Genomic DNA, 55,338 nt, shown 5'->3' with positions numbered 1-55,338 from the left:
ATTGCTTTAAAACGATTGAAAGCTGCCCTTTCTACTAAATATTTGAGAAAAGTGATAGGTTTTTAAACTTTGATGAAATCGCCCTGTTTGTATACCTTTATTTCATGAGTACTTAAGAATTTCTTAATTTTAATTTTTCAACATAGTGATTTAATGTTATTCTCACAATAGATTTTATTGGAGGAAAATATGAAAAAAGCTAATGAAATGGATATACCCACAAGTACAGAAACCAAAAAGGAAAAAGGTCGTTATGAGGATTTGATTAAAGAAATGAAAACCTTCGAAAACCGCCTCGCGTTTTTTAATCAAAAGTTGGATAAAGCGCTTAAAAATCCTAATGATCAAAGTTTAAAAGAACTGCAAGAGTGGACAGAGAATCTACCGTTCTCACATCAATGTCCAAGACCATAGTCTGACTAAAGTCCCATTCTGAGGATTAAATGATTGTCCTCAGAATCCAGAAAAAACCAGCTCTGCCTGACTTGTATATTGGCTACCCACAAATATTCCATAATGGAATACCTCATTCCTAATATTTATACCTAGCTAACGACTCGTTAATTATCAATTGTTTAAAATGACGTCCGTGTGATTGATATTTTTGCAAAATGTAGGAGATATATTATGAGAGCTAGAATAATGCACCAGGCACTAGCAGCTACTAGAAGAATGACATCAATGAGTAGAATAGCAACTACGGCAAACACCTATGGTGGTACATATTTCCCACTCTTTACGGATTCAAATGTTATGCCTTATACATCTACTCGCGCTTATTCCACCGCAGATCATTCTTCCCACATAAAGAATATAATAAATGAATGTATAGATCATGATAAGGAATTATCAGAAGAAGAAAAATCGCAACTTGTGAATTCAGTATTATTTGAAGTTACGGAGAGCATTACAAATATTCCTCGAAATTTTAAAATAAATAAAAGCTTACAAGAATACTACGATAATATTGAGGGGGGCGTCTCAAATGCCCCAAACCCGAAAGTTCAGGAAGTTAAAGGCGGAAAAGAAGCTCAAGAAAATGTTAAAGATGAAACTACTCCAAAAATGAACGATTCATCTGTTAAAAATATTATGTCATCAAAAGAATTACAAGAGAAAGTATTCAAGGAGGCCAAAGAACATGTAAAAGATAATCGAGGGCTGTTATTTTTTTTTAATCTTGTCGAAAATCCTCTAAAAAAAGTCTCGTCACCTTTATTTGATGGTTTGTATACTGTATTTGCAGATAAAGATGGAATACCTGATCATAAATCGCAAGCTGTCATAAGTTTAGCCAAGTGGATTGTACTGGCCATTCTAATATATTCCCTTCATCAGTATTACATCAAGAAATATGAAGAAATTGAAAAAATGGATAAAAGTGTTATTGCAAGATATGCAGAGGTAGAAGAGCTCTATGACAAAGCGGTTTTAATTATTCAGGAATGTACTCGCCAACTGAACTTAATAAATGAATTAGAGCGAGATATAGAGCTAAATCTCGAATTATTAAATCTGTTGGATAATTGTGCTACCTCAGAAAATGATCCTGATGGTTATATCGCTAAGTTTAAAGTGTTTTTTAAAACCCATACTCAAGCCCGTATTGATAGCGTTTTACATGATAAATCCTTCAAAACATCCAAACTGGATCATAAAATTGAACGAGAACTCAAATCTCGAGAAGAACACAATCCATTAGCGTCCAAACTCCTGGAGGCCAAAGGATCAAAAGGATTTCAAGGTACAAAAAATGCCTTGGAAGATAAAATCCTAGAGTTAGATAGGGAAATAGAACATAAAAAAGAAGGTATAGTTATAAAAAATAAACAAATACGCTTGAAAACAGATAAAATTAGTGAAATACGTGAAAAAACGGAAAAAGATGAAGCGATAATAAATAAATATCTGTTAGTCAGATTTGGAATTTTTACACCTCAATTTCCAGTGATCAAAAAGAAATGCGACGAATTAAGAAACACGGAAATAGAAAATGAAGAGGACAATGTCGATGCGCTCAGGATGTCGGTTGATTAAAATGTAACAGGTTGCTCCCCTTCAAATCTCCTCCTGGTCAAGTTAAAACTTTTGGAGGGGAAGCTGGGGAGCTTATATACCGGTGGGGAAATGACTCTCAAAAAGCAACATACGAGTTATGTACGCAGGAGAGTCATTTCATTCACGAGAAGGATTTTTATAAGCTATTGGCTCAATAAAAAGAATTAACCGAATCAAAAAAAACTTTATTTTATATTCATGAATTATAATCAAATGGCACTCCATTAATTTTTTTCATATTTTTCCTCCAATAAATTCCATTATCAGAATGGCACTAAAATAGAGTAAAAAATTAATATTAAGATACTTTTAAATCACTATGAAGCCATGGAATACCTTCGATTATAATTCAACTTATTAGGTGTTATAAACGTAACACAGTGATTAAAGTTTTGTTTTCACGTCAAGATCTTCTTTTTTTAGTCTATTTTCTTCAGAAAAACACGCATAACCAAGCCAGCTCGCAATCCACTGCCAAAATCCAATTCGCTCTTGTTTTTTGGGTTGGAAAAATGAGTGTTTTCCAGAGGTTTGTTTAGAAGTATTTATTTTTTTTAAATAGGTTAATTCATCATGAAATAAGTGAGCAGTAGCTGATCGATCATTGGCATTAATTTTTTGATTGATGGAGTCAATCACTTTATCCAATTGTTTTAATTCATATTTTGAATAAGATTTACGAATAATCGCTTTGAGTGAATCTTTTGCTGTCTTTGAGTCCTGATAGTCAAGCGTTGCAAGCACGTCCTTTTTTAATTGCGTTCCATTATTATTGACTAAAATGGCATATTCGATAAGGTATAAGTCTCGTTTGCTTTGTGCCGATTTAATTAAATTTTTGTAATGTTGAGCACGAGTTTTGCCGCGATAATAATCAAAGAAATAAGAGAAGTAACTTAAAGTTTGATCACGATGTTTTAGATAGTGATTTAAGGATTGAATGCATTTGGCTTTTTGAGTATTTAAGTAGGAGTCCTGTTTTAAAGTAGGAGGTCTTTCTTTTTCTTGGGTTGGCCTTGGTGATTGAATTTTGAGCTGATATGTTTTTAAATGAGTTTGAATTTCAGGGATCACAAAACTAATAGGTAGTTTCTTTTGTACTAAACAATCATAAAGTGACTTAATTGCTGTATTGAATTCTTTCTGATTTGTTTGGCTTTCTGAAAACGGTTTTTGAATGTTTTTGAGTAAGAAGTAGAGTTTTAATTCTAATTGGCAAATTTCTTTAAATCTAGAGTTTTCAATTAATCGTTCTAAGAGATCAGTATGTTCATCACTTAAGTAATCAGGTGTTACATCATGGTCTGACATGATGGTTTTGAGTTGTGCTAAAGCATTTACTATTTCTGGATTTTCAATCGATTGCTTCAAATCGATTTGCTTCTCAATGATGATTTTTTGACATTCCGCAAAAATTTTATCTATCTCTTCAAGTGCCTTTTTAAAGGGTAAATGACTAAATGTATAACGGTAAATTTGATTGTTCAAATCCAGTTGCTGATGAAGCATATTTAGTTCAATTCGTTCTAAAGTTTTTTGAATGGTTTCCTGATAAGGAATGGCCAATTGTGCAAGAGCGTTACTATTATTGAAGAGTTTAAACAGTTGGGGACGCACATCCATTTTATCATAATGGGATTCGAGATTGTCCAGATAGGCATTTACAATTTCTTGCCTATGTTCTTGGATAAGTTGCTGTAGATCGACATTCAAATCATCTGGTTGTTGCTTTGCAATAAGATGAGCTACTACTGCCCATTTTTTGTGCCTTAAAGCTTCAGTTAATAGTTTTTCCAAGCCGTATTTCTTGACAAATAAGGGTAAGGCACGTGGAAAAAGAAGAGGATCTTTTAAAAATATTAATACTCCATGATCTGGGGTAGCAGATAATTCACTTTGGGTAAATAAGCTATTAAAAATCGGTTCATTTTTTTCTTTAATTGCTCGTTTTAAATGGTTTAAATACAGCTCGGTTTGTTGGAATGTGGGATCTTGGTCTGGATTTTTAATGGAACTAAGCAAAGAAACTCTTGGGTTTTGAATATTTGCTTTTAATAAGAATTGGTACAGTCTGCCATAACCATTAACATAAACTCTTTCAAACAACTCAGAAGAAGCTTGTTCTCCAAATAGTTGCTGAATTGCAAGTTGCCTTTCCTGATCAGTCAAGATGAATTCTCGAGCAAGTATTTGGTTTGCAATTTTTTCCTTTTTTTGAGCACAGCAAAAAAGAAATAATTCTTTATAATTAAGTGCAAAATCAGATTTAGAGTGGATAACAGGCTCTATAGCGTCACTGTCTTTTTCTATGGTTTTTTGAAGTAGTTTTGTTAGAGGTTGCTTTAATTTTGTTGCCGGAGTTATCAGTCCTTGGGTCAAAAATCGTGCAACTAGGTTTTTGTGATTTTGCAGTAAAGCCGCTGTGAAAATTTGTTCAATTAAATCAGATTCAATAATACCGCCATGGGCAAGTAAAAAGTCCAAAGGTTTTAATAAATTATTTCGTGCGAGCAAAGCATTAAGTTTGGGATTTTCTTTTAACTGAGGGTAGATTTTTAAGAGTAAGATAATTCCATTTTCATTTTTATCATGAATGAGCTCATTCATGAATTCATTCAGTTCCTCTTTTTTCCATGTTATTTTTATACATAATGTTTCAGCTAAGTGAAATAGCTTTTTTTTGCACCATTCTTTGATTTGATTTTTTTGTGTTTGTTCGTCAACTTTTAATGAAAGTGCATCAGGAGGTAGCAAGGTTATTGTTCGATTCAGCTTTAGGAGTTTGGATGGATTTTGAATCGATTCATTGAGGTATTCATTAAAAAGAGTAGCTTCCTTTTGTATGCATATATTGATGACTGGTGTGAGGTTCCACGTTAAACTGTATTCTAAAATGAGTTTTTTAATCTTAGGGCTTGCTTGTGCAAAACAATGCTCAATCATTGAATAATCATCATAATCGTAGCAAAGCATCAATAAAGCACGAACATCCTGGGTCATACGTAATACATTGAAATTTAATTGTGTGAGAATGGATAAAATGGCTAAATTGTTTTCTTCTAGTCCTTTTTTATAAAGAAATTCTAAGGTATCTATATCAAGCGGATCTTTAAGCTTTTCTTGGAGAAATAAGCACATTTCCTGGTTGTCATTTAAAATGGCTATAGTTAAGCCACTTTTTATTATTTCTGCTGGAATATCCTCACGCCAAGCATTTTTTATATGTTCATTTTTACGTAGAAAAATCAGTGCATTAAGTAATGAAACTGATCCTATTGATGTTCTTAAATCAATTAACGAGTATTCATGTTTATCAATCTGTTTCCAACTCTCTGGGTGGTTTGTTTGTTCTGACCAAGCACGTGCATAAGTTTCAAAAATAGATTTATCCTTGCGCTGTATGCATAAGATGAGTAAATCAGGCTCTTTAGTATTGACCATAAAACCCATGTCAAGAAGTTTTGATAAAGTTGTGGCATTGATATTATCAATCACTTCTTTATTAAAAATAGAATGAAATGTTTTAGGATCAATTTGGGTATTTATCAAATGAGTAAATAATAAACTTAAAACATGGTGTTGATTTGCAATTGCAGCATGTTGAATTTGCTTAATGAGTTGCTCGGGAGAAAGTTTGCTTAAAAACAGATGGCTTGTTTGGAAATTACTCTCTTCATGAATAAAGGTTAAAAGCTGTAAGTGATTGTAATTTGTTTGATATTCGAGATTATGAGGTAGATTAAATTGATCAAGAAGCTTCAATAGATTGCTGTAGTTTGCTTTCTTTTTCATTAAGTCTGGTAGTAGTTTACTAAGTTGTTTTTGTATTGTCTCTTTTAATGCATTCTGTTCCTCAAGGGAGGTATAGGTTTTGAGATAGTGATGAATCAGTTTTTCTGTTTCTTTGTGAGTTCCTATATAAAGAGTTGCCTTAATCCCTTGTAGCATGGCATTTTTGATATCAGAGGATTTAGGTTGTTGCAGTAATAGGTCATTAAATTCTGGACGAAGATATTCTTTTGCCAATGAACCTAAGTCGATTTTGTTTTCTTTAAATAAATAATTTAGGGTATTAACATCTCCAGCTAGGGCTGCGAATGCACTGGAGTTTGTATTCGTTTGATGAGCAAAAGCGATTTGGTGAAGTTCATCATAGGTAGGATAAGACTCTCTAGCATCATTGGGAGAAGCAAAGGTGCGAATTGCTAAACCGAAAGTATGCTCCGTGTATTCAAAACAATCTTTAATTTCTTTAATTAACTCATTGATTGAATCAAATTCTTTTATTTTTTTACTGTAATTAGGATCATAGACAGTATATTTGCCATTGCGGAACGTTAATGCAATTGCATGATTTTTGCTGGTAATAAAATAAGATCGATCATTACGACTGATTTTTTTAAATAGTTCTTTCCAACAGGATTCATCGGTAATGAGTCCTAAGTTAAATTCATTACTCAATGGTTTATTTCGAACATCTAAGATTTTTTCGAGATCACCTTGATGGGTTTCATAACCACAATATTCAGATGGACGAAACGCTTTATCTATTTGGATAATGAAATTATCAATTGCATGATTACTACCTAAACGATAATTACTAGGTAGGGCAGCCAGCTGGTCAAGTAAAGAGAAAAACTGCGAGGTTTTATTTTCTAAGGTATATTTGATATATAATGCAGCAAGGCCCGCGCAAATTCCTTTTTGGTTCAGTTCAAAATCAATATTTGGTTTTTGCTTGAGGCATAGATTGACTGCATTAATAATTTTACCTTGGCTCGACATGATTTTTTCTATGATAGTACACAGGGCTGTGATTATAAATTCGTTTTAATTTATTTCAATCCACTATGCTTTTTATTTGGTCGACTAATAAACAATAAGCCAAGATCAATGATAATTTACTATACAAGAGGTTATTAAATTATGCTTGCAATTTTATTGTCTCTCCAATAGTCTGTACTGGAAAATAATTATCACAAGGAATTGGTATGGCACAAGATAAAATAAATGTAGATGATGTGGGCAAGACAGTGACAATAGCTGCTTTGCTCAATACAGTTCTTGCTCCGCTTTATTGGGCTGATACAAAAATAGGTTTATCTGCTGCATTAGTAGCTACCGGTGCTTTTTTATATAGTGCACATGAGATTGGTAAAAGAAGAAGACCTGCTGCCAATGGCATAAATAGTTTGAATACATTTTTTGGCGGTGTAACAGGTGATAAGAGTACAGAAATTGAAACGGCTGCGAAAAATGTTTTTGTGGGAGGAAAAGTTATATTTGATGAAGTCTTTCCGCAAGGTCCTAGCAATCGCAGATAGCCGGTTGAATGATTTATCAAAGGAATTGATATGCCTCAAGATCAATTAAATCCTGAAAAAGTATTAAAAACTGGTGCATTGATTAGTTTTGGAAATTTATTTATGTCACCTTTTTATCCTAGATTAGGTCCATTTGCGTCATTAACACTAACCGCCGCAGCGTTATTTGGATTGCATGAAGTAGGGCGACGCCAGCAATCAAGTAATGGTTTTTGGAGTTTCTTTTCAAATAAGTCTGATGCCAACATTTCAGATGTGAATACTTCAATGCAGCGTGTTGTGGAGGGTGGGGCGACTGTGTTTGATCACGTTTTTCCTCCTGGTAAACGATAAGTATCTTGGATCTTCCGCTTTTTGCGGAAGATGGAAATATTTAACTAGAATAAGCAGACAAGACAACCATCGCTAATACACTATTCATCTGAAGCCAGATAGCTCATAAACTCCCCGTATTTTAGTTATTTAGGAGTAATCTATGATAATTGATGAATTTTAACTACCATGCCAACCTGTGCATTATCCAAATAATAAATTACATTTCCTTTTAAGCGTTGCTTTTGTGACACTATAAATGATTCATGCGGATTACTTGGAGGGGATACTTGAAGTTCTGCATCTAAAGAATAATAGTTACTTTGTCTTATATCTAGAGTTCCTTGCATTTGCCAACCATTATGTTCTACAAAGGGTAAAGCAACTTTACTCTGATTATTTGCTGGTTGTCTCCATGAATAATGGCCGAGTACCTGGTAGTGCCCCTTACGAGTTAATAAGTAGTACTCATCACGGAGACTCGAATAAGATACGGGTAACAAACGATAAGGTTTCCCAGATTTTTCTGTATCAGGGTGTAAAGATATTGCGTTTGAACTCGGTGGTAGGAGAGGAGTATTTATAGTTAGGCCGCTAATTTGATTTGGATGAGTAAAGATAATTAAATCAATTTGATATAAGGATTTGGCGAAACTTAAACACGAATACAGGATACTTAGAATTACTATTATTGATCGTTCCATGGTTTATTTTTTGATTGTTATTATTTTGTTATCTGGTTGCTGGCAACCAGGGGATTAAGCCCTGTAAAGTGGAATCTAGATATAGAAGTCTCCCTAAAAATTTGAATTCCACTTCACTCAGAACCGATGTAACTTCCTATTATACCTTTGAAAAGATCTCACTCAACAACAATTTTGGGAAATTTATCTGCGTAATTAATTGGTTTTTTCGCTAATTCAATTGCACTTCTCATTGCTGTTTTTATAAATGTATTTGTTAGCTCATCTTGGCCTTGAGTTGCAGTAGGATGTCCCTCATCACAGTGTTTTCTGATACGCATGTCTAGAGGAAGTTGGCCCAGCAAGAGACAATGATGGTTGGCACAGAGAGATGCTGCACCACCTGTACCAAAAATTGCTTCCTGATGACCACATTGGCTACAGATATGTGTGGACATATTTTCTACAATTCCTAGTACATCAATTCCTGTTTTAGAAAACATACTTAATGCTTTTTGCGCGTCAAGTGTAGCTACGTTTTGTGGTGTAGTAACTACAATGGCTGTAGTTAGAGGGATTTTTTGGACCAAAGTGAGTTGAATATCACCAGTTCCTGGCGGCAAATCAATGAACAAATAATCTAAATCGTCCCACAAAGTAACATCCAACATTTGGATAAGAGATTTAGCAAGCATAGGACCACGCCAAATTAGTGCTTGTTCATTATTCATCAAATAACCAATAGACATCGTTTGTATGCCATGGGCTATTACAGGAAGATAATGATCCTCTTTGATTTGTACAGGTTCTGTTTTACCAAGCATTAATGGCATACTTGGGCCATAGATATCAGCATCTAAAATTCCTACTCGAGCTCCAAGGCGTGCTAATGCGGTTGCAAGATTGACTGTCACTGTAGATTTTCCTACTCCTCCTTTCCCTGAAGCAATCGCAATGGTATTTTTGACACCACGTAAGCCTTTACCAACCAGTTGTGTTCTATGGGCTTTAATATAATGATTTATATGAAGTATAACCTGATGGTTGGGAAATTCGGTTTGTAGTGCGGTAAGCAATAAGGGTTTGTATTGCTTGTCCAATAAGCTAGAGGGAAAACCAGCGCTAAGATTCAGAATGAGCTGATTTTGAAGTAGTTCAATGCTGCACTGTAAATTCATTTCCTTACCTGTAAGGCCAAGAAATGGGTCTTTTAAGGTATTTATGAAGTGAGTTACAGTATTTTCAGTGGTCATGGATTCGTCTCAGCGTTATGTAAGTTAAGAGAAAACTTTTTACGTCTCGCGATTTGTTTGCAAAATCCAGTGATAGTAGTGATCATTAGATCTCGTAGATAAATCACAAGGCTAGAATTATAAAGTGGAATAATAACGCAGGGAGGTGTTATTTCATAGAATTAGATTTTATCTGAGCAAAGATTCTTGGTTTATGGCATTTCAGTAGAAATTGCAACGGAGTTATAATGCCAATTTACCCAATGATTGCTTGCAAGATAATAGATACCGCAATAGATAGGAAGATGGGTGCGGCTTGATAAATAGGAACCGTATTCATTGACTTGCTGTTGATGTTTGGACAAGGAACTTTCATCTTCTTTACCTGTTTTAAAATCAATAATCCAGCATTTGCCTTGATCTTCAAAAGTACGATCAATAATACGAGTAATGGGTATATTTTGTTGTTTTACTAATAATTCGTATTCATTCAGTTCTTGGTGATGTTTGGCAATAATCCATGAACCTGTTGGATCCTCAAACAGTTTGCTAATCTGTTTTTGTATTGTTTGTAATGCATCGAGTTGCATTTTTTCATCAAAACCTAATTTCCTTAATTCATAACGAGGTAAATTCCAAGGAATTTCAGCTATTGTTTCTGGGTGATGATCACAAATCCAGTGCAATAACCGATGTGTTATGATACCGATTAATCGAGGAATATTGGTTGTTAAAGATGTTGTTGATGTATTGGCATTAAAACGAATATCCACTTTTGGAGTAAGATAATAATTGAGTGGCAAGCGTAGAAGTTTGGGTAACGATAATGTTTCTTCCTCGGTGAGACATGTTGTTTCATCGTCGATAAATTCTTGCCGTTTAAGAAGACTACGGAATGAACTTTTAGATGATTTTTCAGAATAATCCATTAAATACAAGCGAGATTTTGCTCGTGTCACGGCTACATATAATAATCGTTGTACTTCATAACGACTTTTTATTTCGTCTAACTGAGTAAGATAATCATACAGCGCACAATGTTCTTGATGTGCCGCGTGTATTGGTGACATCAATAATAAATTACCCTGTTTGTGAGTAGGTAAATTAAGCCAGCGTAACATAGGCTTATCTCCACGATTTGCTTGCGCCCCTAATCCTGGTAATAAAACAGTATCAAATTCTAATCCTTTAGATTTATGGATCGTCATCACGTGTAAACGAGAGGAATTGGTTTGCTGTGAATAGAGTTTATTAAGTTCTATGAGAAACTCTTTCATATCTGGCAAACGGCCATCTTGTTCATAACGATCGAGCAGGCTCCAGAATTGTTCGAGGTCATTGAGCTGGCTCTCATGCAAGATATTATCTATGTGCAATTTTTTTAAGGTATGAATAACCCATGAAGAAAGCTGGGTTTCATATCTTTGTGTTAAGGCCTGGTGCATCACACGAATTAAAAAACCAGCTCGGATGCTGCCATCCTCGCTTATTCCCTGAATTTTATTAAGATTTAATAAAGCAAAATAAATGGACTTTTTAGTATTAAAACGAGCTATAGCATGAATGTCTGGTAAAGACAAACCGCAATAAGGGCTACGGAGAACTGCAAGCCATGAAAGGCGATTGGCTGGGGTTAATAAAGCTTGGGTTAATGACCAAACATCACGCAAATGACTAAGATGGGTCAGTAAAGTGATATCAGTACCTTGATAGGGGATTTGATGCTGGCGTAACAAACGAATAATTGCACTCAATTGTGTTCTTGAGCGAACGAGGATGGCAATGCTTTGATGCGGGTGAGTTTGTAATTCATATTGAATGAATTGAATAAGTCTTTGTGCTTCTTGCTCACGATTTTTAAATTTTATGGCATGAATAGCGCTATTTTCTTTATCCTTAATGACATTAACGCTGGAATGAAATGGAACTGATCCGGATTCTATATCAATTTGTGTTGGGAAAATATAGGTGAAGTGTTTATTGACCCAATCGACAATCGTTTGTGTGGATCGAAAATTACAACTCAATTCGAGCGGATGAAGTTTGACTGCTCCTATGCCTTGTTCTTTAGCCCTAAAAAACAATCCCACTTCTGCTTGCCTGAAGCGGTAAATAGATTGCATGGGATCGCCAACAATAAAAAGAGTTTTGCCATCACCTTCTTGCCAGCCATGTACTAATTTAGTTAACAATTCAAATTGAGTAATTGATGTATCTTGAAATTCATCAACCAAAATGTGATGAAGAGTATTATCTAAATATAATGCTAAATCAGTAGGATTATCTGCATCGCCTAATGCAGCTAAAGCTTGCTGGGATATGGTGGTAAAATCAACTTCATTCTTTTCACTAAATAATATATGTAAATGACCTACAAGAAGAGGAAGCAACAAAAATAAGGCTTGTAATACCTCCCATTGTTCCGGATCGTATTGTGGATTGGGTAAATTGCTTACTTGGATTAATGCTTCAAGAAAATCAGGGTATTCATTAAGTTCACTTAATAGTTCTTTGCTTGCATTTTTTAATCTTTTATATTCATCAGGAGAACAAGATCCGCTCAAAAGTCCAACATGATGATCGAAACTTTTGCGAAAATTAGCCTCATTTGTAAGAAGCAATTTGCTTAAGGCTGTTGCCATCTCTTGCGTTGTTTTTTCAAAATCATGCCAATCTCTAAGTAGATAACGGGGAGAGTTGGGATTATTTTCTATGAGCGCCAATTGGCGAGCATTTTCAGTTAATTCTTTGGCTATATGTTGGGGCAAACTTTTTTTGAAACGATTTAATTCATGCTGTTCTATAATCCGCAATGCATGCTCAAAAGAGGCTTTTTCTTGGGCACGTGCTTGAAATAAAGGTACAATCCATTGCTCTCTTTGAGATAAAAGTTCACTAAATAAATCAAGTAATCGATCTTGGCGGTTATCAACATGCAATAAAAGAATTTTTATTGCCTCCTGGTATTGCGGTGTTGCTAATGCATATTGGATACAATGTCGACCAGCATTTAAATAATGACTGCTCGTTTTATCAGTAATTTGGGCGTAGACAATTTGTTTTTCCAATAAAGGAATTGCCTGATTAATACTTTGACATAAAGAATCAATGGTAATAATTCTTAATCGACTAGGCTGCTGTAATAGGTTCCATTGATAATGGGTATCAAAATGAAGTGCTTTATAAGCAAAATCCAGTGTCATTTGCTGATGCGGGCTGTTGGCTGGTTGATGATTTGCTGCTTGCTGTAGTGCCAATAGAATACGTTCTCGCATTTCACTTGCTGCTTTGCGAGTAAAAGTTAATGCGACAATTTGTTCAGGAGCTTTTACCGTGCTTAATAGCCGCAAATAGCGTTGAGTCAGTATTTCAGTTTTTCCTGAACCTGCGGGTGCTTGAACGATAAAGGATAAAGAAGGATCGGTGGCTTGGCTTCGTTGAGCGCTATCGACTAACATGGCATTTCCCAAAATGCAGTTAGGGTGAAGCGACCCCCCAAATCTACATTAAACCCTGGGTTTCGCTTCGCTGCACCCGGGCTATATGTTTATTCCAAAATAATTTCCTGTGCGGGTGGGCGCAGGTTGTAATGCGAACTCATGCAACGTCCATAGGCTCCGGTATTGGCAATTAATAATACATCACCTTCTTCTGTTACAGGTAATAAACGGTCGTAACCTAGGGTGTCTCCAGATTCACAGATAGGGCCTACTATATGAGAGAATCCAGCCTTTTCTTCATATAATCGACTTAAGTTTACAATTTCATGATAAGCACCATATAAAGAAGGTCGAATTAAAGAGTTCATTCCTGTTTCTATACCAATAAATTTGACTTTACCTTTTTCTTTACATTGAGTGACCTTAGCTAAAATGACACCGCTTTCTGCAACAAAAAAGCGACCAGGTTCAAGCCAGATTTTAATTTGTGGATAGCGAGATTTTACTGCCATGAGCAAGGCATCCAAATTTGCGAAATCTAATGGTTGTTGTCCTGGTTTTTCCACTACACCTAAGCCACCCCCTAAGTTGATGGATTTTGCTTGTGGAAATTGTTCGGTGAGGGAGGCAAGCATGGATGCAGTTTGTTGCCAGAGTTCGGGTGTGAGAATTCCACTACCTGAATGTGCATGTAAGCCGACCACTTGAATATTATTTTTTTGGGTCAATGCTATAACTTGCTCCATGTCGTTTTGAGTGATGCCGAATTTTGATTCATTTCCGCCTGTTGAGACATGTTTATGATGACCTGCTCCGGTACCAGGATCAATACGGATAATAACTTCTCGATTTTTAAATAATTCAGGCCAATGCTCAAGAGGATATAAACTATCTATAGTAATATAACAGCCTATGTTTAATGCATATTCATACTCTGTTTTTGGGGCAAAATTAGGTGTAAATAAAATCCGTTTTTTATCTATATTGGGGAATAGCTCCAGCACTCTATCTAATTCTTGAATTGAAACACATTCAAAACCAATTCCTTCTTTTTCCATGGTTTTTAAAATCGCAGGATGAGGATTTGCTTTAATCGCATAAAACAAGGCATCAATCGATTTTAAGGATAATAGTTGTTTGGCTTTGGTAGCTTGAGTTGGGCTATGATAGACATAACAAGGTGAGTTTGAGCTGGCAATAGTAAGCAAGCGATCACGATCCTTTTCCCACCAAGGTATTGTCCGAACAGCAGGGTTGCCAAACTCTTCATGCCAGCTTTTAGAGTAATAGAAAATTTGCGGGTTATTTTCTATGAGTAAATGATGTAGTTTTTGACATAATTGATTCGCTTGAGACTCATCGACAACAAATGTTAAGTTTAAATCATTCGATGCAAGTGACATCAAATAGACTTGTTTTGCTTCAAAAACTTCTAATGCAGGGCCAAGTTGAGGTAGTACTGTTCTAATGTGATGTCCTACAAGACTTACTGCACTGCATGGCTCAATGAGTTTTGCGCGCCCAAACTGATTTAATTCTGCTAATAAAGCATTAATGGCAGAGCGATCATGTATCTTACTATTTATATCTAAGGACAATGTGACATTAAATTCAGAAGATGAAAGTAGATCTACTGAGAATCCATGGTGTTTAAAAGCTGTAAATACGTCCGATAAAAATCCAACCTGTTGCCACATGTGTAATGTATCTATAGAAATCAATAAGATACTGTTTTTAATCTGAATAGATTTAATCAATGGTGCTGTTTCATCAATATCTTTAGTGATAAGTGTCCCAGAGTGTCCCGGCAATTGTGTAAACTTGACCGACATCGGGATATTAGAGCGTCGAACGGGGGGGATGCAATTAGGGTGGAGTACTTTAGCTCCCATCGTAGCAATTTCTTGTGCCTCATCATAATTTAATTTTTTCAATAACCGCGCTTGAGGTAATTGATGAGGATTGGCAGTATAAATTCCAGGAACATCAGTCCATATTTCACAAGACGCAGCTTGCAATTTAGCTGCAATCAAGGCTGCTGAAGTATCAGAGCCCCCTCGTCCTAATAATACAGTCTCTCCTTGAGGATTTGCAGCAAAAAAGCCTTGAGTTATAATCGCTTGAGCACCAGTGGCGATAAATTTTTCTACTAACTCTGGAGCATATTCACTTTCGCACCGCGCAGTGAGGTAATTTGCTGTGTCTCCGTCAGGGAATGGGGTACTGATTAAGAGTTCGCGTGCATCGTACCATTGACAACGAATTCCTTGTTTTTCCAAAAACGCATGCCCAAGGCGCGTCATCATGAGTTCCCCCATACTTAAAATTTGTGCATGGGTTTTTGCAGGAGCTTGCTTTAATAAAGCAATACCAGTAAGCCATTGCTCAAGTTGATGAAGGTCTTGTGCGATTAGTTCAGGATTGACTTCCAGCTGTTCGGCAAGATGAAGATGTCCTTTACGAATGTCAGCCAAAATACTTTGATGCTCATCAATTAATGCTGCATCTATAGCTTTTTCAAGCTTATTTGAAATTTGTGTTAACGCCGAGCATACAATAACGGGCTGCACCCCAGAGCTCATATGTTTTTGTGTAATTGACGCAATATTATTCCAAGTGTTGCGAGTTGAAACACTCGTACCTCCAAATTTCGTGACTATTTGTCGCATTGTATTTTCCGCACAAAATTAATACACATTAGCATGGACGAGAGTCTTAACACAAGTACTACACTCTATAATTTAGATCCTTCGAGTTATTAAATTCATTAATAAGCCATTATGATCTTAATTATTCCATTGTGAGTCAATATTAAATTCCTCTTGAATATAATAGGAAAAAAGTATTTTTAATGGTATGAAAACAAGGTACACTCGGTTCCAGCGAACGTTTTATTCGATTTTTGAGGCATAATATTTAAGGAGTTCAGGAGTGAAAAATATGCACAAACCTTTAAGAACACTAGTGAGTTCGGCTGTGATTGGTGTTCTGGCTACCGGTGTGACGCATGCAGCTGGTTTCTCGTTGTATGGAGAAAGTGCTGGATATACTACTGGTAACTATGCAGCAGGTGCTGCAGCAGAGGCAGCTGATGCATCGACAGGTTGGTATAACCCTGCAGGTTTGGCATTACTTCGTGAACAACAACTGGTTTTTGGTGGCGTAGGTATATTTCCAACTTTGAAACTTAATGGAACGAGTACGTTTACTACGGCTACCGGTTTACCGGCACCTTTTCCTCCTGCTATTGAATATGTACAAGATTTTGAAGGCGTGAATGGTGGTTATAATGCGTTTGTTCCTTCGTTTCATTACGCTCTTCCTTTAGGCGAGCGTACCACTTTTGGTTTAAGTGTTACTGCTCCATATGGTTTAGCCACTGATTGGTCACCTTATTCTCCTGTTCGTTATGCAGCAACTTATACCGAAGTTTTAACTACTAATATTTCCCCAGAATTAGGTACTCGACTTACGGAGCATTTTGCTCTTGGAGCAGGTCTGGACATGCAATGGTCCCGTGTCAAATTCAATCAAATGGTTGGTGCACCGACTCTTTTTATGGCGCTTGATGAAAATCCTTATACAGTTGATTCTTTAAGTTATAATAAAGGGTCGTCTTGGGGAGTTGGATTCCATGTGGGTGTTATGGGTATGTTTAATGACAACCACACGCGTATTGGTATTAATTATCAATCCAGGGTAAGACATGTTTTCTACGGACATAGCCGTTTATCCGGAATATTAGCTAATAATGATTTCTTCTTGGTCCAGCCTGTGTTACCTCCTTCTACATCGCGCCAGAATGATGATTTATTCAGTAATCCCCAAGAATTTCCTGATGTACTTACTCTAAGCGCTTATCAAGATATCAACCAAAAATTGGCTTTATTAGGGTCAGTTGTTTATACAGGATGGGGAGTTTTTAAAGAAATTCAATTAAACAATGTTGCTGCGCCAAATATAGGAGCGTTGCCACCTTTTGAAGTCACCCAAGCAAATGTTAATCTTAACGTGCCACAAAATTTTCACGATGCATGGCGTGTGGCAATTGGTGCAAATTATCATGTTAATCCAAAGTTGATGTTGCGTGTTGGTGGGGGATATGACCAAACTCCTACAAATAATACAGATAGAAACATTCGTTTACCTGATGTGGATCGTTGGGCTATTGCAGTCGGTGCTCATTATCAATGGCGACCTAATATTGGTGTCGACATTGGATATACTCATTTATTTGCGGGCAGTAATCCAAGTATTGATGTAACGCAAGCATTACCCCCCACTTCTGCATACACTGTAGATGCTGATGGTGGTAGCTTCAGCGCAGACTTAGTAGGTGCTCAATTAACATGGATTATTGATAAAATACCTGAAGCGCCAACAAAGTAAATTTTGAGTGAAATAGAGTTTGTTGATATAAAAAAGCCACATTAAGTGGCTTTTTTAATATCTTTAACTAAGAAATTTCTATTTGTGCTTTAGGTGGTTTTTGAATTACTGTTTAGATATTAAGGTAATTTGGTAATGCTTGCTTCACCAAGGCCATTGATAACCATATGATACCCATTATTTATTAATTCTTTTGGAGTTATGTCGCCGGAATTAAGATCTAATGTAAGCGTGCCTACATTTATAGGATTGGGGGTATTAGTAGCCATTTTAATTAATGCGGTGCATTTTTTATCGGGACTGGTATATCCATAACATGCCAATTTTACGAGATTCCAATATACCTTTTGAGTTATATTTGCAGCTGTTGGATAAGGAGAAGCGACAACACCTCCTATATAAGCATTTGATTCTTCAGAAGTATAATTATGAGTGATTAAATACTCAGGAGCTGCAAAAGTGGTTGCAGCACTTAAACTTAAAATAATAGCTGAAAAACCTTTAAAAATTAAATTCATTATTTCTTTTTCTCCATTAAATAATTGGTTTAAAGCTACCAACACCCTAAAAATCAATAACTTTTAAACCCGTTCATTTTCTTACATTTTTATCTAAAAAATACAGTTGTATCTAGCACCGGCGGTGTATTGAATCTCAAACAGCCAACTTTATATGATTTAACTGCATCTCTTAGGTTAGGGGCTCCATGAGTATATCGTAAAATAATTTAGTGTCTATCCATAGAATCCCTGATTGAGTAGTCGTGCTATGTCTTTAGCAAAATAAGAGATAATAAAATCTGCTCCAGCACGTTTTATAGCAATCAGGCTTTCCATCATTGCTTGTTCTTCATTAATGAGCTTATTTTGTGCTGCTATTTTAATCATGGAGTATTCACCGCTTACTTGATAAGCACATAGGGGTACTTCTGGAAAGTGTTGTTTCATTTTAGCGATGATGTCCAGGTAAAACCCAGCAGGCTTTACCATGATCATATCTGCTCCTTCATCAAGATCTAGAGTGGTTTCTCTAATGGCTTCAGTACTATTAGCCGGATCCATTTGATATGCTTTGCGATCGCCAAATTGTGGCGCTCCTTGAGCCGCTTCTCTAAAAGGTCCATAAAGACAAGAACAGTATTTAGCGCTGTAACTTAAAATGGGAATATGTTGATATCCATGAGTATCTAATGCTTGGCGAATGGCATTGACCATTCCATCAGTCATTCCACTAGGTGCTACCCAATCTGCTCCAGCTTTGGCATGGCTTACAGCTTGTTTCGCTAGAAAATCTAAAGTCTTATCTGTATCAATGCATTCCCCTTTCAGAACACCACAATGGCCATGATCGGTATATTCACAAAAACAGAGGTCGGTAATAATTAATAAGTCTTTATTCACAGTACGGATTTTTCTTATTGCTTGTTGAATAATTCCTTCATCATTAAAAGATTCACTGCCAAAAGCATCTTTGTGTTTGGGAATACCAAACAGTAATACGGCAGGAATGCCCAAGTTGCTAATTAATTCAATTTCCTGGGGAATGCAATTGAGGCTTAATTGAAATTGACCAGGCATAGCGCAAATAGCTTGTGGTTCATTAAGTTGCTCATTGATAAATAATGGAGCAATAAACTGTTGGGGATGGAGTCGTGTTTCTTTGATTAAAGCACGAGACTTGGGGCTGCTTCTTAAGCGAGTTAATCTTAATGGTATATTGTAATCGGTCATGGAATGAATCCTCGTCTCTTAGGGTATTTAGAAGACCTTATCTTTTTTTATTAGAAATACTTTTTTTCTTGGAAGTATATAAAAAATCAATAGCGCTACTCGTATCACTATTACTTATTTGGATACTAAAAAATTTGTTGAGCATGTATCTTAAGGTCAAAATATTTGTATCAGTTTGCGACAGACCAATATTATAGCTTAAATAGAGTCGTTTCGAGAGTGATTTTCCTACCATAAAAGAAGTGCTGTCACTTGCAGTATTGCTTAATTGATTATAATTTGTATTGGTTTGTACATTAAAATCAATACCTGCACTTTGTTTCAGCTGTTCTAAAAGTCGAGCGCTGTTCGTATTTCCGCTAAGGCTCATGGAGGTTATAGCTGTTAAAAGTAATTGTGCCCCAGCTTTGTTGGCTTGATTCGCTGGGCGACCAAGAATAAGCATGGACAAAATATCTGCTTGTGAAAGGATAGCAGGCTCAGAGAATAATTGAATTTTGGGTTGGGTTAGACGTCCTGTTACCTCTACACCTAGAGTCATTGTTTCACCATAATTGATATTTTGGAGATTCGTGCTATTAAAATCTAAAAGCTGGCTTGAGCTGGCAAAATTGGTGGGTGTTATGCTGATTTTTTTTGCTGCACGTACATTAATTCCAGGGTTGTTAATGAGACCACCAGTAAAAATTAACTGTCCTTGTTTTATTGCTAATTCTTGGCCGTAAGCTTTATAGGAACCCTCTCTAATCGATAATTCGCCATATGCATTTAGGGAGCCTTCCTGTAATTGTTTTGTATGAAGTGTTCCATCTAAAAAGCCTTTTAATCCTTTAACATTGACCGCAACTTCTTTACCCATTTCAATGGCAATATCCATACTATTGAGAAAAGTAACAGGAGGAGCGGATTTTTCTTTACGTTTATAGACTACATCTTCTGGTAATGAAATGCTGTTGTGAAAAGTTCGAGGTTTAATCTCAGCATAAGGCACTAAAACAGTACCAGAAAGTGCGCGTGTCGTGGGTGTTAAATGAAGACTAAGTTTTGGAGAAATATGAATTTGATATTCACTGGTATTAATGAGGGGAAAATCATTACCTTCCAGGGTCAAATCTCCTGTAAACTGATTGCTTAATGTCCCTTTTCCTGCAAGGGCTAGATGATGACCCGCAGATATGATGGAGCCGGTAGCTTCCCAAGATTTTTCTGTACCATGAACATTAAGTTCCAAGGTATCCAAATTGAGTCCGAACTTAGGCAAAGAAAAACTTGCCTTGCTAAGCATTAATTGACTTTCAATGTGTCTTTTCTTCACCGTACCTTTTACGTTTAATGCGAGGGTCAATTGCCCCTTTAGTTTATTCATTTCAGGACTTATTTTGTTTAAAAAGTCTAATGAATTTATGTCTAATGATAATTTGCCATTTATAGGTTGATTGTCAAAGAAGCCGGTATTAAGGGCAAATTTAGGTAATTGAAATTCCATGTTTAAGTTTTTATGTTCATCAACAATTAAAGTTCCTGCGCCTTCAAGTTTTGCAGGAGAAAGCGTGACCTTTATTGTTCCTCCTTTGAAGCGAAGTACAGGAATAGTGTTATTATTCGGTTCATGATAAAAACCTGGGTCTATGGTGAAGAGTAAGTTTCCTTGATTTTTAGCCGTGATTTTACCCTTAGTGGATAGGTTCGTGTATAAAATAATATCTTGAGATAATGAAGGCAGGGGTTGTGTTAGGTTAGCCTCAAAAGTCCATTGCCAGGGGATAGTGCCGTTAATTTTCGCGTCCATGGTCCAATCATTTTTCAACGCTGTCATGACTTTTGCATTCAAATTAAGTTGTAGATTAGGTAAGATACCTGTCGCAATTACGGCTCCTTTTTTGCTTTCTATTAGGGTGTTTTTTTCATTTTCCCATTGTAAATCATGCCATTGAGCGGTGAGTCGTTGGTTTTCTTGCAATGAATGAGGATTCCATTGAACATTTAATTGTTTTATTTTTACTTTAAGCGAATTATTTTGATACTCGATTTCACCTACCGTAAAATGATTGATTAGGCTGCCTTCAACTTGTTGGATTTTGAAGGTTCCTGGAACGTAAAAACGGCTTAATTGAATCATACAAATTAAACCTGGCGTGGTAGCAAATAAAAAAACAACAATTAAACCCAGTATGAGGAGTAGTGAAAGAGTAACATTTAATGTTTTTACGAGTACTCGGATCATAAATCGGGCCCCATACTAATCACTAATCGAGGGCTGTTATTATCCCGTTGCCATCGATGATTAATGGCTTGAGCTAATCCCACCTTAATTGGACCTATGGGAGAAACCCACATCAAACCACCACCGGCATCATAATAACTTTTCATTGGATTTGGATTGGAAATGGCGCCAGCATCATAAAAAGCAACAAGATACCAATTTTTTTTTGTTTCTTTTTGAACCTCAAAACCCGCGTAGCTAATTACTCTACTTGGTCCTATTGAGTTAAAGCTATAAGCCTTTAAATTATCAGTTCCCCCCAAAAGTAATGCAAGTGATAATGGTTGTTGCTCGATGTTGTTGATTGCAATAAATCCTTGAATGGCATGCCCATAAAGTCTTAAACGCCAGGGATCTATTCGTATCGCGGCCTTTGCATCCAATGACGTTTGGGCGTAATTAATTGTAGATAAAGCAATTTGATTTGCGGCAAGACCGTTAATGGTGATGTTATAACCTGAAGGAGAAAAGAGAAGGTCTTTTGTTTTGCTAAAGGTCAAAGTTGCTTTAGGATAAAGTAGAAATTGCTTTGTATCATGTTGTAATGCGTAATGGAAACCTTCGTATAAAGTGTTGAGCGATAAAGTACGTTGATAGTTTTTTACACGATGTTGTTGTGCGAGCGATACAAGAAATGAATTACTATAACCTGCGCTGTAGTTTAAATTTGAAAAATTACCTGTAAGCGTATATTGATCCGTTACAGGATTTTGGCCAGGAATAACATATTGAGCCTGTAATGCGTTTTGTACAAAAGACCCTTGAGCTAACAGATTAAATTTATGTCCCTGGCGATTTACTGGAACTACATGCAAAGCTGCTCGACCACGTACACCAGTATCAGTTCCATAGCCAGCCCCTAACGTATAAGAATATTTAGACACAGGTTCAGTATGGATTTGAATAGGGACCGATGCGTTTTCTGAAATCTGTGGTTTCACAAGTACAGAGCTAAAATAGCCACTATTAGATAATTCATTATTTAATTGAAGTATTTGATCTGCTGAATAAACTTGACCTGGATGAAAAGGCACAAAACGATGCAATAATTTAGGATTAATATAGGTAGGATCAAACTGAACTTGTCCGAAGTAGTAAAGCTGACCTGTATCAAGAATGAGAGTAATTTCTGCTGTGTAATTTTCTTCATCAATTAAAATTTCATTTTTCTGAAACCGAGCATGTAAATAACCCTGATTTTCTGCCGTATCGATAAGCTTTAATTTAGTTTGTTCATATTGCTCTGTGAAGAGTGGAGTATGTAGCATTAAAGGTATATTTTTTATTACTTCACGTAGTGCTTGATTTTGTGCTCCTTCGCCTAGCAGTTCGATCCTGATTTTTGAAATCATGATTTGTGGGCCAGGGTTGATGGCAATTATCAAACTTTGCATATTTGGTCTTTGGATAACAACATCTGCCTTAAAATAGCCAAAGGGTTGGATGGCTTGTAGAACTTGCTCTCGTAAATCTTCTATGCTGAATTGGGCAAGGGGTTTTAATTTCTGTAATTCCTGCAAACGTTTTTCAACATTAGCTTCTACTTTTCCGGAAATTCCATGAAGTGTAATAGATAGCTCACTATTATCTTTGGCAAAGAGTGCAAAACAAGTCATAAGAAGTATCAGAGAGATGAGTTTTTTCACGATAGTCTCGGTACCTGTTTCACCAAAAATGTCTCCGATTTACAGACAAGCTCTAAGAATATACAGCTATATATCAATTGTTTCCATGTTTTTGAACCTATAAATTAAATCAAGGGCTTCTCGAGCAGTGAGTCGATCAGGATCAAGTTGTGCGAGTTCTTCTAAAATAGGTGATCGGGAATGCACTTGGGCTTTTGGTTGTGCTTGAGAGGTGGGGAGGGCTGTTTGCATATGTTTTAGATGAGCATGAGCAATTTTTAAAACTTCGGTAGGTATGCCTGCAAGTTCTGCTACTTCTAAACCATAACTTCGATTTGCATAACCAGGTTCAACTCGATATAAAAAAACAATACGTCCAGTATCTAATGATGCCTGTAAGTGGACGTTGCGAATACAAGGCCATTGTTGTGGAAGATTCGTTAATTCAAAGTAATGAGTAGAAAATAAAGTATAAGCCTTGATGGTTGTCGCCAGATAAGTACAACTGGCATAGGCTAGAGCCATTCCATCATAAGTACTTGTACCACGGCCAATTTCATCAATTAACACTAAGCTTTGCTGTGTCGCTTGTCTCAAAATTTGTGCTGTTTCTGTCATTTCTACCATAAATGTAGAGCGTCCTGATGCTAAATCATCACTTGCACCAATACGTGTAAAAATTCTATCTATTGGGCCTAGAGTTACAGCTGTAGCAGGGACGAAACTCCCAATATGTGCTAAAAGAACAATCAGGGCGGTTTGACGCATATAAGTTGATTTGCCACCCATATTAGGCCCTGTAATCAGTAATATGTTTTCTGATGGCTCAAGATATAAATCATTCGCAATAAAGCGTTCTTGTAACAAATGTTCGATCACAGGATGGCGGCCTGCCTTAATAGAAATTTGTGATTCAGGTACGAGTTTTGGGCAGGACCAATTGAAGCTTTGTGCTCGTTCGGCGAGCGTTGTAAGTACATCCAGTTGCGCTAACCCTTGTGCTAGACAGCTTAGCTCATTGATATTCTTTTGAATTTCTAAGAGTAAATGTTCATAAAGCCATTTTTCGCGTGCTAATGCTTTAACCTGTGCTGATAATACTTTTTCTTCAAATTGTTTTAATTCTGGAGTAATGTATCGTTCTACATTCTTTAAAGTTTGCTTTCTGTGATAATGCGGAGGTACTTTCTCTGCTTGAGTTTTAGAAAGCTCAATGTAATAACCCTGCACGTTATTAAAACCAAATTTCAAAGTAGACAAGCCGGTATTCTGTTTTTCTTGTTGTTCTAAATGAATTAATTTTTCATTAGCACGTGTGCTTAACATTCTTAATTCATCGAGTTCTTCATCAAAGCCTGGGGCAATGACTCCACCATCACGAATTAACATAGGTGGATTTTCAATGATTGCTGATGAGAGTAATTCTTGTAGCTCTGGTAATGGCCTTAAATATTGTTTTAATTGAGTTATAAGTGTGCTTTGGTTGTTTGCAAGCGCAATGCTAAGCTCTGGAAGTAACTCTAAGGTATTGTTTAAGACAGATAAATCACGGGGACGGGCTGATTTTAAAGCAATACGGGAAACAATTCGTTCTACATCACAAATTTGCTTGAGTAAATGATTAAGTACAGGAGCTTGTTGCAATTTAATCATTTCTTCAATAGCCTGTTGGCGTTCTTGGATGAATTCATGTTGTTTTAGCGGTCTTCCAAGCCAGCGTTTTAGTAAACGGCTGCCCATGGAGCAGGCTGTTTTATCTAAGATAGAGATTAAACTGTTTTCTTGGCTGCCGCTTATATTTTCAAATAACTCTAAATGTTTTTGTGTTGCAGCATCGAGTTGTAAATAATCATGGGTATTTTCAAGAGTAATCGTTGTCAGATGAGGCAGTGCTTGTTTTTGGGTAGTATGCAAATAAGACAATAAAGTTCCAGCTGCTACTATCGCGGTAGGGTAATCGTGTTCACCAAAAGCAGAAAGATCATTTACTGAAAATTGCGCGCATAAGAGTTTTTTGGCGCTATCAAATTGAAACTCCCAACCAGGTCTTAATTTAATCGGAAAAGAAGAACAATATTCTTCTAAGGGAGAGTTCTCTTGTAAAAGCAATTCTGCAGGTTGTAATCTTGTCAGTTCCGCACTCAGCTGATTACTTTGAGCGAGTTCCAATAAGTGAAAACGACCGCCACTTAGATCTACCCATGCTAAACCAATTTTTTGTTTTTGCTGATGGATCGCTAAAAGTAAGTTATCTTTCTTAGCGTCTAAAAGGGCTTCATCAACGACTGTGCCTGGAGTAATAATACGAGTAACTTGTCGTTCAACAGGCCCTTTACTTGTTGCTGGATCGCCTATTTGTTCACAAATGGCAACTGATTCCCCTTTTTTGATGAGCCTGGCTAGATAGTTTTCTACTGCATGATAAGGAACACCTGCCATAGGAATAGGTTTATCTGCGGATTGACCACGATGAGTTAATGTAAGATCTAATAACTGGGAGGCGCGTTTCGCATCATCAAAAAAAAGCTCATAAAAATCCCCCATACGATAAAGTAAAAGCATATCTGGATATTCTGATTTGATGCGTAAATACTGCTGCATCATGGGGGTATGAGGAGTAGTCATAAACGTTTTGCTCGAATTAAAGTGTGGTGAGTTTAACAAAATCATGGGGGATAGAGTAGAGGAGTATTTTGAATAAATGAATTACATCTATAAAAAGCGAATAGAAAAGAAACTGAAGTATGCTATTCTTAGTCGGTTAAAAAGATGAGTTTAATGGATAATGAAGCGGTTAAAAGAGAGTTTACGTATTATTTATCAATATCTATCGAAACAGACAGAAGATGCAAGTCACCAAATTACATTATTTGGCATTGTCATGATGATCAACTATCCGTTATTTGGTGTTTTTTGGAAATTTGAAAGTTTTCAACTCAGTGAAGAGTTTTGCTTACGGCTTATCGCTACTTTTCTTTGTGCTTGTTTGGCTGTAAATCGATTTTGGCCGCGTTTCTTATTAAAGTGGTTGCCTATTTTTTGGTATCTCGTTTTATTATTTTGTTTGCCTTATTTCTTTTGCTATTTAACACTTATCAATCATTGTTCTACGTTGTGGTTAATGAATTGTGTTTCTGCTATTTTTTTTCTTTTATTGGTAACTAGTGCTTTAGGATCTCTTATTCTCATTTTTGGTGGATGTGGACTTGCATTTTTTTCTTATTTTCTAACCCATCGCGTTATGGAATATATACCAGGTACTATTTCATTATTTAGTCTATCGATGACGTGTATTGCTGCAGCTGTGATTGGTGTTTTGTTTGCTCGGGATAGAGAAATTATTATTGCAGGCCGTCTTTCGGGAATGCGTATGTTGGCGAGCAGTATTGCACATGATTTGCGTACGCCGTTAGCCAGCATTTATTTGCAAGCTGAATTACAGGGAATTATTTTGAATAAAATTAAAAATTCAGAGATACGAAAAGATTTACAAGAAAGTTTAAATAAGATTACCCGTGGGATAGAAACAAGTAATCGCATCATTAGTATGCAGTTAAGTAATATACGTCATAATAAGTTCAATACCAGTAATTTTAGTATTTATCCTATCCATAATTTAATTGAAAGAGCTGTTGATGATTATCCATTAAAAGAAACTCAAAAGTCGCTTATTCATGTGAATTATGAGAATAACTTCCCCATTTGGTTAGAAGAGTTGGCATTTAAGAATCTCCTATGGAATTTATTAAAAAATAGTCTTGAATACATAGAGGAAACAGGTAAAGGTATTATTTCTATTTGGTTGGAAATTGGTGTAGGAAAAGACAATTTCAATTATCTTCATGTTAAGGATACAGCTCGAGGAATATACTCTAAAAATTTCGAAAAAATATTTGAGCGCTTCTATTCTGACCGTCAAAACGGTACGGGTTTAGGACTGGCTTATTGTAAGTTACTGATGCAAGAGGCTGGCGGTGATATTTTTTGTAAGGGAAAATTAAACGAATTTGCTCATTTTACTGTAAAATTTCCTAAAATTGATTAGACTCGGCGTTCTTCCTATAATCACTATCTAAGCGTCACTTTCTGCGAAAGCGGTAGGTCTAAAAAGCAACAAACCTTGTTCGAAACGTCATCTGCGCATACCTTCAAGATGGCGTTCTGCTTGCGCAGAGAGTAATGTTCTTCGCCTAAACATCATCTTCCTCTCCATCATCGCTCCTCTGTGGACTCTAATGCAACTAAAGAGAACATATAATTTGATAAGTTATTCCACATCTGTTGTTGGTGGTTATAGATGAAGTCAAATGATTTAACTATTTTATCGGGTGTTTTTTCCCAAATAGGTAGAATTAAGCTAAGTGTTGAATCAAAGTGTGTTACGTGAGTGTGTATTCTAAAAAATGTTTTTGCATGCTGACTTAATTGGATCGAGTCCGCCATTTTCATTAAATAAGGATAGTCTAAATTATCAAGACGCTCGTAGGCTGCAAAAGCAGAGATTCTTTCGTCTTCATCATGTGCTGATAACCATTGCAGATGAGATTTATTAAAATTTTTCGCAAAAGCGATATAATGAGTTTCATTAACTATTTCATCATGAATGTCTACGCCACATTCTTTAGCAAAACGTTCGTAAAGCATCTCATGCGAGAAACAACTCCCCATTCCTAATTCTTCATGAATGTTTTCAAGAATGATTTTTTTAGTCAATTCGTTATTGGAAAAATTAGCAATATACCAAAGAAAATTGATAAAGTGGCCTCGTAAATGATAAAAAACTGATGCAAAAATTTTCTTTTGCTCTCTATCCCATGCGCTTGTTTTTTGTGGGTTGAATAAAGGAATTGAAGTAAAAAATTGTCGATACTTCAAATCTACTTGATGAAGAAATTGGTCCAGGGATTCGGGTACATCAGCAATGATATGATTTGACATAATTTTATTTTTCGTTAGTGATTGCGTTATGAGTATTTCGAATAAGGAGATAATACCGTATGCGCAATAGTTACGCAATTATTGACTGCTTTAAAATTCCCAAAAATTGAAAAAAATAACTCTGGATTCAATAACATAATCTGGGCTATTATCAGTAAATTATAGTTTACAGACAAAGGATATGTCATGTTAACTCCAAAAGATATTAAAACCATTGAGGCAGCAAAGCAAATAGTTAAGGAGCGCGATCTTTCTCATGTCAAAGTTGGTTTATTTGATGTGGATGGCGTAATGCTTGGCAAGTACATGGGGCGAGATAAGTTCTTTTCCGCGCTTGATAATGGTTTTTCTTTTTGTAATGTAATTTTAGGCTGGGATTCGAAAGATAAACTCTATGATAATGGGAAATACACAGGTTGGCATACAGGTTATCCGGATACTTTAGTACGCATTTTGCCTGAAACATGCCGCGATCTTATTTTCGAGGAGAATCAACTTTTATTCATGGCAGAGTTTGCTGGTGATGCAGAAGTCATATGCCCGCGAGCTTTGCTTCGACGAGTGATTCAGAAGGCTGGTGCTATGGGATTCGATGCTTATGCAGCACTAGAGTATGAATTTTTTATGTTCGATGAGACACCCGAGAGTATTCGTGCTAAAGGCTTTCGTGATTTAAAACCCATGACCCCTGATTATTTCGGCTATTCTATGATTCGTAATAGTGTCCATGCCGATCTATATCACCAAATTCTTGAGATGGGTGAAGTGATGAATTTTCCCATTGAAAGTCTGCATGCAGAATCAGGCCCCGGAGTTATAGAGGCTGCCATTGCAGTAGATAAGATTGATGTAGCTGGAGATAAGGCAGCATTGTTTAAAACCTTTATGAAGGTTTTGGCACAGCATAACCATAAAATGGCGACTTTTATGGCCAAATGGTCTCCCCAATATCCCGGACAAAGTGGGCACATACATCTTTCTTTACGGCATAAAGACGGAGGAAGCGCTTTTTATGATCCATCTATGCAACACAATATGAGTAAACTTCAGCGTCATTTTATCGCCGGACAGCAAAGACTGATACCGGAGTTACTGGCAATGGTTGCTCCCACAGTGAATAGTTTTACGCGTCTGATACCTGGTTTTTGGGCGCCAACAAATGCTACTTGGGGTATAGAAAATAGAACTGCAGCATTAAGAGTTATTCCAGGAAATGATAAATCGCAGCGCATTGAATATCGCTTGGGTTCTGCAGACGCAAATCCCTATTTGGCTTTGGCGGCAGCTTTAGGTTCAGGCTTATACGGTATTGAACAGGAGCTAGAACTTAATCCAGAAGTTCAAGGTAATTCTTATATACAAAGCTACCAAGAAGAGTTTGTTTTACCGCAAACACTTTGGGAAGCATCTAAGCGTCTTAAAGAATCAACAGCTGCACGTTCCTTGTTTGGGGATCCTTTTGTGGAGCATTTTGCAGCTACTCGAGAATGGGAAGAACGCGAGTTTCGTCGCCATGTTACTGACTGGGAATTAGATCGCTATTTTGAAATTATTTAAATGTTAATTCGATGCCGCGTCATCCACTAAGTTCTAGACAAGACGCAAGTAAAGCGAGATGAAGGAATGTACTCAAGTACATGACTGCCGAGCTTGCAACAATGTATCGAACTTAGTGGGTGGGTGCATTAAGATAATTTTTTATGTAGAACTCATGTTATTTAAGGAATCGATCAGCATGGATATGTTGCAAGCTTTTTCTCCCATAGACAATTCTTTATATGTAGAACGAACTTTTGCAAATGATAGTGAAGTTCAATATGTTCTTGATAAGGCATTAGATGTGAAAACAAGGTGGGCTGCCACAACATTTGCTGAGCGTGAACAGTATTGTCATGCTGCTGTCGATTTTTTAGTTGAAAATAAGGAAGAGATTGCTCACGAAATTTGTTGGCAAATGGGCAGGCCAATCCGCTATGCTTCGGGGGAAATTAATGGTTTGGAGGAACGTGCACGCTATATGATTACAGCAGCAAGTACTGCACTTGCTCCAATTACATTACCTGAAAAGTCAGGATTCATTCGCTACATTAAACGTGAACCTCTGGGCGTTTCCTTGGTTATTGCGCCTTGGAACTATCCTTACCTTACTGCTGTGAATGCAATTATTCCTGCTCTCATGGCTGGTAATGTGGTGATACTCAAACATTCCACACAAACGCCGCTTGTGGCTGAGCGATTTGCTCAAGCTTTTGAGGCATCGGCTCTGCCTGAAGGGGTTTTTCAATATTTACATTTGACGCATGCAGATACTGAAAAGATGTTGCGCCATTCAGTGATTAATCATGTTGCTTTCACAGGTTCTGTTGCTGGAGGCGAGATGGTAGAACGTGTAACCGCCGGGCGTTTTATTCAAGTAGGTTTGGAGTTAGGGGGAAAAGACCCCGCCTATGTGCGTTTTGATGCAAACATTGATCATGCAGTCGAGATACTTATGGATGGCGCATTTTTTAATTCTGGTCAATCGTGCTGTGGTATTGAGCGTATTTATGTCCATAAAGAAGTTTATCATCATTTTGTTAATAAAGCCGTAGCATTTGTTAATCGATATAAACTTGGACGTCCAGATGATCCGGAAACAACTCTAGGGCCGCTCGTGCGTCCTTCTGCAGCAGAATTTGTTCGCGCACAAATTCAAGAGGCACTTACACAAGGGGCTGTAGCACATATTGACAGTCGAAATTTTGCTATGGATCAACCAGGTTCTGCTTATATGGCTCCTCAAATTTTAACTGAAGTAAATCATAAAATGCGTGTCATGACCGAAGAGACATTTGGACCAGTTGTCGGAATTATGTCTGTTGATAGTGATGAGGAAGCCATTGCCTTAATGAATGATAGTATTTATGGGCTAACAGCGACAGTGTTCACTAAAGACATGGAACAAGGGATTGTTCTTGGGGAACAATTGCAAACAGGAACATTTTTTATCAATCGTTGTGATTATTTAGATCCTGCTTTGGCCTGGACTGGCGTCAAAAATTCTGGGCGTGGATGTACGTTATCTTCGATTGGCTATGATTTAATTACTAGGCCCAAGTCATTCCATATAAAGACAATTGCTTAAAGGAATCAATAAATGAGTTTATTATCATTGACCGCTAATTGGAATTATCCCACTTCAATTCGTGTAGGGGCAGGGCGTATACGCGAACTTTCTGATGCGTGTCGTTTATTAGGCATTACATCTCCGTTGTTAGTTACAGATAGTTATCTTGCTCGATTACCCATAGTAGAATCAGCACTAGTACATTGTAGAAAGACAGGCTTGCATGTTGCCTTATTTTCAGACATAAAAGCCAACCCTACAGGTGATAATGTGATGGCCGGTGTTTCTGTTTACATGCAGGGACAACATGATGGAGTGATCGCTTTGGGGGGGGGATCTGCTTTGGATACTGGTAAAGCTATTGCCTTAATGGTAGGGCAAAATCACTCTTTATGGGATTTTGAAGATATAGGGGATAATTGGAAACAAGTAAACAGTGCAAGAATAGCCCCCATTATTGCTGTGCCGAGTACTGCGGGAACAGGCTCAGAAGTTGGTCGTGCTTCTGTGATTGTTGATACTCAACAACAACAAAAAAAGATAATTTTTCATCCTAAGATGTTGCCCAGTATAGTCATTATTGATCCTGAACTTACGCTAACCTTACCCTCTAATATTACTGCAGCAACAGGGATGGATGCATTATCACATTGTTTAGAGGCTTATTCTGCCCCAGCTTATCATCCAATAGCGGAAGGAATAGCACTAGAAGGGATGCGGCTAATAAAGGAACATTTACCGCGAGTGATGCAAGATGGTAATGATATAAACTCGAGAACACACATGCTTGTAGCTTCTTTGATGGGGGCTACTGCTTTTCAGCGCGGATTAGGAGCAATGCATGCACTTGCTCATCCATTAGGTGCAATTTACGATGCCCATCATGGACGGCTAAATGCTATCTTGATGCCTTATGTATTACGAGCGAATCGGCCTCAAATTGAACATAAAATTGCGCGTTTGGCCACATATTTGCACTTGGATGATGGATTTAATGGATTTATCGATTGGGTAATACAATTACGTAGACAGTTAGGTATTGAGCATAGCTTGGCTGAAATAGGCATTGATTCACAACATGTAACGCGTATCGCAGTAATGGCAACAGAAGATCCTTCAGCTCAAAGTAATCCTATTATTTTTAGTGAATCACAGTATAGAGCTATTCTTATGGCAGCAATAAATGGGGATGAACGTCATTTGGAAACTACGACTGTTGGATTGGTAGTGATGTAGAGGATTCAGCTCTTTAAGGATTCATCATGAATATTGGCATACTACAATGTGATCAGGTTGATCCAGGTTTACTTGCTGTACATGGTACTTACTCAGACATGTATAAGACACTGCTGCATCAGGTTGCTCCTGATTTGAATTTTACAGTCTATGATGTGCGCAATAATGAGTTTCCTAAAAGTATTGATGCAGCAGATGCATATCTCATTACGGGTAGTCGTCATGGTGTTAACGATGATTTTCCGTGGATTTACTCACTTGAAGAATTTACTCGTTGTCTTTATGAGGCACGAAAAAAAGTAATAGGAATTTGTTTTGGTCATCAACTTATTGCTAAAGCATTAGGGGGGAAAGTTATAAAATCTCCTAGGGGTTGGGGAATAGGCATGTCAGTCAACCAAATAACTCAACGTAAGCCTTGGATGTATCCAACTTTAGAAACGCTTAATCTAATTATGAGTCATCAAGATCAGGTTATAGCGGTTCCTGCAGAGACAGAGGTATTGGCTACTAGTGATTTTTGTCCTTTTTATATGCTGCAGATCAGTGATAATTTTTTTACAGTGCAGGGGCACCCTGAATTTAGTAAAAATTATTTTCAATCATTAATTGAGATTCGAAAACAAAAACTTGATAAGAAATTATACGAACAAGGATTAAAGTCACTCCAACTAAAGTGTGATGACAGAGTATTTGCTGATTGGATTGTTAATTTTTTAAGCGGAAAACACAAGAGAGTTTCATAATTTTTTTACTATTTTTGTTGAAATATCAACAGGTCATGGTTGAATCTAAATTTATTTGCTAAAATCAAAAGGGATTCAAAAAAAATATTAAACTTATAGGGAGAATGATATGAACCGTTTCGCTTTAATTGCTGCAACAGGTTTTTTGGCATTAGCATTAACTGCATGTGGTGGGCATGATAATAAGCAGCCAACAGCAGGAGGAGATAATGCTACTACAACAACACAACCAGCACAAAATCAGCCAGCTGGTGATCAAAATCACTAAGTTTTTTAACCTGGGTGAAGGCTTTAAGCCATAACCCAGGGTACTTTAGGTAAATTTATGAGCTCTTTTGATCCGTTAATCAAAGGAATTGCTTCGATTCTAAAAAAAAATAATTGGCAATTAGTTACAGCAGAATCATGCACCGGCGGACTTGTCGCAAGTTATCTTACGGAAATTCCTGGAAGCTCAGATTGGTTTGAGCGAGGGTTTGTGACGTACAGTAATTTAGCCAAAGAAGAACAGCTTTCTGTCCCAAAATTGCTGATTGAGAAATATGGTGCAGTAAGCGAGCCTGTTGCTCAAGCTATGGCAACTGGCGCACTACAGCATAGTATAGGATATGTTGCGGTGGCAGTTACAGGTATAGCTGGCCCCGATGGTGGCAGTATTGAAAAACCTGTAGGAACAGTGTGTTTTGGTTGGGCGGCCTTGGGCATGACTCCTAAGACATTAATAAAACAGTATCTTGGTAATAGACAAGAGGTCCGTTTGGCTGCGTGCCAGGAAGCTTTATCAGGTATTCTTTCCTATCTGAACAGCAAACCTACTCTCTAAGTCTTTGTCAGGGGTAAATTGCTTTTCCTGTATAGTCAAAAATTTGGTTTGATTCTTTAATTCTTCTACAGCTGTTACCTCCGTTGAAGCGTTTAAAGCAAGATTGTATGTCTCTTCACAGGGTGTTTTCGTCCATCAATTACTTTAAAGACGTTCTCTTCTGTTTTTTTATATACAGTACCAAATAAACCTGAACTTAATTTTTTCATCTCAGCGGTTTCTTTTTGTTCTCCTTTGTGGCTACTCCACATAGGTACAGAATCAATTGGATTTAAAGTTTGCTCATTATAACGAACTGCGTAGACTTCCTGATCATAACGATAAATTTTAAATTTTTGATTTGTCTCATTCAGATAATGTTTATTTAGATCTTCTCCTTTAAATTATCTATTCTATGTTCAATATCTTGTTTTTCAGTATGAGTCTCTCTTGTATCCAAATTAGAATTTTTTGGGGCTGTATCGACTGTGTTTTTAGGTTCATTGGCATCTTTTTTCTGATATTTCTTATAAAAATTTGCCCATTTGAACTTTTTTACATGATCCTCCAAATTAAATCATTAGTTATATTTTTTTAGTTCATTAAACATAACTATATTGATATAAAACAATCCAATTTGTTGTTTTTATGAATCATATGAAATTCACAAATATGTATTGATTTTTTATGAAAAAAAGAGTGTGCGTAGTTCCAAAAAATCTCATGATGCTCACTCCTTTTATTGGTTTTATTCTTCTTACTCAGAAAAACCATGGCTAACTTTATGAATCAATTTGCTGCTGATTCTTATCTGTGTGATAATTTTGATCTTGCGTAACTATCTGGATGACATGATGGAAGAAAATAAACAAAAAGCATTATCAGCTGCCCTATCGCAAATTGAGCGTCAATTTGGTAAGGGATCAGTGATGCGTATGGGTGACAGCACTGTAGCTCGTGATATAGAAGCAATTTCAACAGGCTCTTTAGGATTAGATATAGCGTTAGGAATTGGTGGCTTACCTAAAGGACGTATTGTTGAAATTTATGGCCCAGAATCTTCTGGTAAAACTACTTTAACTTTACAGGTTATTGCTGAGTGTCAAAAGGTTGGTGGTACTGCTGCATTTATTGATGCGGAACATGCATTAGATCCTAGCTATGCCCAAAAACTGGGTGTTAATGTTGATGAGTTGTTGGTTTCGCAACCTGATACAGGAGAACAGGCCTTAGAGATCACCGATATGTTGGTACGCTCTGGTGCTGTAGATGTAATTATTGTTGACTCTGTTGCTGCCCTTACTCCAAAAGCAGAAATTGAAGGGGAAATGGGGGACTCACATGTTGGCTTACAAGCGCGATTAATGTCGCAAGCATTACGAAAATTAACAGCTAACATTAAACGTTCCAATACTTTGGTGATTTTTATTAACCAAATTCGTATGAAAATTGGTGTTATGTTTGGTAGTCCCGAAACAACTACTGGTGGTAATGCGTTAAAGTTCTACGCCTCTGTTCGTTTGGATATACGACGCATTGGATCAATAAAGAAAGGTGAAGAGATTTTAGGAAGTGAAACCCGAGTTAAAGTAGTTAAGAATAAAGTAGCGCCGCCTTTTAAAATGACAGAATTTGATATTTTATATAATGAAGGTATTTCTCGTGAGAGTGAAATTATCAATCTGGCTGTCCAACTCAATCTTATTGAAAAGTCAGGTGCTTGGTACAGTTATAAAGGAGAAAAAATTGGCCAAGGTAAAGATAATGTGCGCTTGTATTTGAAGGAGCATTCTCAAGTTGCTGCGACTCTTGAGCAACAAATTCGTACTGAGCTCCTAGAGAAAAAGCTACCTGTGCCTGCAGCTACCGAAGACGAATTTGAGACTATTGATGACTAAAGCATTTGATAGTGCTGTGCGCTTGTTAGCCAGGCGCGAGCACAGTGCGTTAGAGCTTTATGATAAGTTAAAACAGAAAGGATATAGCTCTATCGAAGTCAAAGAAGCCTTAGATGCATGTCAACGTATGAGTTTGCAACATGATGGGCGTTTTGTAGAGGGATACAGCCACTTGCGTATTCGTCAGGGATATGGGCCTTTAAAAATAAGTCAAGAATTAAGCAACAAAGGAATTGATAAGGAATTAATTCATCAGTTTTTGCAGCAGGAGCAAGATAATTGGTTGCAATACGCTGTAAATGTTTGGCAGAAAAAAAGTAAAGGACAGCTTAATTTGTCTTTTGACGAATTGCAAAAACAGCAACGTTTTTTGCTTTATCGTGGCTTTAGTATGGACATTATTGCTCAGGTAAAAAAAGAATTAAAAGGTACATCTCCTCTCCATGCTGGAGAGGAATCATAGTCTAGGTACAGTGAATAGGCACTACTATTAAGTTTTGGAATATATCCTTTTTGCCGAGATTAAATTCCCTAACTTAATGTGAGTTTCGTATAAGAGAACTAGGTTTTACTATGAACTGTTCGGGCTGAGGAGGCGCGTAGCGCTGTTTCTAAGCCTTCAAGCTCTGCGCTAATAAGGCTTAGAGGAGGCATTTGCCTCCTCAACCCGAACGGTTCGAGGTGAGGATTGGATCTAAATAGATTCTTTATCCGAACTCACGTTAAATTAATGTCGGCGCGCTGTGTTGTATCTAGGTTATGGTTTGAAGATTAAAATTAACTCAAACTGGTATTGGTTCGCAAATGAAAAGTTCTGAAATTAGACAAGCATTTTTTGATTATTTCACAAAATATGGTCATCAATTAGTGGAATCCAGCTCTTTAATTCCAGCTAATGATCCTACTTTATTATTCACCAATGCAGGTATGGTGCAATTTAAAGATGTATTTTTAGGAGTTGAAGCCCGATCTTATCAACGCGCAGTCACAGCACAGCGATGTGTTCGTGCTGGAGGTAAACATAATGATTTAGAAAATGTCGGCTACACTGCACGACACCATACTTTTTTTGAGATGTTGGGTAATTTTAGTTTCGGCGATTATTTTAAGCGCGAGGCGATAAAATTTGCTTGGGAGTTTTTAACTCAAGTGATGCATTTACCCGAGGAGCGTTTGTGGGTTACTGTTTATAAAGAAGATCAGGAAGCAGAGGATATTTGGCTAAAAGAAATGAAAGTTTCAGCAGCGCGTTTTTCGCGATGTGGTGAAAAAGATAATTTTTGGTCTATGGGTGACACAGGGCCTTGTGGACCATGCACCGAAATTTTTTATGATCATGGCCCTGAGATTCCTGGAGGGCCTCCGGGAAGCCCTGATGAGGATGGTGATCGCTATATCGAGATCTGGAATTTGGTATTTATGCAATTTAATCGAGATAAAGAGGGTTATCTACATCCTTTGCCTAAACCTTCTGTTGATACAGGTATGGGACTTGAGCGTTTGGCTGCTGTAGTTCAAGGAGTTCATAGCAATTATGAAATTGATACATTTCAATACTTAATTCAATCTATTGCAAAACTTGGAAATGTGGCTGATTTAAATCTGACTTCATTAAAAGTAATTGCAGATCATATTCGTTCGAGCGCTTTTTTAATTGCTGATGGGGTACTTCCAGGGAATGAAGGACGAGGTTATGTATTAAGAAGGATTATTAGACGAGCAATAAGACATGGTAATAAGTTAGGATTGCCAACTCCATTTTTTTCACGGCTAGTCGAATCCTTAATTACAGTTATGGGAGATGCTTACCCTGAATTGATTCAATCTAAAGCCCATATAGAAAGAGTTCTTAATCAAGAAGAAAATCAATTTGCTCGTACTTTAGAGCAAGGCTTACGTTTATTACAAGAGCAAATGCATTCATTGGGTGGTCATGAAATTTCTGGGCAAATAGCATTTAAATTATACGATACTTATGGTTTTCCTATTGATTTAACCGCCGATATTGCTCGAGAGCAAGGCTTATATGTGAATATGAACGGCTTTAATCAATTGATGCAACAGCAAAGAGAGCAATCTCAGGCAGCCAGCCAATTTAGTGTAGATTATAATGCAAACACTCAATTAGATTACCAATCTGATTTTCATGGTTATGAAAAGAAAGAAGTAGAGGCAAAAATTATTGCATTGCTTCAAGATGGAGTTGAAGTTCAGGCTTTAAATCAAGGGATGAAAGGAGCTGTGGTGCTTGACCATACCCCTTTTTATGCGGAAAGCGGAGGCCAGGTTGGTGATAAGGGAATACTGACAAGTACCGATTTTCGATTTCGAGTCGATGACACACAAAAAAAAGGTCAAGCAATAGTGCATTACGGAGAAATACTGGATGGTACGGCTGCTTTGAATCAATTTGTTCATGCGCAAATTGATAATGAGCGGCGCGAAGCGATCCGCTTAAATCACACTGCAACCCATTTATTACATGCGGCTTTAAAAACTGTTGTTGGTTCGCAAGTCCAGCAAAAAGGATCCTTAGTTGATGCAGAGCGTGCGCGTTTTGATTTTTCTCATTTTGAATCATTGACTGCTGAACAAGTTCAGGAAATTGAGTGCCTAGTTAATGAGCAAATTCGCGCCAATAATGAGGTAGTGACTCGAGTAATGGATATTGACTCAGCTAAAAAAAGTGGAGCGGTTGCGCTTTTTGGGGAAAAGTATGCTGATGAGGTACGTGTATTATCTATGGGTGAGTTTTCTAAAGAACTGTGTGGTGGAACTCATGCTCGACGAACGGGCGATATAGGATTATTTAAAATTATTGCTGAATATGGAATTGCCAGTGGTGTAAGACGTATCGAGATGGTAACGGGGCGTTATGCTTTAGCCTGGATTAATGAGCAACAAGCTCTTTTGAATGAATTAGCTTCTTTATTAAAAACAACAACAAATAACCTACCTGATAAGGTAGGTCAGCTTCTTGCCGAAAATAAAAGCTTGGAAAAAGAGATTACGAAGTTACAAAGTGAGAAAGTGCAAAAATCAGGTGCAGATCTGGCAAATGAAGTAGAAAAAATCAATGGAATCAGTTTGCTTATTAAGCAATTAGAGGGCGTAGATAATCAAACTCTAAGAACTACTTTAGATCAGCTGAAATCAAGACTCGAATCTGCGGTAATTGTTTTATTTACTCTGGATCAAAATAAAATGAATGTGATTGCGGGAGTAAGCAAAAATATCTTAGGCAAAGTGCCTACTGCTGCTACTTTGGTCAGGCACCTGTGTGGTAAAGGTGGAGGACGTGAAGATATGGCTCAAGGTGGAGGAGAAGTGCCGGCTGATTTCGAGAGTAGACTCAAAGAAATTAAGGAAATGGTAGGGCATTCATAGTACAGATTTTGCTTGGATAAAACATAGGGAGCATCCTCGGATGCTCCCTATGCCTGACTTCAAAGTTATCATTTTGTAAAATAACCATAGATAAGGAGATAATATGAGTTTTTTACAAGAGTTTAAAGAATTCGCAATCAGAGGAAATGTTATAGATTTGGCTGTTGCAGTAGTTATTGGGGGTGCTTTCGGTAAAATAACCAGCGCTTTAGTGAGTGGCATTATTATGCCACTTATTGGTTTATTATTAGGCGGAATTAATATTACCAATAAAGCGTTTGCCGTGGGGGATGCAGTAGTTAAGTGGGGAGAGTTTCTGCAAACAATCATCGATTTTACTATTATTGCTTTTTCAATTTTTATAGTCATAAAGGTTTTTTCATTCTTGAAAAAGAAAGAAGAAAAGAAGGAAAAACCTTTATCAAGAGAAGAAATATTATTAGCTGAAATTCGTGATTTATTGAAAGACAAAACGAAAATAGAACATCATTAAAGATGTTTTCAAATGAATAAGTTTCGAATTAATTGCAAAAAGCACTTATTAAATACCCTAAGTCTTTGGTAAATAGACTATAATTTAATCCAGAAGAAGACATTAATAGGGATTATTATGACTGGGTTATTCAATTTAATTGCCGTGATTGTTGTCTTTGGGGTGGTTTTATGGTTGATAGATACATTTATTCCTATGCCACCATCCATTAAAAGTTTGTTAAATGTATTAGTGCTGATTATTTTAGTTATTTACATTTTACAGTTTTTTGGTTTGATCAAAACAATATTACCCATGATTAGAATTTTAAAATAAATACACTAATTTTTTGTGATAGTAAGAGAATAATCCTTAACAACTCCAAAATAGAAAATCCCTATTTTGCATGAGTACTAACTATCATACGCTCCTAGATTTTATTATTTGTCTCATTTTTCATTCTGTTAATAAAACCATAATGATGCAGTGCTACTATTGTTTATCTTTTAATCAATAATTGATCGATGAAAGCAAAGTTTGATTCTTATAAACAGATAAATGTGGGTATTAGTTACAATAAAAAAAATGGGGGAGCTACTGCCGATTCCATAAAACATATTATTTCAGAACAAAATTTAAATTTAATTGAAACTGATTATAGAGCTATTATTCCTACATCGTGTAATTTAGACGACATTTTTGAGAATCAAGAAAAATTTCTCGAAATACTTAACCATGCCAAAACTCAAGCGGCGATCTTACTAAAAGATTTAGATGGCCTGATTATTCCAGGAAGTGATGCTAGAATTGATCCAAGATTATATAGTGAATCATTAACAGATCATCCTGATAGAATTGACTTAGCACGCTCCATAGCAGAGTTAGCCCAAGTCCATGTTGCAATGCAGCGTGGAATTCCTATTTTAGGTATTTGTGGTGGTCATCAAATTATCAATGTTTATCTGGGAGGAACACTTAAAGCCCTTAGTGAGGAAGACATAGATGCTCAAGGATACATGTGTTACTCTCTGGTTGGGTTTAATCCAAAAACAGAGCTTGCAAAAATATTTTTTGAAACTCTGGAAAATAGAGATAACTTGCAACAAACGGAGATTTATTCACATCAATTTTTTGGGGCTCATAAGCATGCAATTAACAGGCTCGCTCATAAAGAATTGGCTAATAAAGATCAAATGATTTCTGTAGTTGCAATTGCTGATGATTCAAATTATACAATTGAAGGATTTGAATCAAAATATGGTTCTCCATTATATAGCATGCAATTTCACCCAGAAGTAGGGGCAAAAGGAATGTATTCCCAATTATATAAAGCCATCAGTTATCAAGCAGAAACTCCTAAAGAGATTATGATTAACTCAAAAATATTTGAAGCATTTAAACAAGCAATGATAACCTTCCATCTGAAAAAATCTCTTTTTATGAGTTTTAAGAATAAAGATGAATGGTTTGATCTAAAAGATCATTCAGTAAATACACTCCCAGAGAAAAAAATAGAACGTTTAAAAGCAACTTCCGCCTTAGATTTGTATTCAATGTTTCGGGATACTCGAACATTAGTCGATGATTATCCTAACAACACCCCAGAAAAATTGCTTATTTAATCAATATGGAGGCGATTGTTGCTTCTTTAACTTGATTTTGGATAAAAGTCATTAGTTTTAATCTTACCTTATGTCGTTCAAGTTTACCTATCCAAGTATTGTTCTAATACCAATACATTTTATGAGTTATTAAATGAAAAATATTAATTAACTCATTGAAAAAAATAAATTATTTATAAAATTTATATGATATATCAATACAATAAATTGGTTAAATATTAAATAAAATGATTAAATATAATCAATAAATAAATCCAATGGTATAACTATTAATGGTTATGGTCTTTGGGGTTGATTAAATAAGTATGAGGTGAATAAATGAAAAAGCAATTAGAGCAAGAAAAGACGAACGAGCGATTTGTAGATCCAGGAACAGCGAAAAAGGATATTGGAACATATAAATTTAAAATGGATGAAAATTCTGATCTAGTAGAATTAACAAATTATGTAGATATTTTAACCGAAAAACAAAAAAATCTTCTTTATGGGGGTATTGATGAGTATGCGCGAACTCATAGACAAAGAGCAGAAGAATTTGCTAAGAAAATAAATGGTTACGGGGTAAATACTAATTTTGATAGTCCCAAATATTTTAGAGAACTCTATTGGGACCATATTAACGTAGCTTTTAGGGCAGAAGATAATTATATTGATCCAAAAAAGAAAAAATACTTCGAGAGTAATGAACTCGAAAAAGCAGGAACAAAGCTACGACATTTTCTAGGCGATAAACAATTGGAGGAGTTATATAAGTTAGCTTTGGAAGAAGAAATGAACTCAAGGGAATACCGAAATGCTTTATTTAATCGATCGATTAATGAAATTGATGGCCCTAAAGGAGATAAAAAACTTCTAGTCTTTCTAGGAGGAGCCTCTGGGAGTGGAAAAACATCAGCATTAAAAAAGCTAGTTAATGAAGTATTGGAAAAGCAAGACTTAAAAGATAATGCAGAAGGTCAAGAAAAACATTATTGTACTTCCCTTGACGGGGCTTTAGCACGAGAAGTATCTCAAATGAGATCAATTACTGCTACATGTGTTGAAAAAAAGGGATATAGTGGAACCATAGACTTACAAAAGTCAAGCGACATATTGGATGGCGTAAAAAATAAATTGGAAAAGGTAGCCTTCGCAGAAGACAACTTAAATATAGCAATTCCTGAAACATATTCCAAAATCTTTAGTATTCCCTTCATGATAAAATATCTAACCATGCTAAATACCCCTAATCGTATCATGGTATTTGGGCGCGTTGAAGCCAAAAAAGACGCGGTTGCATTTATGGGGACTGATAGGGCTTATAAAAATAAGTCTGAGCCTGAATATAATAACAGCAATAAATGTATTGATCCTAATGTCAAGAGCGACAAAGAGCATAAACGTTATGGTTCGGCAGGTTTCATTTGGGGAGATTTGGGTTCAAAAATTGCTCAATACATATTTAATGAGTATCAAAAGAAAAATCAAGAGGAGAATCAGCAGGAGAATCAAGAGGAGAATCAGCAGGAGAATCAAGAGGAAAATCAGCAGGAGAATCAAGAGGAAAATCAGCAGGAGAATCAAGAAGGGAATCAGATGGAGAATCAGAAGAACGCGCCTTTGAGCTACGTATTAAACAATGATTTATCTCTTAAAAAAGAGAAGGGAAAAAAATTGATAGTTTCAGACCGAGTTTATAAAGAGTGGGTTGAACAGCATCAAGAAAACTATAATAAATGGAAAGAATGTGTGCAGGTTTGTAAAGCAAATGATTGGGAGATACCGGCGAAAGGGAAGGATATTTTCTCATTAGAAGACTTTAGAAATGAACGAGGTAAACTACTCCCTGAGGTAGGCGACTCAAAAAATAACTCTAATGTGAAAGCTATAGGAGAATTTCTTTTAAATGTAACAAAATTATATCTTAAAAAAGAAATAATAAATATTAAAGCTCAACTAATTAATCCATTTGTAGATAAGGAAAAAAGAAACGAATTAAAAGAAAAATTAGAACAGTATCAAAAAATAAGGGAATCAATAAAAACAGAATCAAAATCGTCTGTTTACAAATTAATTACGAATAGACTTGAGTTTTTAAACCTAAATACTGATTTGAGTGAGGTTGTTTCGAAAATGCTCGATATTACTGCTCAGAGGGATAATTTCGCAAATTATAAAAATAATTTTAAATCAGCTGTAACAGGCGTTGATTTTAGTGAAGAGCAAGACGATCGTATTTCTCTGAATATGAATCCATAAGATCCCAGTATTCCAATGATATATGCCCTGATGTAGATTTTTAATTATTTCAGGGCAATTGCGTCTCATGATATTTTTTGTTCCTCCGCCTTATTCACATGCTGCCCATTTTTTTATAGAGGAAAAAAGGTAAGCGACTAATAATTGCCATAATTGTTCGCCAGAAGAAAGGATAATAGATCATTCTTTTTTTGTGATTTAGCGCTTTTAAACATGCTTTTGCACAAGAATAGGGGGATGCAGCATAAAAAACCCCAGGTACGCCATAGGTTTGTTTTGTATCAATAAAGCCAAGACGAGCTATAGTAATGTGTTGATTCTCGAGCGCGGCTTGTTGTAAGCCCTGTAGGTAAATTTCAATGCTTGCTTTACTCGCCCCATACAGACTATTTTTGGCACGACCACGACATGCAGCTACAGAGCTTAAAAATAATAAATGATATTCTTTTTGTGAACGATTGAAGTAAGAATGGATAAGCAAAGTGGTAGTTAGAATATTTATTTTTATAAGTTGAGTAATTGTTTCTGTATTCAAATGTAAGTTGTCTGTGAAATCACTGTGGGCAATAAATACATCGAGTTCACGCGTATCATTTTGCAGAACAGTAAGTAATTTATCAGTTTGTTTTGCTAGATCGACAAGGATTACCTCACAGCTCACTTGATATCGAAGTCTAATATCCTTTGCAATGATATCGAGCTGATTCGCTTGGCGTCCAACGAGTAATAATTGATGTCCTGATTGAGCTACGATATGAGCAAATTTTTCTGCAATAATAGAGGAGGCGCCTAGAATAAGCCACGTTCGTTGTCTCATTTTGTTATCCCTAATCGTGTTGCAAGATCAGAATGCATGGTGCATGCGTGGTGTTTTAATATTTCAGCAAACTGGGCATGGTTTTCATACATTTTTTTATATTGCTCTTCATTTAAAAGTGAGTCTTTGGCTAAATAAATTCGACCATTTAGCTCAATGATTAATTGATTCATTGAAGAAATTGCCTGCTTGGCGGCTGAATTATGAATGAAATCTACTGCTAGGGTAAAACCTGGTTTACAAAAAGATAGCAAACCATCTCCCGATCGATTAAATAGTTTGAGTACGGCAAGTGTGGGGGTTGCATTGGATGTTCGCATTATTTGAATTAAATGATCTAAAATTGTTATCACATGAGCTGTATCAAAAACTGCCTGAAATTGAATCAATCCTTTAGGACCATAAAGCCTATTCCAGTGTTTTATCTTATCGAGTGGATTATTAAATTGTTCGAGGGAGAGTTTTTCTTCTTTCTTTTTGCTGTTAAAAAAATAGCGATTAAATAACTTCATGTTCCAAGGTCTAATTAAAGAAAAAGGAATTTTGGGCATGCTATAAGGTTTATATTCTTTAATATTTAAAGGCTCGCAGTGATTCGCTATAGAAAGGATAGCGCATGGTTTTGGGTTTAATAAGTCAAGCCAAGCGACTTGATAATCATAATGGACTCCATGGGTTAACATAAATTCGGTGAGTTCTTTTAATGATTGAAATTGCATGTGTTTGGCTAAAATAAACCGAGAGGCTTTTTTGAGTCTCAAGCTAGCACGAGTAATTACACCAGTAAGTCCTAAACCTGCGATTGTGGCATAAAATAAGTCACTATTTTCATTGCGGTTGCAATGGATTTTTTTATTGCCAATTAACAAATCAAAGCTAATAAGGTGATGTCCAAAACTACCTGCGTTATGATTATTTTTACCATGAACATCATGAGCGATCCCTCCAGCAACAGTAACGTATACTGTGCCGGGAAGAACCGGAGGGATGAAATCGGGATTTAATAAAAATAAGTCTTTAAGCGGTACTCCACCCTGACAGATCACAATACCAGTTTGAGGATCAAAATCAATAAAATGATTTAAGCGTTCACTGTTAATAATATAACCATTAGTATTAAAGCAACTGTCATTATAGCTTAACCCTGAACCACGCATGAGCAGGTTTTGTTGTGGATTGTGAGCAATATAATGAGTAAGCTGTTCTTCATTATCAGGCCGTAAGCAAAAAGAGTGGCTTTTGGCGCGGCTGAAATTAGAGAGAATTTGTTTTTTGCTGTTCATTTTTAATGTCCGCAAATTAATCTCGACATTTAAGACTATAATTCATTTAGAAAACTATTGAAAAGAGAATTATTATGAAAACTCTGATTGTCTTTTTGAGCCTCATTTTTTCTTGTTCTGTTTTTGCTGCAATTATTCCCCAAGATAGTTTAGGTGCACAAAAATATGATAGATTACAATGTATTAACAATACAGCTCAAGACTGTATTAATGCACAATGTATGACATCAGATCAGACTGATTGTCAGGATAACTGCCAAAAAATGGCGCAAGAAAAATGCCAGCAACAAATGAATGAGTAATTATGCTCTCATAGGTTTAAGCATAGTCGAAAATTTGACAAAGTTACGTCAAAATCTAAGACATTTTATTTTTATAAACTAAGTCTAGAACTTCTGTAACTTGGTGAATCACTCAAAGAATGAATAATAATGATGAAAAACTGCTGGTTATTTAGAAAAAACTAGAGTTGGAACAATTATTGCAAGATATACTTTAGAGTAGTGAATTTGATCAGAAATAGTGTGTGTAAAAAGTACGACAATGTACTAGGAGAGAATATCATGTCTAAAGAGAAGCAAAACATCAGTGATGAAGCTTCTGACCTGAGAAATTTATCACATACAAAACCTATACAGGTCATAGCAGTTTCTGCCGGTAAGGGAGGAGTGGGTAAGAGCAGTGTTGCTGTTAATTTAGCTGTTGGGTTAGCTCAACTGAATAAAAAAGTACTGTTGCTTGATGCAGATCTAGGATTAGCAAATATTGATATTATGCTGGGATTGCATGTTAAATACAATTTATCACATGTGATTCAAGGAGCTTGTCATTTAAGTGATATTATCTTACTTGGACCTTATGGCCTTAGTGTTATTCCTGCGGCGTCAGGTACAGAGTTTATGACCCAACTATCTTCTCCAGAATTAGCAGGACTTATTGATGCATTTAATGAACTGACAGATGATTTAGATTATATGATTATCGATACTGCTGCAGGGATTTCGGATACTGTATTAAGTTTTATTCGCTCTTCACAAGAATTAATTGTAATTGTTTGTGATGAGCCTACCTCTTTAACCGATGCATATGCTTTAATTAAAGTGATGAATAAACGCTATGAATGGACTCGTTTTCATATTCTGGCTAATATGGTAGAAAATGAGAAAGAAGGGCGAGAATTATTTAATAAATTGTTTAAAGTCTCTGAGCAATTTCTGGAGGTTCAGCTAGACTATTTAGGGGGGGTTCCATTTGATGAGCATATACATAGGGCGGTAAAAATACAAAAACCTGTATTAATTGCTTATCCTGAATCTGCTTCTGCATTATCACTAAAAAGAGTAGCAGAGGAGATATCTGAATGGTCACCTAGTTCTTTACTAGGTGGTAATACCAGTTTCTTTTTAGAACGTTTAGTCGCAGGTGAATTTTAAGGAGATTATCGTGGATGCTTTGGCTGCTTATAGCAAAGTCAACCAGCAAATCCAAGAAACGCTGGTAAAAAATCATGCCTTGTTGGTTAAGCGCATCGCTCACCATTTATTAGGGCGTTTGCCTCATGGGATACAACTCGATGATTTAATCCAAGCCGGAATGCTTGGCTTGTTGGAGGCGGCAAGGCATTACGATTCTTCAAAGGGTGCTTCATTTGAAACTTATGCTGGAATTCGTATAAGAGGCTATATGCTTGATGAAGTAAGACGAAATGATTGGGTTCCACGTTCAGTACATCGAAATTCACGACTGATTTCTGAAGCAGTTAAATATGTCGAGCACCGATTGGGAAGAGAGGCTAAGGATTCAGAGATTGCTACCGAGCTTGGTGTATCGCTTGCAGAATATCATGAAATGCTGCAAGATTCCGTCAGCAGTCATTTATATGGTTTTGATGATTTAGGCGTTACTGATGACGCATTGCAAATGGATAATGAATGCGCTTCTACTGAACCTCATGTCAATGTATTTCATAGTGATTTAATGAAACGTTTATCTGAAGTGATACGTGGATTACCCCATAAAGAGAAAATGGTTTTATCTTTATATTATGAACATGATTTAAACTTAAAAGAAATTGGAGAGGTCATAGGGGTAAGTGAATCTCGTGTTTCACAAATTCTTAGCCAGGCAACACACCGTATTAAATCACGCTTACCGGAATAAATAAAAAAAATAGATCTTCGCTATGATTTTTTAATCGATTAGAATAAATAATATACAATTCACCTTTGTTTTTGGATTCAATTTTTTCCAACAAGCCTATATAATTAGCATCTTGTAAATGGTTTTAGATTGAAACTGAGTTTATACAATAATAAAAGGTGATGTTGATGCCTAAAAATTATAAAGAAATACATGCTCAAATAACACAGCGATATCGATTATATTACTTGAATGATTCTTCGTCTAAGGCATTGGCTGAAGATATTAAAGACCTAACCCTTGACGATGTTATCCATTTATTAGAAGAAATCAAAGACAACCCAGAATTAATCAAATTATCTATTTCTTTATCGAGAAGAAGTGATTTATTTGATAAGTTGATCCTTATGAAAGGAAATGCCCCTCATGAATGGGTTTTAAGATTACATATATATAATATGGTGGTTCAAAGTGATGAACCTGGTTATGTAATTAGTAATTTGAATCGAAAAATAAGAGATGATGAGAATCATATTCATGAACATAGTTGGCAACTTGCCTCTCGATTTTTGATGGGTGGTTTTAGAAATCATCAGTATGTTAAAACTGAAGATGGTCCTTTATTTAATCGTTTTAATTTAGTTCCCACCAGCAAGGATGGAGTCTCTGGAAAGAAATTTTTTAGACAGGCTGTATTAGAAGGAAAAACACATATAAAAGAAATCAGCGATGAGTTGTATCAACAAGGTGATTTGGTACATTATCCAATTGAAATTCCTCATAAAGTCGATACTAATCTTTCTCCTTATACAGGCATAACAATGACGCTAGCCCATACCTCTGAGCGTCACCATGAAAACTCTATTTTTTATGAGAAACCCCAAGACATAGAAATGGATCATGAGCTGGAGGTCGAAGCTCAAAGGTACACGGAAGAAGAGCATCAGGATGCAATCAACATGGCCATTACTAATCTAAAGCTTCTGAAATTATGCGATCAATTAGCGGAAGAAGGTTTTGAGCGTTTCGATCGGCATGTTGATCCAATTACGAAGGAGACTTCTCCAAATAATGTTCTTGAGACAGAATTATTACCAACAATTGCTATGTTGATGTTACAGAAAAATAATGAATTTATAGAATACCCGATGACAGCAGAATTACAGGGAAAATCTCAAAGTGAAATTCAGAGGCTCATGATAAAGCATACAAGTACTAGTGGTTTATTAAAAAAACTTATTAATGAAGCAATTACGGAAATGAATAAATCATCTTTGATGCAACTAATCAAAGTATCTCAGCATAATTTGATGAAAAATTTCTATACTTCTTCTCGTAAAACCTTAACTGAGGATGCCTTGACAGTACTGGAAGAAAGAAAAAAAAGAGTACCAGAACATGTAATTGGCAGTACTGTGAGCTTTTTTTCTCGCGTACAAACGAGAAATTCTGAAACTGAAGAAGTAAAACGAGTGAAGACGTCCAATCAAAGTCGCGTTTGTGAAAATGAGGTAAAAGCTCCTTGTGAATCGGTTTTGTTTTAAGTTTAATTCTATAGAAAACAACATAGCTGTTTTTTTACCTATTTTCACGGTAAAATCCCAAGTTTATCTTTGGTTATACTCATGTGAAATTGTAGATTGTATGTAATGAGCTGAGTTTTTAAGTTCGGCGTCATTACATTAGCTACAATACTGGATTATTAACCTATTCATTATTTTTAAGAGATATTTATGTTAGAAGTAAACCAAATTAGTCTTAATCTGGTGGATCTTGATAAGCGAGTAGCAGCGCTTAGGGGGTATCTTTGACTTCGATGCTAAACGTGAGCGTTTGGAAGAAGTTGTTCGCGAGTTAGAGTCATCTACGATTTGGGATAATCCCGAAGTGGCTCAAGCATTAGGTCGTGAGCAAACCCAGCTCGAAGCTCTTGTTTCTACCCTCGCTCAACTAGGTCAATCCATTACTGATTTAAACGAGTTGTTTGAAATGGCGCGTGAAGAAAGCGATGAGCAAACGATTAATGAAATTAGCGAAGAATTACAGGTTATAGAAAAAAAAGTAGCTGATTTAGAGTTTCGGCGTATGTTTTCAGGGAAAATGGATGACTCCAATGCTTATTTAGACATTCAATCAGGATCTGGGGGTACTGAGGCACAAGATTGGGCTGAAATGTTATTGCGTATGTATTTGCGTTGGGGTGAGCAACATGGATTTACTACGGAACTAATAGAATGTTCACCTGGAGACGTCGCTGGCATTAAAAGTGCTACCATTTATTTTCAAGGTGAGTATGCGTTTGGGTGGTTGCGTACTGAAACAGGAGTGCATCGTTTAGTGCGCAAGTCGCCTTTTGATTCAGGAAATAGGCGTCATACCTCTTTTGCTGCGGTTTTTGTTTCACCTGAAATAGATGATGATATTGATATAGAAATTAATCCAGCTGATTTACGTATTGATACATATCGGGCTTCTGGAGCAGGGGGACAGCATGTTAACCGAACTGATTCTGCTGTAAGAATAACGCATGCACCAAGTGGCATTGTGGTACAATGTCAGACTGATCGAAGCCAGCATCGCAATAAAGATCAGGCCATGAAACAATTGCGTGCCAAGTTGTATGAATTGGAAATGCAAAAGAAAAATGCAGAGCAGCAAGCGTTGGAAGCTAGTAAATCTGATATAGGGTGGGGATCCCAGATTCGATCTTATGTTTTGGATCAATCTCGTATTAAAGATCTGCGTACTGGAGTTGAAACAAGTAATACCCAGGCTGTTTTGGATGGTGCATTAGATCAATTTATTGAAGCTAGTTTAAAGGCAGGAGTAGGGCAGTATGACTGAAGAACAAGTAGAACATTTAGATGAAAGTGAAGTTTATCATATTCGTAAACAAAAATTATCGGAATTAAGAACACAAGGTTTTAATTTTCCAAATCAATTTCGCCGTGAAAATTTAGCTCAGGAACTCATAAAAGAGTATGACTCATTAGATAAAGAAACTTTAGCCGAGAAGCATATTAAAGTTACTGTAGCAGGTCGTATCGTACTAAGACGTATTATGGGTAAGGCCAGCTTCTTTCATATTCAAGATTTTTCTGGACGCATCCAAGTATATATTCGAGCTAATGAGCTTCCAGAACACTATGAACAGTTTAAACATTGGGATTTGGGAGATATCGTTGGTGTCGAAGGCGAATTGTTTAAAACAAATACCGGCGAGCTTACTGTAAATGCAGAAGGGATTGAATTATTAACCAAATCATTGCGACCTTTACCGGATAAATTCCATGGCTTAGCTGATCAAGAAATGAGATATCGCAAACGTTATGTGGATTTAATTGCTAACGATGAAAGTCGTTTAACTTTTTTAATAAGATCGCGATTAATTCAAGCCCTTAGACAATTTATGGACAGGAATTTTTTCTTGGAAGTTGAAACTCCAATGATGCATCCTATTCCTGGTGGCGCTTTAGCTCGTCCTTTTGTCACTCATCATCATACCTTAGATATGACGATGTATTTGCGTATCGCCCCCGAGCTTTATTTAAAGCGCTTGGTAGTAGGTGGTTTTGAGCGTGTTTATGAAATAAATCGTAATTTCCGTAATGAAGGTATTTCAACACGTCATAATCCTGAGTTCACAATGGTTGAGTTTTATCAAGCCTATGCAGACTATAAGGACTTGATGAATTTTACTGAAGAAATGATACGTTATCTTTGTGATTCTGTATTAGAAAAGCGTCAAGTAGAATATCAAGGTCAAATTCTTGATTTTGATAAGCCATTTGCACGAATGACTGTAAAAGAGGCCATTTTACACTACCATCCCGAAATTAATGTGAAGCAATTAGAAAGTGTAGTTGCTTGTCGGGCTTTATTGGAAGAAAAAAAATTGCCCTTTAAAGAAACTGATGGGATAGGTAAATTACAAATTATTTTATTTGAAGAAACCGTTGAACACCAGTTATTTCAGCCTACGTTTATCACAGGATATCCTACTGAAATATCACCATTAGCACGCCGCAGTGATCAGGATCCGGAGTTGACCGATCGTTTCGAATTTTTTATTGCGGGCCGTGAAATTGCCAATGGTTTTTCTGAGTTAAATGATGCAGAGGATCAGGCAGAACGTTTTCGTAAGCAAGTCGCAGAAAAAGATGCAGGGGATATGGAGGCGATGCATTTTGATAGTGATTATATCGAAGCTTTAGAATATGGGTTGCCTCCTACTGCAGGAGAGGGGATAGGTATTGATCGATTGGTGATGTTATTTACTAACTCACAGTCAATTCGCGACGTAATCTTGTTCCCTCATTTGCGGCAATGATTTATTACGCGGATAAAGATAGGATTGTAGGTTGGTCCAAGGTCCAACCTGCGATTTTTTCTGCGTAATAATGTCTCCTGTGCGGAAATAAATAAAGCAGTAAAGCCACGTGCTTTTAATTTTAAAGGATTAATTAGATAAAATTATCAGGAGGATATATTTGTGACTTACTTCCAAAAAGCAATTGCGTACATTCGAGAAACACAAGAGATGGCGTTATTTGCTACTATGGCAGATGCAAGATTATCAACAGCTTTTCGTACATCACCTTTATTTTATATCATGCTGCCTTTTATAGGCTTTTTATTAACTCTAAATGCCATAGCTAATGGATATCAGCTTGCAAAAGCTAATAATAAGAATTTTGATCAATGGATTTTTTTTATTACTTCGATGACTTGTGCTGCTTTAGCGAGTATTTCGCTTTATGGAGCCGCTTTATCTGAAATTTTAAGTTTTACTTTTGCTGCAGGTCCCTGGTTCTTTTTTAGCAGTTTAATTGTTGGTTTAGCCAGCCAATTAGTGATGTTGGGAGTAAATTTATACAGAGCATCTGAGTCACCTAAAGGAAGCATCCAACATGCTCATTACATTCAGAATGCTTTAAATAATTCCTTTGTTCTGAGTCTATTAACGACTGTTTTAGGAGCAGTTATTTTTGTGATGCTTTTTCCAACTGTTGCTCCCGCAGCTGGTTCTGCTTTTGCAATAACAGCAGTAGTCCTGACTGCTTTGGATATCTTATGGCAAGTGATGCCTCAGAATAAAAAACAAAAAATAAAAGAATGGTTTTATATCAATGAACCGGATTTGGAACAAGATGCTACGGTGTATCAAAAGCAGAATGAAATGCATGCAAATATTACAAATGATGAAAAAGAACCTCAGCATCATCGAATGTTTACACGTTGTGATTACAGTGCTGTGGTTAGAAAGATGGAGGTGGATGAAGCTAAAAATTATTTGTCAGCACTGATTAGGTATAAATTAGATACATTTGGAAAAAATGTCAGTTTGCAAGATGAAAAATCGAAGGATAAAGTCGTTCTTTTAAAAAAGTTATTAAATGTAATAGACAGTCCTACTGAAATCTCTAAAAAGAATATGATTGCCATGCATCCTTTGGCCTTTCAAAGTTTCTGGGCAGAAAAAGGGGAGGTAGAGCAATTATTTGATGCAGTCATTGTACTTCAGAATAAGTATCAAAACGAAATTAGAACATCACCTGTAATGATTTCTTGTTCGTAGGTAAAAATTTTGGCATGACAAAAATCCACTCAATATTCATTTAGTCTATATTATTATTAGCTAAAAATTTTTTTTAGAGAGTGTAGATGTTTTTTGAATATCGTGCAATTACAGCAAATTATGGCAATGATGCAATTGGAACTGTAACTACTCACAAATTACTGATTTACTTACATGGATTAGAAAGAGCAGTAAAAGTTGCGGGGAGTTCTAATGAAAAAGCATGATGATGCAATTTTTAAATATAAGAACTCTGGTGGCTTATCTGATATAAATATTGATCAATATCATCTAATCCATTTACTTACCTATGAGCTTATAATCTGTTGTATTTTTATAGACTCTCTCTATCTGTTTAGCAAATTATATTATTTGGTAGCTGTCATTAGTGTCGCCGGAATTCTAACATCCCTAAATTTATATATTCTTATACGCAGTAAAAACACCTTTTTGTGTGGCCATTTTGTTCTTTTCATTCTATTTGCAACGGTTCTAATTGCTAATTATTTGGTTCGAGGAATAAATCTCTCCTTTTCAGCATGGTTTTATGTAATCCCTGTCTTGAGTGTTGCATTAGTTGGTAGCTCTGGATTATTTATTTATTCAATTTTATCTATCTTAGTTCTTGTTGGATGCAAGATATTTTCTCATTCAGCCTACTATCCTCTACCTATAGGGGAATTAACTGTTATTGTTTGGATAAATCATCTACTCGCATTTGTTTTTATTGTAAGCACACTATATAGTTTAATGAGTGAACGTAAACGTTATGAGCAAGCATTAAATAATGAAAACTGCTTATTGCAACTCGAAAAAGATAAATATCATGATTTAGCCTGTTTTGATCAATTAACAAATTTACCCAATCGGCAATATTTTAAACTGAACTTAGAAACAAAGATCGCATCTTTACTTTCTCATGAACATATCACTCTATTTTTTATGGATCTTGATAATTTTAAATTTATAAATGATTATTTGGGACATGATGCAGGTGACCACATATTATGGGAAACAGCAAGACGAGTAAGATCCTGTTTCCAACAGGATGATTTTGTTGCTCGATTAGGTGGAGATGAATTTACAGCATTTGTAGTACATACAAAGGAGAAAGATATTTCCAATGAGATCATAAAACGAATTGATTATGTGTTTAAACCCGCTTTTCATTTTAAAAATCAAGATTATTATTGTTCTATGAGTATAGGATTTGCAATTTATCCGGATCAGGCTACATCAATCAGTGAATTAATAAATTTAGCGGATCAAGCAATGTATGAGGTAAAAAGAGGGAAAAGAAGCGATCCTTCGAAATGAGAAACATAATGAGCTTGATTATGGGCTTGCAGAACAAGCTCCCCAGTGTTTTCTTGTCTGACATCTGATATTTAAAAAAATTATATAACATACGAATAGAATCAATTGGATTTTAATATTCCTATTTGCTTAAAATATAATCATATATATTGTAAGCGGGTATATCATGAGCAAGAAATTATTAAATGAAATATTTGATGATTTAATCAAGGAGCAAGATAAGATTCATAAAGAATTAAAATATATATGGACGAAATGGCTCTATCCGGACAATATGACATTAAATAATTTACAAAAAAGAAAGGAAATTATTAATTACCTTCCTGAAATGCTTATTCAAATTATGAAAAATGCCAGACAAAATAATTTGAATGGTGATGAGGGAGCAAAAATAGTAATTATTACTTTTCAAGAACAAATAAAAAAATATAGAAATACAGAGAGCATAAAACAACATATTGTTTATGATGGCTTAATGCGATCATTTATCGATAGAATTATAAATACCATAAAAGATTTTCTATCAATAAATTCATCTTCTTATGGGCCGGAAAAAATCAAATATCAATCTAATGAAGAAACTATAATGTTTTAAATATAGCCTCCCCCATAAGTCCTGAATCTTCTACACATCTTGTTTATCCCAAAGAAACATGATCAAATCACCTCTTTTAAGGTGATGTATGGATTTAGCAATTGAAGA

43 protein-coding genes are annotated in these 55,338 nt (G+C 36.1%); 29 read left to right on the top strand and 14 right to left on the bottom strand.

Features of this window, described 5'->3' with window-relative positions; translation table 11 throughout:
• Nucleotides 1-189: 189 nt before the first annotated feature.
• Both Lsan_RS04510 and Lsan_RS04505 read left to right on the top strand, forming a co-directional pair.
• Entirely contained in the window at nucleotides 190-414 is a 225-nt protein-coding gene (locus tag Lsan_RS04510; RefSeq protein WP_058513323.1) for a hypothetical protein, read from the top strand.
• Between the two features lie 213 nt (nucleotides 415-627).
• Nucleotides 628-2,037, top strand: a complete 1,410-nt coding sequence (locus Lsan_RS04505) for a hypothetical protein (RefSeq protein WP_058513322.1) — start codon at nucleotides 628-630, stop codon at nucleotides 2,035-2,037.
• A gap of 405 nt (nucleotides 2,038-2,442) precedes the next feature.
• Here the strand turns inward: Lsan_RS04505 and Lsan_RS04500 are convergent, their stop codons facing one another.
• Nucleotides 2,443-6,843, bottom strand: a complete 4,401-nt coding sequence (locus tag Lsan_RS04500) for a hypothetical protein (protein ID WP_058513321.1) — start codon at nucleotides 6,841-6,843, stop codon at nucleotides 2,443-2,445.
• Between the two features lie 206 nt (nucleotides 6,844-7,049).
• On the opposite strand from Lsan_RS04500, the gene Lsan_RS04495 reads away from it, so the two are divergent.
• Nucleotides 7,050-7,382, top strand: a complete 333-nt coding sequence (locus tag Lsan_RS04495; protein ID WP_058513320.1) for a hypothetical protein — start codon at nucleotides 7,050-7,052, stop codon at nucleotides 7,380-7,382.
• Nucleotides 7,383-7,412: 30 nt separating this feature from the next.
• On the top strand, nucleotides 7,413-7,715 hold the full coding sequence (locus Lsan_RS04490) for a hypothetical protein (RefSeq protein WP_058513319.1): 303 nt from the start codon (nucleotides 7,413-7,415) through the stop codon (nucleotides 7,713-7,715).
• A 140-nt stretch (nucleotides 7,716-7,855) separates the two neighbouring features.
• On the opposite strand, the gene Lsan_RS04485 is transcribed toward Lsan_RS04490, so the two are convergent.
• From Lsan_RS04485 to Lsan_RS04470, 4 genes are all read right to left on the bottom strand, one after another.
• A complete protein-coding gene (locus Lsan_RS04485) occupies nucleotides 7,856-8,398 on the bottom strand; it encodes a CsiV family protein (RefSeq protein WP_058513318.1) in 543 nt (180 codons plus the stop codon).
• 158 nt (nucleotides 8,399-8,556) lie between these two features.
• The gene (apbC, locus tag Lsan_RS04480) at nucleotides 8,557-9,630 is read right to left on the bottom strand and encodes an iron-sulfur cluster carrier protein ApbC (protein ID WP_058513317.1); all 1,074 of its coding nucleotides are present in this window, start codon (nucleotides 9,628-9,630) and stop codon (nucleotides 8,557-8,559) included.
• Nucleotides 9,631-9,821: 191 nt separating this feature from the next.
• A complete protein-coding gene (locus tag Lsan_RS04475; RefSeq protein ID WP_058513316.1) occupies nucleotides 9,822-13,067 on the bottom strand; it encodes a UvrD-helicase domain-containing protein in 3,246 nt (1,081 codons plus the stop codon).
• 89 nt (nucleotides 13,068-13,156) lie between these two features.
• On the bottom strand, nucleotides 13,157-15,718 hold the full coding sequence (locus tag Lsan_RS04470; RefSeq protein WP_058513315.1) for a bifunctional aspartate kinase/diaminopimelate decarboxylase: 2,562 nt from the start codon (nucleotides 15,716-15,718) through the stop codon (nucleotides 13,157-13,159).
• Nucleotides 15,719-15,980: 262 nt separating this feature from the next.
• Here Lsan_RS04470 and Lsan_RS04465 point away from each other — a divergent pair, with 262 nt between their 5' ends.
• Nucleotides 15,981-17,438 (top strand): OmpP1/FadL family transporter, encoded by a 1,458-nt coding sequence (locus Lsan_RS04465; protein WP_058513314.1) that lies wholly within the window; start codon nucleotides 15,981-15,983, stop codon nucleotides 17,436-17,438.
• A gap of 119 nt (nucleotides 17,439-17,557) precedes the next feature.
• Here Lsan_RS04465 and Lsan_RS04460 read toward each other — a convergent pair whose 3' ends face one another.
• The 5 genes from Lsan_RS04460 to mutS form a co-directional block, all read right to left on the bottom strand.
• Complete coding sequence (locus Lsan_RS04460; protein WP_058513325.1) at nucleotides 17,558-17,956, bottom strand: hypothetical protein; 399 nt, start codon at nucleotides 17,954-17,956, stop codon at nucleotides 17,558-17,560.
• A gap of 216 nt (nucleotides 17,957-18,172) precedes the next feature.
• Complete coding sequence (hemB, locus tag Lsan_RS04455) at nucleotides 18,173-19,168, bottom strand: porphobilinogen synthase (RefSeq protein WP_058513313.1); 996 nt, start codon at nucleotides 19,166-19,168, stop codon at nucleotides 18,173-18,175.
• 37 nt (nucleotides 19,169-19,205) lie between these two features.
• Nucleotides 19,206-21,392 carry a translocation/assembly module TamB domain-containing protein gene (locus Lsan_RS04450; protein WP_058513312.1) on the bottom strand — a complete coding sequence of 729 codons (2,187 nt, stop codon included), beginning with the start codon at nucleotides 21,390-21,392 and terminating at the stop codon, nucleotides 19,206-19,208.
• The gene (locus tag Lsan_RS04445) at nucleotides 21,389-23,077 is read right to left on the bottom strand and encodes a BamA/TamA family outer membrane protein (RefSeq protein WP_058513311.1); all 1,689 of its coding nucleotides are present in this window, start codon (nucleotides 23,075-23,077) and stop codon (nucleotides 21,389-21,391) included. Before Lsan_RS04445 ends, Lsan_RS04450 begins: the two co-directional genes overlap by 4 nt.
• 66 nt (nucleotides 23,078-23,143) lie before the next feature.
• Nucleotides 23,144-25,681 carry a DNA mismatch repair protein MutS gene (mutS, locus tag Lsan_RS04440; protein ID WP_058513310.1) on the bottom strand — a complete coding sequence of 846 codons (2,538 nt, stop codon included), beginning with the start codon at nucleotides 25,679-25,681 and terminating at the stop codon, nucleotides 23,144-23,146.
• 160 nt (nucleotides 25,682-25,841) lie between these two features.
• Here mutS and Lsan_RS04435 point away from each other — a divergent pair, with 160 nt between their 5' ends.
• Nucleotides 25,842-27,101: a sensor histidine kinase gene (locus Lsan_RS04435; RefSeq protein ID WP_058513309.1), complete on the top strand. Its 1,260-nt coding sequence runs from the start codon at nucleotides 25,842-25,844 to the stop codon at nucleotides 27,099-27,101.
• 167 nt (nucleotides 27,102-27,268) lie between these two features.
• Here the strand turns inward: Lsan_RS04435 and Lsan_RS04430 are convergent, their stop codons facing one another.
• Entirely contained in the window at nucleotides 27,269-27,994 is a 726-nt protein-coding gene (locus Lsan_RS04430) for an iron-containing redox enzyme family protein (RefSeq protein ID WP_058513308.1), read from the bottom strand.
• Between the two features lie 186 nt (nucleotides 27,995-28,180).
• Between Lsan_RS04430 and Lsan_RS04425 the strand changes: the two genes are divergently transcribed.
• The 6 genes from Lsan_RS04425 to Lsan_RS04405 all read left to right on the top strand — a co-directional run bounded on the left by Lsan_RS04425 (nucleotide 28,181) and on the right by Lsan_RS04405 (nucleotide 33,905).
• Entirely contained in the window at nucleotides 28,181-29,551 is a 1,371-nt protein-coding gene (locus Lsan_RS04425; protein WP_058513307.1) for a glutamine synthetase family protein, read from the top strand.
• Between the two features lie 178 nt (nucleotides 29,552-29,729).
• Nucleotides 29,730-31,118, top strand: a complete 1,389-nt coding sequence (locus Lsan_RS04420) for an aldehyde dehydrogenase family protein (protein ID WP_083505077.1) — start codon at nucleotides 29,730-29,732, stop codon at nucleotides 31,116-31,118.
• A 12-nt stretch (nucleotides 31,119-31,130) separates the two neighbouring features.
• Nucleotides 31,131-32,336 (top strand): iron-containing alcohol dehydrogenase, encoded by a 1,206-nt coding sequence (locus Lsan_RS04415; RefSeq protein WP_058513305.1) that lies wholly within the window; start codon nucleotides 31,131-31,133, stop codon nucleotides 32,334-32,336.
• A gap of 26 nt (nucleotides 32,337-32,362) precedes the next feature.
• Nucleotides 32,363-33,082 (top strand): glutamine amidotransferase-related protein, encoded by a 720-nt coding sequence (locus tag Lsan_RS04410; protein ID WP_058513304.1) that lies wholly within the window; start codon nucleotides 32,363-32,365, stop codon nucleotides 33,080-33,082.
• A gap of 109 nt (nucleotides 33,083-33,191) precedes the next feature.
• Nucleotides 33,192-33,350 carry a hypothetical protein gene (locus Lsan_RS22450; RefSeq protein ID WP_165482590.1) on the top strand — a complete coding sequence of 53 codons (159 nt, stop codon included), beginning with the start codon at nucleotides 33,192-33,194 and terminating at the stop codon, nucleotides 33,348-33,350.
• Between the two features lie 57 nt (nucleotides 33,351-33,407).
• Complete coding sequence (locus Lsan_RS04405; RefSeq protein ID WP_058513303.1) at nucleotides 33,408-33,905, top strand: CinA family protein; 498 nt, start codon at nucleotides 33,408-33,410, stop codon at nucleotides 33,903-33,905.
• Between the two features lie 92 nt (nucleotides 33,906-33,997).
• On the opposite strand, the gene Lsan_RS22330 is transcribed toward Lsan_RS04405, so the two are convergent.
• Nucleotides 33,998-34,156, bottom strand: a complete 159-nt coding sequence (locus Lsan_RS22330) for a hypothetical protein (protein WP_162265586.1) — start codon at nucleotides 34,154-34,156, stop codon at nucleotides 33,998-34,000.
• Between the two features lie 582 nt (nucleotides 34,157-34,738).
• Here Lsan_RS22330 and recA point away from each other — a divergent pair.
• From recA to Lsan_RS04365, 7 genes are all read left to right on the top strand, one after another.
• Complete coding sequence (gene recA / locus Lsan_RS04395; protein ID WP_058513301.1) at nucleotides 34,739-35,782, top strand: recombinase RecA; 1,044 nt, start codon at nucleotides 34,739-34,741, stop codon at nucleotides 35,780-35,782.
• Nucleotides 35,775-36,245, top strand: a complete 471-nt coding sequence (recX, locus tag Lsan_RS04390; RefSeq protein ID WP_058513300.1) for a recombination regulator RecX — start codon at nucleotides 35,775-35,777, stop codon at nucleotides 36,243-36,245. The genes recA and recX overlap by 8 nt, the downstream gene beginning before the upstream one ends.
• Nucleotides 36,246-36,586: 341 nt before the next feature.
• Entirely contained in the window at nucleotides 36,587-39,169 is a 2,583-nt protein-coding gene (gene alaS / locus Lsan_RS04385) for an alanine--tRNA ligase (RefSeq protein ID WP_058513299.1), read from the top strand.
• A 103-nt stretch (nucleotides 39,170-39,272) separates the two neighbouring features.
• A complete protein-coding gene (gene mscL / locus Lsan_RS04380) occupies nucleotides 39,273-39,662 on the top strand; it encodes a large-conductance mechanosensitive channel protein MscL (RefSeq protein WP_058513298.1) in 390 nt (129 codons plus the stop codon).
• A gap of 117 nt (nucleotides 39,663-39,779) precedes the next feature.
• Nucleotides 39,780-39,977, top strand: coding sequence for a Thivi_2564 family membrane protein (locus tag Lsan_RS04375; RefSeq protein ID WP_003632194.1), 198 nt, complete (start codon nucleotides 39,780-39,782; stop codon nucleotides 39,975-39,977).
• Nucleotides 39,978-40,165: 188 nt separating this feature from the next.
• Entirely contained in the window at nucleotides 40,166-41,263 is a 1,098-nt protein-coding gene (locus Lsan_RS04370; protein WP_058513297.1) for a gamma-glutamyl-gamma-aminobutyrate hydrolase family protein, read from the top strand.
• A gap of 318 nt (nucleotides 41,264-41,581) precedes the next feature.
• Nucleotides 41,582-43,501 carry a hypothetical protein gene (locus tag Lsan_RS04365; RefSeq protein ID WP_058513296.1) on the top strand — a complete coding sequence of 640 codons (1,920 nt, stop codon included), beginning with the start codon at nucleotides 41,582-41,584 and terminating at the stop codon, nucleotides 43,499-43,501.
• Nucleotides 43,502-43,595: 94 nt separating this feature from the next.
• On the opposite strand, the gene Lsan_RS04360 is transcribed toward Lsan_RS04365, so the two are convergent.
• Nucleotides 43,596-44,318, bottom strand: coding sequence for an SDR family NAD(P)-dependent oxidoreductase (locus tag Lsan_RS04360; RefSeq protein ID WP_058513295.1), 723 nt, complete (start codon nucleotides 44,316-44,318; stop codon nucleotides 43,596-43,598).
• A complete protein-coding gene (locus Lsan_RS04355) occupies nucleotides 44,315-45,601 on the bottom strand; it encodes an FAD-binding oxidoreductase (protein ID WP_058513294.1) in 1,287 nt (428 codons plus the stop codon). Before Lsan_RS04355 ends, Lsan_RS04360 begins: the two co-directional genes overlap by 4 nt.
• 74 nt (nucleotides 45,602-45,675) lie before the next feature.
• Here Lsan_RS04355 and Lsan_RS04350 point away from each other — a divergent pair, with 74 nt between their 5' ends.
• The 10 genes from Lsan_RS04350 to Lsan_RS04310 all read left to right on the top strand — a co-directional run bounded on the left by Lsan_RS04350 (nucleotide 45,676) and on the right by Lsan_RS04310 (nucleotide 55,230).
• The gene (locus Lsan_RS04350; RefSeq protein ID WP_058513293.1) at nucleotides 45,676-45,903 is read left to right on the top strand and encodes a hypothetical protein; all 228 of its coding nucleotides are present in this window, start codon (nucleotides 45,676-45,678) and stop codon (nucleotides 45,901-45,903) included.
• Between the two features lie 261 nt (nucleotides 45,904-46,164).
• The gene (locus Lsan_RS04345; protein WP_058513292.1) at nucleotides 46,165-47,034 is read left to right on the top strand and encodes a MinD/ParA family protein; all 870 of its coding nucleotides are present in this window, start codon (nucleotides 46,165-46,167) and stop codon (nucleotides 47,032-47,034) included.
• Between the two features lie 10 nt (nucleotides 47,035-47,044).
• The gene (locus Lsan_RS04340) at nucleotides 47,045-47,761 is read left to right on the top strand and encodes an RNA polymerase sigma factor FliA (protein WP_058513291.1); all 717 of its coding nucleotides are present in this window, start codon (nucleotides 47,045-47,047) and stop codon (nucleotides 47,759-47,761) included.
• A gap of 167 nt (nucleotides 47,762-47,928) precedes the next feature.
• Complete coding sequence (locus tag Lsan_RS04335; protein WP_058513290.1) at nucleotides 47,929-49,284, top strand: hypothetical protein; 1,356 nt, start codon at nucleotides 47,929-47,931, stop codon at nucleotides 49,282-49,284.
• A 189-nt stretch (nucleotides 49,285-49,473) separates the two neighbouring features.
• Nucleotides 49,474-50,584, top strand: a protein-coding gene (gene prfB / locus Lsan_RS04330) for a peptide chain release factor 2 (protein WP_133134313.1) whose coding sequence is annotated in 2 segments (ribosomal slippage) — nucleotides 49,474-49,548 and nucleotides 49,550-50,584 — 1,110 coding nt in all. Because the reading frame shifts where the segments join, the coding sequence is not laid out codon by codon here.
• Complete coding sequence (gene lysS, locus Lsan_RS04325; RefSeq protein WP_058513289.1) at nucleotides 50,577-52,070, top strand: lysine--tRNA ligase; 1,494 nt, start codon at nucleotides 50,577-50,579, stop codon at nucleotides 52,068-52,070. Before prfB ends, lysS begins: the two co-directional genes overlap by 8 nt.
• Nucleotides 52,071-52,232: 162 nt before the next feature.
• Nucleotides 52,233-53,318, top strand: coding sequence for a hypothetical protein (locus Lsan_RS04320; RefSeq protein WP_193392678.1), 1,086 nt, complete (start codon nucleotides 52,233-52,235; stop codon nucleotides 53,316-53,318).
• A gap of 86 nt (nucleotides 53,319-53,404) precedes the next feature.
• Nucleotides 53,405-53,545: a hypothetical protein gene (locus tag Lsan_RS21935; protein ID WP_157068283.1), complete on the top strand. Its 141-nt coding sequence runs from the start codon at nucleotides 53,405-53,407 to the stop codon at nucleotides 53,543-53,545.
• The gene (locus Lsan_RS04315; protein WP_058513287.1) at nucleotides 53,532-54,635 is read left to right on the top strand and encodes a GGDEF domain-containing protein; all 1,104 of its coding nucleotides are present in this window, start codon (nucleotides 53,532-53,534) and stop codon (nucleotides 54,633-54,635) included. The genes Lsan_RS21935 and Lsan_RS04315 overlap by 14 nt, the downstream gene beginning before the upstream one ends.
• Before the next feature lie 166 nt (nucleotides 54,636-54,801).
• Nucleotides 54,802-55,230 carry a hypothetical protein gene (locus Lsan_RS04310; protein ID WP_058513286.1) on the top strand — a complete coding sequence of 143 codons (429 nt, stop codon included), beginning with the start codon at nucleotides 54,802-54,804 and terminating at the stop codon, nucleotides 55,228-55,230.
• The last annotated feature ends 108 nt before the right edge of the window (nucleotides 55,231-55,338 follow it).

This window comes from Legionella santicrucis (assembly GCF_001468135.1).
Classification (GTDB): domain Bacteria; phylum Pseudomonadota; class Gammaproteobacteria; order Legionellales; family Legionellaceae; genus Legionella; species Legionella santicrucis.
Note: the sequence above shows the minus strand (reverse complement) of the source record. Positions and strands in the feature narration are given on the sequence as shown.

Excerpts from the sequence above, each read along its gene's own strand:
- Lsan_RS04510 (WP_058513323.1), top strand. The coding sequence starts at position 190 with ATGAAAAAAGCTAATGAAATGGATATACCCACAAGTACAGAAACCAAA.
- Lsan_RS04505 (WP_058513322.1), top strand. The coding sequence starts at position 628 with ATGAGAGCTAGAATAATGCACCAGGCACTAGCAGCTACTAGAAGAATG.
- Lsan_RS04500 (WP_058513321.1), bottom strand. The coding sequence starts at position 6,843 with ATGTCGAGCCAAGGTAAAATTATTAATGCAGTCAATCTATGCCTCAAG.
- Lsan_RS04495 (WP_058513320.1), top strand. The coding sequence starts at position 7,050 with ATGGCACAAGATAAAATAAATGTAGATGATGTGGGCAAGACAGTGACA.
- Lsan_RS04490 (WP_058513319.1), top strand. The coding sequence starts at position 7,413 with ATGCCTCAAGATCAATTAAATCCTGAAAAAGTATTAAAAACTGGTGCA.
- Lsan_RS04485 (WP_058513318.1), bottom strand. The coding sequence starts at position 8,398 with ATGGAACGATCAATAATAGTAATTCTAAGTATCCTGTATTCGTGTTTA.
- apbC (WP_058513317.1), bottom strand. The coding sequence starts at position 9,630 with ATGACCACTGAAAATACTGTAACTCACTTCATAAATACCTTAAAAGAC.
- Lsan_RS04475 (WP_058513316.1), bottom strand. The coding sequence starts at position 13,067 with ATGTTAGTCGATAGCGCTCAACGAAGCCAAGCCACCGATCCTTCTTTA.
- Lsan_RS04470 (WP_058513315.1), bottom strand. The coding sequence starts at position 15,718 with ATGCGACAAATAGTCACGAAATTTGGAGGTACGAGTGTTTCAACTCGC.
- Lsan_RS04460 (WP_058513325.1), bottom strand. The coding sequence starts at position 17,956 with ATGAATTTAATTTTTAAAGGTTTTTCAGCTATTATTTTAAGTTTAAGT.
- hemB (WP_058513313.1), bottom strand. The coding sequence starts at position 19,168 with ATGACCGATTACAATATACCATTAAGATTAACTCGCTTAAGAAGCAGC.
- Lsan_RS04450 (WP_058513312.1), bottom strand. The coding sequence starts at position 21,392 with ATGATCCGAGTACTCGTAAAAACATTAAATGTTACTCTTTCACTACTC.
- mutS (WP_058513310.1), bottom strand. The coding sequence starts at position 25,681 with ATGACTACTCCTCATACCCCCATGATGCAGCAGTATTTACGCATCAAA.
- Lsan_RS04435 (WP_058513309.1), top strand. The coding sequence starts at position 25,842 with ATGAAGCGGTTAAAAGAGAGTTTACGTATTATTTATCAATATCTATCG.
- Lsan_RS04430 (WP_058513308.1), bottom strand. The coding sequence starts at position 27,994 with ATGTCAAATCATATCATTGCTGATGTACCCGAATCCCTGGACCAATTT.
- Lsan_RS04425 (WP_058513307.1), top strand. The coding sequence starts at position 28,181 with ATGTTAACTCCAAAAGATATTAAAACCATTGAGGCAGCAAAGCAAATA.
- Lsan_RS04420 (WP_083505077.1), top strand. The coding sequence starts at position 29,730 with ATGGATATGTTGCAAGCTTTTTCTCCCATAGACAATTCTTTATATGTA.
- Lsan_RS04415 (WP_058513305.1), top strand. The coding sequence starts at position 31,131 with ATGAGTTTATTATCATTGACCGCTAATTGGAATTATCCCACTTCAATT.
- Lsan_RS04410 (WP_058513304.1), top strand. The coding sequence starts at position 32,363 with ATGAATATTGGCATACTACAATGTGATCAGGTTGATCCAGGTTTACTT.
- Lsan_RS22450 (WP_165482590.1), top strand. The coding sequence starts at position 33,192 with ATGAACCGTTTCGCTTTAATTGCTGCAACAGGTTTTTTGGCATTAGCA.
- Lsan_RS04405 (WP_058513303.1), top strand. The coding sequence starts at position 33,408 with ATGAGCTCTTTTGATCCGTTAATCAAAGGAATTGCTTCGATTCTAAAA.
- Lsan_RS22330 (WP_162265586.1), bottom strand. The coding sequence starts at position 34,156 with ATGTGGAGTAGCCACAAAGGAGAACAAAAAGAAACCGCTGAGATGAAA.
- recA (WP_058513301.1), top strand. The coding sequence starts at position 34,739 with ATGGAAGAAAATAAACAAAAAGCATTATCAGCTGCCCTATCGCAAATT.
- recX (WP_058513300.1), top strand. The coding sequence starts at position 35,775 with ATGACTAAAGCATTTGATAGTGCTGTGCGCTTGTTAGCCAGGCGCGAG.
- alaS (WP_058513299.1), top strand. The coding sequence starts at position 36,587 with ATGAAAAGTTCTGAAATTAGACAAGCATTTTTTGATTATTTCACAAAA.
- mscL (WP_058513298.1), top strand. The coding sequence starts at position 39,273 with ATGAGTTTTTTACAAGAGTTTAAAGAATTCGCAATCAGAGGAAATGTT.
- Lsan_RS04375 (WP_003632194.1), top strand. The coding sequence starts at position 39,780 with ATGACTGGGTTATTCAATTTAATTGCCGTGATTGTTGTCTTTGGGGTG.
- Lsan_RS04370 (WP_058513297.1), top strand. The coding sequence starts at position 40,166 with ATGAAAGCAAAGTTTGATTCTTATAAACAGATAAATGTGGGTATTAGT.
- Lsan_RS04365 (WP_058513296.1), top strand. The coding sequence starts at position 41,582 with ATGAAAAAGCAATTAGAGCAAGAAAAGACGAACGAGCGATTTGTAGAT.
- Lsan_RS04360 (WP_058513295.1), bottom strand. The coding sequence starts at position 44,318 with ATGAGACAACGAACGTGGCTTATTCTAGGCGCCTCCTCTATTATTGCA.
- Lsan_RS04355 (WP_058513294.1), bottom strand. The coding sequence starts at position 45,601 with ATGAACAGCAAAAAACAAATTCTCTCTAATTTCAGCCGCGCCAAAAGC.
- Lsan_RS04350 (WP_058513293.1), top strand. The coding sequence starts at position 45,676 with ATGAAAACTCTGATTGTCTTTTTGAGCCTCATTTTTTCTTGTTCTGTT.
- Lsan_RS04345 (WP_058513292.1), top strand. The coding sequence starts at position 46,165 with ATGTCTAAAGAGAAGCAAAACATCAGTGATGAAGCTTCTGACCTGAGA.
- Lsan_RS04335 (WP_058513290.1), top strand. The coding sequence starts at position 47,929 with ATGCCTAAAAATTATAAAGAAATACATGCTCAAATAACACAGCGATAT.
- lysS (WP_058513289.1), top strand. The coding sequence starts at position 50,577 with ATGACTGAAGAACAAGTAGAACATTTAGATGAAAGTGAAGTTTATCAT.
- Lsan_RS21935 (WP_157068283.1), top strand. The coding sequence starts at position 53,405 with ATGTTTTTTGAATATCGTGCAATTACAGCAAATTATGGCAATGATGCA.
- Lsan_RS04315 (WP_058513287.1), top strand. The coding sequence starts at position 53,532 with ATGAAAAAGCATGATGATGCAATTTTTAAATATAAGAACTCTGGTGGC.
- Lsan_RS04310 (WP_058513286.1), top strand. The coding sequence starts at position 54,802 with ATGAGCAAGAAATTATTAAATGAAATATTTGATGATTTAATCAAGGAG.